General features: G+C 67.0%; 57 protein-coding genes and 1 riboswitch (2 of these 58 only partly in view). Of the genes, 25 read left to right on the forward strand and 32 right to left on the reverse strand.

The genetic code is table 11. The features are described 5' to 3' along the window. Positions 1-52: 52 nt before the first annotated feature. The 3 genes from OSB52_RS00005 to OSB52_RS00015 are packed head-to-tail and all read right to left on the reverse strand — an operon-like array spanning position 53 to position 2960. Positions 53-1213, reverse strand: a complete 1161-nt coding sequence (locus OSB52_RS00005) for an adenosine deaminase (protein ID WP_235723743.1) — start codon at positions 1211-1213, stop codon at positions 53-55. Then, a complete protein-coding gene (locus OSB52_RS00010; RefSeq protein WP_235723742.1) occupies positions 1210-2562 on the reverse strand; it encodes a thymidine phosphorylase in 1353 nt (450 codons plus the stop codon). Before OSB52_RS00010 ends, OSB52_RS00005 begins: the two co-directional genes overlap by 4 nt. After that, positions 2559-2960, reverse strand: coding sequence for a cytidine deaminase (locus OSB52_RS00015; RefSeq protein ID WP_235723741.1), 402 nt, complete (start codon positions 2958-2960; stop codon positions 2559-2561). Before OSB52_RS00015 ends, OSB52_RS00010 begins: the two co-directional genes overlap by 4 nt. Before the next feature lie 224 nt (positions 2961-3184). Between OSB52_RS00015 and sdhC the strand changes: the two genes are divergently transcribed. The 9 genes from sdhC to OSB52_RS00060 all read left to right on the forward strand — a co-directional run bounded on the left by sdhC (position 3185) and on the right by OSB52_RS00060 (position 11818). After that, positions 3185-3592 carry a succinate dehydrogenase, cytochrome b556 subunit gene (gene sdhC / locus OSB52_RS00020; RefSeq protein WP_235723762.1) on the forward strand — a complete coding sequence of 136 codons (408 nt, stop codon included), beginning with the start codon at positions 3185-3187 and terminating at the stop codon, positions 3590-3592. 10 nt (positions 3593-3602) lie between these two features. Then, complete coding sequence (locus OSB52_RS00025) at positions 3603-4061, forward strand: succinate dehydrogenase hydrophobic membrane anchor subunit (protein ID WP_235723740.1); 459 nt, start codon at positions 3603-3605, stop codon at positions 4059-4061. Positions 4062-4078: 17 nt separating this feature from the next. Continuing rightward, entirely contained in the window at positions 4079-5833 is a 1755-nt protein-coding gene (gene sdhA, locus OSB52_RS00030) for a succinate dehydrogenase flavoprotein subunit (protein WP_235723739.1), read from the forward strand. Then, positions 5833-6621, forward strand: a complete 789-nt coding sequence (locus OSB52_RS00035) for a succinate dehydrogenase iron-sulfur subunit (protein ID WP_266059541.1) — start codon at positions 5833-5835, stop codon at positions 6619-6621. Before sdhA ends, OSB52_RS00035 begins: the two co-directional genes overlap by 1 nt. Before the next feature lie 132 nt (positions 6622-6753). Beyond that, entirely contained in the window at positions 6754-7194 is a 441-nt protein-coding gene (locus tag OSB52_RS00040) for a hypothetical protein (protein ID WP_235723737.1), read from the forward strand. Between the two features lie 117 nt (positions 7195-7311). Next, the gene (locus OSB52_RS00045) at positions 7312-7776 is read left to right on the forward strand and encodes an Lrp/AsnC family transcriptional regulator (protein ID WP_235723736.1); all 465 of its coding nucleotides are present in this window, start codon (positions 7312-7314) and stop codon (positions 7774-7776) included. Continuing rightward, a complete protein-coding gene (locus OSB52_RS00050) occupies positions 7773-9170 on the forward strand; it encodes an aspartate aminotransferase family protein (RefSeq protein ID WP_235723735.1) in 1398 nt (465 codons plus the stop codon). The genes OSB52_RS00045 and OSB52_RS00050 overlap by 4 nt, the downstream gene beginning before the upstream one ends. A gap of 3 nt (positions 9171-9173) precedes the next feature. Beyond that, a complete protein-coding gene (locus OSB52_RS00055) occupies positions 9174-10193 on the forward strand; it encodes an adenosine deaminase (RefSeq protein WP_266059544.1) in 1020 nt (339 codons plus the stop codon). A gap of 401 nt (positions 10194-10594) precedes the next feature. Next, on the forward strand, positions 10595-11818 hold the full coding sequence (locus tag OSB52_RS00060) for a serine hydrolase (RefSeq protein ID WP_372512286.1): 1224 nt from the start codon (positions 10595-10597) through the stop codon (positions 11816-11818). A 3-nt stretch (positions 11819-11821) separates the two neighbouring features. Here the strand turns inward: OSB52_RS00060 and OSB52_RS00065 are convergent, their stop codons facing one another. Genes OSB52_RS00065 through OSB52_RS00075 form a run of 3 tightly spaced genes read right to left on the reverse strand, consistent with a single transcriptional unit; the run spans position 11822 to position 14824 of the window. Beyond that, positions 11822-12874 (reverse strand): YhjD/YihY/BrkB family envelope integrity protein, encoded by a 1053-nt coding sequence (locus OSB52_RS00065; protein ID WP_235723733.1) that lies wholly within the window; start codon positions 12872-12874, stop codon positions 11822-11824. Between the two features lie 50 nt (positions 12875-12924). Beyond that, complete coding sequence (gene trpS / locus OSB52_RS00070) at positions 12925-13959, reverse strand: tryptophan--tRNA ligase (protein WP_266059546.1); 1035 nt, start codon at positions 13957-13959, stop codon at positions 12925-12927. 28 nt (positions 13960-13987) lie between these two features. Next, complete coding sequence (locus OSB52_RS00075; protein WP_235723731.1) at positions 13988-14824, reverse strand: exodeoxyribonuclease III; 837 nt, start codon at positions 14822-14824, stop codon at positions 13988-13990. 114 nt (positions 14825-14938) lie between these two features. Here OSB52_RS00075 and OSB52_RS00080 point away from each other — a divergent pair, with 114 nt between their 5' ends. Next, positions 14939-15121: a (2Fe-2S)-binding protein gene (locus OSB52_RS00080; protein ID WP_235723730.1), complete on the forward strand. Its 183-nt coding sequence runs from the start codon at positions 14939-14941 to the stop codon at positions 15119-15121. Positions 15122-15226: 105 nt separating this feature from the next. After that, positions 15227-15712 carry a bacterioferritin gene (bfr, locus tag OSB52_RS00085; RefSeq protein ID WP_235723729.1) on the forward strand — a complete coding sequence of 162 codons (486 nt, stop codon included), beginning with the start codon at positions 15227-15229 and terminating at the stop codon, positions 15710-15712. Here the strand turns inward: bfr and OSB52_RS00090 are convergent. Together OSB52_RS00090 and OSB52_RS00095 are read right to left on the reverse strand one after the other, a co-directional pair. After that, positions 15670-16905, reverse strand: a complete 1236-nt coding sequence (locus OSB52_RS00090; protein ID WP_266059886.1) for an MFS transporter — start codon at positions 16903-16905, stop codon at positions 15670-15672. The genes bfr and OSB52_RS00090 overlap by 43 nt on opposite strands. 103 nt (positions 16906-17008) lie before the next feature. Further along, positions 17009-18874, reverse strand: a complete 1866-nt coding sequence (locus OSB52_RS00095; protein ID WP_266059548.1) for a cutinase family protein — start codon at positions 18872-18874, stop codon at positions 17009-17011. Positions 18875-19115: 241 nt separating this feature from the next. After that, positions 19116-19235, forward strand: a riboswitch (SAM riboswitch). Positions 19236-19296: 61 nt separating this feature from the next. Between OSB52_RS00095 and OSB52_RS00100 the strand changes: the two genes are divergently transcribed. Both OSB52_RS00100 and metX read left to right on the forward strand, forming a co-directional pair. Further along, entirely contained in the window at positions 19297-20625 is a 1329-nt protein-coding gene (locus OSB52_RS00100; protein WP_235723727.1) for a bifunctional o-acetylhomoserine/o-acetylserine sulfhydrylase, read from the forward strand. 75 nt (positions 20626-20700) lie between these two features. Further along, positions 20701-21849, forward strand: coding sequence for a homoserine O-acetyltransferase MetX (gene metX / locus OSB52_RS00105; protein WP_235723726.1), 1149 nt, complete (start codon positions 20701-20703; stop codon positions 21847-21849). Between the two features lie 38 nt (positions 21850-21887). Here metX and OSB52_RS00110 read toward each other — a convergent pair whose 3' ends face one another. The 3 genes from OSB52_RS00110 to OSB52_RS00120 all read right to left on the reverse strand — a co-directional run bounded on the left by OSB52_RS00110 (position 21888) and on the right by OSB52_RS00120 (position 24730). After that, complete coding sequence (locus OSB52_RS00110; protein ID WP_235723725.1) at positions 21888-23387, reverse strand: Hsp70 family protein; 1500 nt, start codon at positions 23385-23387, stop codon at positions 21888-21890. 120 nt (positions 23388-23507) lie between these two features. Beyond that, on the reverse strand, positions 23508-23855 hold the full coding sequence (locus OSB52_RS00115) for a DUF3017 domain-containing protein (protein ID WP_372475002.1): 348 nt from the start codon (positions 23853-23855) through the stop codon (positions 23508-23510). Further along, complete coding sequence (locus OSB52_RS00120) at positions 23852-24730, reverse strand: bifunctional methylenetetrahydrofolate dehydrogenase/methenyltetrahydrofolate cyclohydrolase (RefSeq protein WP_266059550.1); 879 nt, start codon at positions 24728-24730, stop codon at positions 23852-23854. The genes OSB52_RS00115 and OSB52_RS00120 overlap by 4 nt, the downstream gene beginning before the upstream one ends. A 53-nt stretch (positions 24731-24783) precedes the next feature. Here OSB52_RS00120 and OSB52_RS00125 point away from each other — a divergent pair, with 53 nt between their 5' ends. Beyond that, positions 24784-25734, forward strand: a complete 951-nt coding sequence (locus tag OSB52_RS00125) for a serine/threonine dehydratase (protein ID WP_266059552.1) — start codon at positions 24784-24786, stop codon at positions 25732-25734. 108 nt (positions 25735-25842) lie between these two features. Continuing rightward, positions 25843-26307, forward strand: coding sequence for a tRNA (cytidine(34)-2'-O)-methyltransferase (locus OSB52_RS00130; RefSeq protein WP_266059554.1), 465 nt, complete (start codon positions 25843-25845; stop codon positions 26305-26307). A 17-nt stretch (positions 26308-26324) separates the two neighbouring features. Here the strand turns inward: OSB52_RS00130 and OSB52_RS00135 are convergent, their stop codons facing one another. From OSB52_RS00135 to OSB52_RS00145, 3 genes are read right to left on the reverse strand one after another with little or no spacing between them, the layout of a single operon-like run. Beyond that, on the reverse strand, positions 26325-26552 hold the full coding sequence (locus OSB52_RS00135; RefSeq protein ID WP_266059556.1) for a DUF167 domain-containing protein: 228 nt from the start codon (positions 26550-26552) through the stop codon (positions 26325-26327). A gap of 37 nt (positions 26553-26589) precedes the next feature. After that, entirely contained in the window at positions 26590-29862 is a 3273-nt protein-coding gene (locus OSB52_RS00140) for an error-prone DNA polymerase (protein WP_266059557.1), read from the reverse strand. A 44-nt stretch (positions 29863-29906) separates the two neighbouring features. Continuing rightward, complete coding sequence (locus tag OSB52_RS00145) at positions 29907-30446, reverse strand: GNAT family N-acetyltransferase (RefSeq protein WP_266059558.1); 540 nt, start codon at positions 30444-30446, stop codon at positions 29907-29909. 93 nt (positions 30447-30539) lie between these two features. Here OSB52_RS00145 and OSB52_RS00150 point away from each other — a divergent pair, with 93 nt between their 5' ends. Together OSB52_RS00150 and OSB52_RS00155 are read left to right on the forward strand one after the other, a co-directional pair. Next, the gene (locus OSB52_RS00150) at positions 30540-32477 is read left to right on the forward strand and encodes an SDR family oxidoreductase (protein WP_266059560.1); all 1938 of its coding nucleotides are present in this window, start codon (positions 30540-30542) and stop codon (positions 32475-32477) included. After that, positions 32474-33571 (forward strand): alanine racemase, encoded by a 1098-nt coding sequence (locus OSB52_RS00155; RefSeq protein ID WP_266059561.1) that lies wholly within the window; start codon positions 32474-32476, stop codon positions 33569-33571. Before OSB52_RS00150 ends, OSB52_RS00155 begins: the two co-directional genes overlap by 4 nt. A gap of 5 nt (positions 33572-33576) precedes the next feature. Here the strand turns inward: OSB52_RS00155 and OSB52_RS00160 are convergent, their stop codons facing one another. The 3 genes from OSB52_RS00160 to OSB52_RS00170 form a co-directional block, all read right to left on the reverse strand. Continuing rightward, positions 33577-35229, reverse strand: a complete 1653-nt coding sequence (locus OSB52_RS00160) for a DNA polymerase Y family protein (RefSeq protein WP_235723716.1) — start codon at positions 35227-35229, stop codon at positions 33577-33579. Then, positions 35229-36023, reverse strand: a complete 795-nt coding sequence (imuA', locus tag OSB52_RS00165; RefSeq protein ID WP_266059562.1) for a DnaE2-dependent mutagenesis accessory factor ImuA' — start codon at positions 36021-36023, stop codon at positions 35229-35231. The genes OSB52_RS00160 and imuA' overlap by 1 nt, the downstream gene beginning before the upstream one ends. Before the next feature lie 247 nt (positions 36024-36270). Further along, positions 36271-37290, reverse strand: a complete 1020-nt coding sequence (locus OSB52_RS00170; protein ID WP_266059563.1) for an Rv2578c family radical SAM protein — start codon at positions 37288-37290, stop codon at positions 36271-36273. 77 nt (positions 37291-37367) lie between these two features. On the opposite strand from OSB52_RS00170, the gene OSB52_RS00175 reads away from it, so the two are divergent. Then, positions 37368-38576: a serine/threonine-protein kinase gene (locus tag OSB52_RS00175; protein WP_266059565.1), complete on the forward strand. Its 1209-nt coding sequence runs from the start codon at positions 37368-37370 to the stop codon at positions 38574-38576. Between the two features lie 19 nt (positions 38577-38595). Here OSB52_RS00175 and OSB52_RS00180 read toward each other — a convergent pair whose 3' ends face one another. Both OSB52_RS00180 and OSB52_RS00185 read right to left on the reverse strand, forming a co-directional pair. Beyond that, positions 38596-39273, reverse strand: coding sequence for a LuxR C-terminal-related transcriptional regulator (locus OSB52_RS00180; protein WP_277614772.1), 678 nt, complete (start codon positions 39271-39273; stop codon positions 38596-38598). Positions 39274-39275: 2 nt separating this feature from the next. Further along, complete coding sequence (locus tag OSB52_RS00185; RefSeq protein ID WP_235723757.1) at positions 39276-40562, reverse strand: ATP-binding protein; 1287 nt, start codon at positions 40560-40562, stop codon at positions 39276-39278. Between the two features lie 168 nt (positions 40563-40730). Between OSB52_RS00185 and OSB52_RS00190 the strand changes: the two genes are divergently transcribed. Further along, positions 40731-42179 carry a PspC domain-containing protein gene (locus tag OSB52_RS00190; protein ID WP_308203644.1) on the forward strand — a complete coding sequence of 483 codons (1449 nt, stop codon included), beginning with the start codon at positions 40731-40733 and terminating at the stop codon, positions 42177-42179. After that, positions 42176-42406, forward strand: a complete 231-nt coding sequence (locus OSB52_RS00195) for a hypothetical protein (RefSeq protein WP_235723712.1) — start codon at positions 42176-42178, stop codon at positions 42404-42406. Before OSB52_RS00190 ends, OSB52_RS00195 begins: the two co-directional genes overlap by 4 nt. Before the next feature lie 24 nt (positions 42407-42430). Here the strand turns inward: OSB52_RS00195 and guaA are convergent, their stop codons facing one another. Continuing rightward, entirely contained in the window at positions 42431-44023 is a 1593-nt protein-coding gene (gene guaA / locus OSB52_RS00200) for a glutamine-hydrolyzing GMP synthase (RefSeq protein ID WP_266059567.1), read from the reverse strand. Between the two features lie 43 nt (positions 44024-44066). Between guaA and OSB52_RS00205 the strand changes: the two genes are divergently transcribed. The 3 genes from OSB52_RS00205 to OSB52_RS00215 are packed head-to-tail and all read left to right on the forward strand — an operon-like array spanning position 44067 to position 45979. Beyond that, on the forward strand, positions 44067-44678 hold the full coding sequence (locus tag OSB52_RS00205; RefSeq protein ID WP_266059569.1) for a biotin transporter BioY: 612 nt from the start codon (positions 44067-44069) through the stop codon (positions 44676-44678). Between the two features lie 27 nt (positions 44679-44705). Further along, the gene (locus OSB52_RS00210) at positions 44706-45380 is read left to right on the forward strand and encodes an energy-coupling factor ABC transporter ATP-binding protein (protein WP_266059571.1); all 675 of its coding nucleotides are present in this window, start codon (positions 44706-44708) and stop codon (positions 45378-45380) included. Beyond that, positions 45377-45979 carry an energy-coupling factor transporter transmembrane component T family protein gene (locus OSB52_RS00215; protein WP_266059572.1) on the forward strand — a complete coding sequence of 201 codons (603 nt, stop codon included), beginning with the start codon at positions 45377-45379 and terminating at the stop codon, positions 45977-45979. The genes OSB52_RS00210 and OSB52_RS00215 overlap by 4 nt, the downstream gene beginning before the upstream one ends. An 81-nt stretch (positions 45980-46060) precedes the next feature. On the opposite strand, the gene OSB52_RS00220 is transcribed toward OSB52_RS00215, so the two are convergent. Then, positions 46061-47221, reverse strand: coding sequence for a GuaB3 family IMP dehydrogenase-related protein (locus OSB52_RS00220; RefSeq protein WP_266059574.1), 1161 nt, complete (start codon positions 47219-47221; stop codon positions 46061-46063). Positions 47222-47289: 68 nt separating this feature from the next. Beyond that, on the reverse strand, positions 47290-48801 hold the full coding sequence (gene guaB / locus OSB52_RS00225) for an IMP dehydrogenase (RefSeq protein ID WP_235723706.1): 1512 nt from the start codon (positions 48799-48801) through the stop codon (positions 47290-47292). Positions 48802-48937: 136 nt separating this feature from the next. Here guaB and OSB52_RS00230 point away from each other — a divergent pair, with 136 nt between their 5' ends. Next, the gene (locus OSB52_RS00230; protein WP_266059576.1) at positions 48938-49327 is read left to right on the forward strand and encodes a DUF5319 domain-containing protein; all 390 of its coding nucleotides are present in this window, start codon (positions 48938-48940) and stop codon (positions 49325-49327) included. A gap of 155 nt (positions 49328-49482) precedes the next feature. Here OSB52_RS00230 and OSB52_RS00235 read toward each other — a convergent pair whose 3' ends face one another. From OSB52_RS00235 to OSB52_RS00245, 3 genes are all read right to left on the reverse strand, one after another. Continuing rightward, positions 49483-50418, reverse strand: coding sequence for an anti-sigma-D factor RsdA (locus OSB52_RS00235; RefSeq protein WP_266059577.1), 936 nt, complete (start codon positions 50416-50418; stop codon positions 49483-49485). Next, entirely contained in the window at positions 50402-50989 is a 588-nt protein-coding gene (gene shbA / locus OSB52_RS00240) for an RNA polymerase sigma factor ShbA (RefSeq protein ID WP_235723703.1), read from the reverse strand. Before shbA ends, OSB52_RS00235 begins: the two co-directional genes overlap by 17 nt. 91 nt (positions 50990-51080) lie before the next feature. After that, positions 51081-51743 carry a hypothetical protein gene (locus tag OSB52_RS00245; RefSeq protein WP_266059578.1) on the reverse strand — a complete coding sequence of 221 codons (663 nt, stop codon included), beginning with the start codon at positions 51741-51743 and terminating at the stop codon, positions 51081-51083. A 579-nt stretch (positions 51744-52322) separates the two neighbouring features. Here OSB52_RS00245 and OSB52_RS00250 point away from each other — a divergent pair. Further along, entirely contained in the window at positions 52323-52619 is a 297-nt protein-coding gene (locus tag OSB52_RS00250; protein WP_129911804.1) for a WhiB family transcriptional regulator, read from the forward strand. A gap of 116 nt (positions 52620-52735) precedes the next feature. On the opposite strand, the gene groL is transcribed toward OSB52_RS00250, so the two are convergent. Beyond that, positions 52736-54352: a chaperonin GroEL gene (gene groL / locus OSB52_RS00255; protein WP_266059580.1), complete on the reverse strand. Its 1617-nt coding sequence runs from the start codon at positions 54350-54352 to the stop codon at positions 52736-52738. A 99-nt stretch (positions 54353-54451) separates the two neighbouring features. Beyond that, positions 54452-54751 carry a co-chaperone GroES gene (gene groES, locus OSB52_RS00260; protein WP_006334733.1) on the reverse strand — a complete coding sequence of 100 codons (300 nt, stop codon included), beginning with the start codon at positions 54749-54751 and terminating at the stop codon, positions 54452-54454. 182 nt (positions 54752-54933) lie between these two features. After that, positions 54934-55986, reverse strand: a complete 1053-nt coding sequence (tsaD, locus tag OSB52_RS00265) for a tRNA (adenosine(37)-N6)-threonylcarbamoyltransferase complex transferase subunit TsaD (protein ID WP_266059588.1) — start codon at positions 55984-55986, stop codon at positions 54934-54936. Next, positions 55983-56489: a ribosomal protein S18-alanine N-acetyltransferase gene (gene rimI / locus OSB52_RS00270; RefSeq protein WP_266059590.1), complete on the reverse strand. Its 507-nt coding sequence runs from the start codon at positions 56487-56489 to the stop codon at positions 55983-55985. The genes tsaD and rimI overlap by 4 nt, the downstream gene beginning before the upstream one ends. Next, on the reverse strand, positions 56486-57208 hold the full coding sequence (gene tsaB, locus OSB52_RS00275) for a tRNA (adenosine(37)-N6)-threonylcarbamoyltransferase complex dimerization subunit type 1 TsaB (protein WP_266059591.1): 723 nt from the start codon (positions 57206-57208) through the stop codon (positions 56486-56488). The genes rimI and tsaB overlap by 4 nt, the downstream gene beginning before the upstream one ends. Continuing rightward, positions 57187-57671 carry the 3' portion of a tRNA (adenosine(37)-N6)-threonylcarbamoyltransferase complex ATPase subunit type 1 TsaE gene (gene tsaE / locus OSB52_RS00280; protein WP_266059592.1) on the reverse strand. Its footprint extends 1 nt past the window's final position, so the window shows 485 of its 486 coding nt (coding positions 2-486); its start codon straddles the right edge of the window (only 2 of its three bases are visible, at positions 57670-57671); its stop codon occupies positions 57187-57189. Before tsaE ends, tsaB begins: the two co-directional genes overlap by 22 nt. Then, on the reverse strand, positions 57645-57671 hold the end of the coding sequence (locus OSB52_RS00285) for an alpha/beta fold hydrolase (RefSeq protein ID WP_266059593.1). Its footprint extends 1104 nt past the window's final position; the window shows 27 of its 1131 coding nt (coding positions 1105-1131); the start codon falls outside the window, past its right edge; its stop codon occupies positions 57645-57647. The genes tsaE and OSB52_RS00285 overlap by 28 nt, the downstream gene beginning before the upstream one ends.

Below are 57671 nucleotides of genomic sequence, written 5' to 3' on the forward strand. Positions count from 1 at the left end.
GCAGATGCCCACCCCAATCCCTGAGGAGCGAGCTTGCGAGCGTCACGAAGGGTCAACCCAGCAGGACCGCATACCCCGGCTTGATCACGTCGTCGATCAGCGCGAGTCGTTCGTCGAAGTGGATGAACGCCGACTTCATCGCGTTGACCGTGAACCGTTCGAAATCGGCCCAGCCGTAGCCGAACTGCTCCGCGAGCCGCAAGAACTCCTTGCTCATCGTGGTGTCGCTCATCAACCGGTTGTCGGTGTTCACCGTGACCCGGAAACGAAGGCGGGCCAGCACGTTGAACGGATGATCGGCCATCGAGGCGACAGCTCCGGTCTGCACATTGGAGCTGGGACACAACTCCAATGGGATGCGTTTGTCGCGGACGATGTCGGCAACTTGCCCGAGCTCGGCACCGGTGAAGCTCTCGGCGGTGAGGTCCGCACCAGGAGGCAGCACGATGTCGTCGATGACCCGCACACCATGACCGAGCCTGTCGGTACCGCAGAACGCGATCGCTTCATGGATCGACGGCAGACCGAACGCCTCGCCGGCGTGAATGGTGAACGGAGCGTTGTTGGCCCGCATGAACTCGAACGCATCGAGATGCCGCGTCGGCGGATTGCCCGCCTCGGCCCCGGCGATGTCGAAACCCGCGACGCCGGCGTCGCGGAAACGCACCGCCAACTCCGCGATCTCGCGCGACCGCGCGGCATGACGCATCGCGGTGACCAGGCATCGCACGATGATCGGGCGTCCCGCCTCGGCCGCTTCCCGCTCACCTGCCGCGAATCCGTCGAGTACTGCCTGGACCACCTCGTCGAGCGTCAAACCCTGTTCGAGGTGTTGTTCGGGCGCATAGCGCACCTCGGCATACACCACCCCGTCGGCCGCGAGGTCCTCGACGCACTCGCGGGCCACCCGGGTCAGCGCGGCGGGCGTCTGCATCACGGCGACTGTGTGCGCGAACGTTTCCAAATAGCGCTCCAGTGAGCCGCTGTCGGCCGCGTCGCGAAACCATTCGGCGAGTTCGTCCGGATCGTCGGCCGGCAGCTCGCCATAGCCGGTTTCCCGCGCCAATTCGAGCACCGTGCTCGGTCGTAGACCGCCGTCGAGATGGTCGTGCAGCAGCACCTTCGGGGCCAGCCTGATGTTGGGCAGATCCAGCGGCCGTCCCGGCCCGAGGTCGGTCGCCCGATTCGAAGCGGGCACTTGCGCGGTCGTCATGCACCGACGGTAACGCGATCGACGATCAGGGGCGCGGGCTCGCCCGGCGCGTCGCCCACCGTGACCGCGGCGCGCAACGCGGCCCGCGCCGGCGCGAACCGTTCGGCGGTCTGCGTGTGCAGAGTGAACAGCGGATCGCCCCGACGCACCCGATCCCCGGGCTTGGCGTGGATGGTGACGCCCGCCTCGGCCTGCACGGCCGCACCCGGCACCGCACGTCCCGCTCCGAGACGCCACGCCGCGATCCCGACATCCCAGGCGTCGAGACCGACGACCACGCCCGAGTGCTCGGCCGTGACGGTGTCGGTGTGGTCGGCGACCGGCAGCGGCGCATCCGGGTCGCCGCCCTGGGCGGCCACCATCGCCCGCCACACATCCATGGCCTTGCCGTTGGCGAGGTTGACCGCCGGGTCCACCTCGCCGAGCCCCGCCGCGTCGAGCATCTCCCTGGCGAGCGCCACAGTCAGCTGCACCACATCATCCGGGCCGCCACCCGCGAGCACCTCGACCGACTCGGCCACCTCGAGCGCATTGCCCGCGGTCAGCCCCAACGGCGTGTTCATGTCGGTGAGCAGCGCGCGGGTGGTGACCCCGGCCGATTCACCGAGCTCGACCATCGTCTCGGCCAGTTCCCTGCTGAGCTGCTCGGTCTTCAGAAAGGCCCCGCTGCCGAACTTGACGTCCAGGATCAGCGCACCGGTGCCCTCGGCGATCTTCTTCGACATGATCGAACTCGCCAGCAGCGGAATCGACTCCACCGTCGCGGTGACATCACGAAGCGCGTAGAGCCGGCGATCGGCCGGTGCCAGATCACGGCCCGCCGCGCAGATCACCGCACCGACCCGCTCGAGCTGATCGACCATCTCGTCTGGACCGACATCGGCACGCCAGCCCGCGATCGACTCCAGCTTGTCCAGCGTGCCGCCGGTGTGGCCGAGCCCACGCCCAGACAGTTGCGGAACCGCCACACCGTAGGACGCCACCAGTGGCGCCAACGGCAATGTGATCTTGTCCCCCACCCCGCCGGTGGAGTGCTTGTCGACGGTGGTCAGCTGCTGGCCGTCGCGGCGCAGCCTGGTGAAATCCATCCGGCGCCCGGTGTCGACCATCGCCTGGGTCCAGCGGGCGATCTCGCGGCGCGACATACCCCGGATCAGGATCGCCATCAACAACGCCGACATCTGTTCGTCAACGACGTCGCGGTGCTCCGCGGCGTAGCGATCGATGACCCAGTCGATCTGGGCGTCGGACAACTCCCCACCGTCACGTTTGGTCCGGATCACCGAGATCGTGTCGATGACCTCTGCGTCCTCGGGCCACGATTCGGTCGTGACGTCCTGGTCACTCATCGCGCCGCCTCCAGATCCTCGGGCCCGAACGCATCGGGCAACAGCTCTGCCAGGCGCCGCGGCCCGCTGGGATGGTCCACCAGCAGCACGGACCCGCCGTGTTCGAGCAATACCTGCCGACAGCGTCCGCACGGCATCAGGATCGCCCCGCGGGCATCGCACACCGCCACCGCGACCAGCGGCTGTCGACCGGTCGCGACCAGGTGCGCGACCAGGGCGACCTCGGCGCAGATGCCGAGACCATATGAGACATTTTCCACATTGCAGCCCAGCACCACACGTCCGTCCGATGTCAGGCCGGCCGCACCCACCGGGAAGCCGGAGTATGGCGCATACGCCCGTTCGATCATGGCTTCAGCGTTGTCCCGCAACAGTTTCCAGTCCACGTCGACAGACACGACAGGCTCCTCACAATCGGTACGGGCGAGCAAGATGTGACCCCGGATACGACCAATAACCTTGGTAAGGCATACCTAATTCGAGATCAGTTGTCGCCCAAATCTGTTCGGGCAATTTACGCCCGGCCTCAGCATAGGTTTAGAGTCTCATGCATGGGTCCACGGCCGAGCCTGATAATGCCGACTCGGCACATCCATCGACGCTGTTGGAGGCCAATTTCGCGATGAGCACCCCCACCGAGGTAGCACCAGAGCCGGTGCGCAAACGCTCCCTGTATCGAGGCGACCCAGGCATGTGGTCGTGGGTGCTGCACCGCATCACCGGTGTCACCATCTTCTTCTTCCTCTTCGTCCATGTACTGGACACCGCGGTCATCCGCATCGATCCCAACAAGTACTCCGAGATCATCGAGACGTACAAGACGCCGATCATCGGACTCATGGAGATCGCGCTGGTCGCGTGTGTGGTCTACCACGCGTTCAACGGTGTGCGGATCATCTTGGTCGACTTCTGGTCCAAGGGCCCCAAGTATCAGCGGCAGATGCTGTGGGTGATCCTGACCCTGTTCGTCATAGTCTTCGGCGCGGGTGCGGTCCGTCTGCTGCAGATCCTGATCACCCACTCGTTCTAGGAGGCACCTGATGACTGCATCGCAAGCAACTCCGGGTGCCGCGAAGACGCTGGGCACCGACTACGACCGTCCGGCAAGCCTGGACAATCCCCGCGCACCGCGGATGCGCAAAGGTGGGAACTTCGAGAAGTACGCGTGGCTGTTCATGCGTTTCTCCGGGCTCGCGCTGATCATCCTGACCATCGGTCACATGTTCATCATGCTCGCCTGGGACGACGGCGTGCACCGCATCGACGCCTCGTTCGTCGCCGCGCGTTGGAAGGAACCCTTCTGGCAGATCTGGGATCTCAGCATGTTGTGGCTGGCCCAGCTGCACGGCGGCAACGGCGTCCGCACCGTCATCGCCGACTACTCACGCAAGGACTCCACCCGGTTCTGGCTGAACGTCCTGCTGGGCATCTCGATGATCCTGGTGCTGGTGCTCGGCACCTACGCACTGCTGACCTTCGACGTGAACAGCGTCGGCTGAGGAGACTGACGAAACTGATGCAGGAACATCGCTACGACGTAGTCATCGTGGGTGCCGGCGGGGCCGGCATGCGCGCCGCCATCGAATCCGCGCCACGTGCGCGGACAGCGGTGCTGACCAAGCTCTACCCCACCCGCAGCCACACCGGCGCAGCACAGGGTGGCATGTGCGCCGCGCTGGCGAACGTCGAAGAGGACAACTGGGAGTGGCACACCTTCGACACCGTCAAGGGTGGTGACTACCTCGCCGATCAGGACGCCGTCGAGGTGATGGCCAAGGAAGCCATCGACGCGGTCCTGGATCTGGAGAAGATGGGGCTGCCGTTCAACCGCACCCCCGAGGGCAAGATCGATCAGCGCCGATTCGGCGGACACACCCGAGATCACGGCAAGTCGCCGGTGCGACGTGCCTGCTACGCCGCCGACCGCACCGGCCACATGATCCTGCAGACGCTGTATCAGAACTGCGTCAAGCACGACGTCGAATTCTTCAACGAGTTCTACGCGCTCGACATCTGCCTCGGTGAAAACGAAGACGGCGAGATGGTGGCCAATGGTGTGGTCGCCTATGAGTTGGCCACCGGCGAGATCCACGTCTTCCACGCCAAGTCAATCGTGTTCGCCACCGGCGGCTCGGGCCGGATGTACAAGACCACCTCCAACGCCCACACGCTCACCGGCGACGGCATGGGCATCGTCTTCCGCAAGGGATTGCCGCTGGAGGACATGGAGTTCCATCAGTTCCACCCGACCGGCCTGGCCGGACTCGGCATCCTGATCTCGGAGGCCGTGCGTGGTGAGGGTGGCATCCTGCGCAACGCCGACGGCGAACGCTTCATGGAGCGCTACGCCCCCACCATCAAGGACCTCGCACCCCGCGACATCGTCGCTCGATCGATGGTGCTCGAGGTGCTCGAGGGCCGCGGCGCCGGGCCCAACAAGGACTACGTCTACATCGACGTCACCCACCTCGGCGAGGACGTCCTCAACGAGAAGCTGCCCGACATCACCGAGTTCGCCCGCACCTACCTCGGTGTCGACCCGGTCACCGAGTACGTCCCGGTGTACCCGACCTGCCACTACGTTATGGGTGGCATCCCGACCAACATCGAGGGTCAGGTGCTGCGCGACAACGACACCGTGGTGCACGGCCTCTACGCGGCCGGCGAGTGCGCCTGTGTGTCGGTGCACGGCGCGAACCGGCTGGGCACCAACTCGCTGCTCGACATCAATGTGTTCGGCCGGCGGGCCGGTATCGCCGCCGCCGACTACGCCACGTCGGCCGACTTCATCGAACTGCCCGAGACGCCGACCAAGATGGTCGACGACTGGCTCGAGGTGCTGCTCAGCGAACGCGGCCATGAGCGCGTCGCCGACATCCGCACCGAGTTGCAGGTGACGATGGACAACAACGCGTCGGTGTTCCGTACCGAGGAGACGCTCAAGCAGGCACTCACCGACGTGCACGCACTGAAGGAGCGCTACAACCACATCCGCGTGCACGACAAGGGCAAGCGCTTCAACAGCGACCTACTCGAGGCGATCGAGCTCGGCTTCCTTTTGGAGATGGCCGAGGTCACCGTGGTCGGCGCGCTCAATCGCAAGGAGTCACGCGGCGGTCACGCCCGCGAGGACTACCCCGACCGCGACGACACCAACTACATGCGCCACACCATGGCGTACAAGAAGGGCGAGGGCCTTCTCGCGGACATCGAGCTGGACTACAAGCCCGTCGTGCAGACCCGCTACGAGCCGATGGAGCGTAAGTACTGATGACAGCGATCATGGAGAACCCCACCCCATCCGCCGACGAGCCGCCGCTGCCCCCGGTGCCCGACGAGGCCACCATGGTCACGTTGAAGATCTACCGGTTCAATCCGGAGAACCCGGACGCGCAGGGATTCGAGAGCTTTCGGGTGCCGGCGCTGCCGACCGACCGGTTGCTCAACCTGCTGTTGTACGTGAAGGGTTACCTGGACGGCACCCTGACGTTCCGACGCAGCTGCGCCCACGGCGTGTGCGGGTCCGACGCGATGCGCATCAACGGCGTCAACCGCCTGGCCTGCAAGTTGCTGATGAAGGACATGCTCCCGAAGGACACATCCAAGGAGCTCACCATCACCGTCGAGCCCATCAAGGGCCTGCCGGTCGAGAAGGATCTCGTGGTGAACATGGAGCCGTTCTTCGATGCCTACCGCGCGATCAAGCCGTTCCTCATCGCGTCGGGCAACGAGCCGACCCGGGAACGTATCCAGAGCCAGGCCGACCGTGCCCGCTTCGACGACACCACCAAGTGCATCCTGTGCGCCTGCTGCACCACCAGCTGCCCGGTGTTCTGGAACGAGGGAAGCTACTTCGGTCCCGCCGCCATCGTCAACGCGCATCGTTTCATCTTCGACAGCCGCGATGAGGGTGCGGTCGAGCGTCTCGACATCCTCAACGACATGGATGGTGTGTGGCGCTGCCGGACCACCTTCAACTGCACCGAGGCGTGCCCCCGCGGCATCCAGGTCACCCAGGCAATCCAAGAGGTCAAACGTGCGCTGATGTTCTCGCGTTGACCTGCTGACGGCCGATCCGGCCCTCAGAAGCAGATAGACCTATCTGCAGCCCCGACGATGCCCCTCCTCGGTTCTCGAGGAGGGGCATCGTCGTCGGTGGAACCGATCGCACCCCTGATGCGTCCAATCACCATGAGCCGCACACATTCACTGGCCGTCGGTGCACTGGTCTGCATCGGGCTCGTCATCGGCCCGGGCGTCGCGATCACCGTCGGTTCGCCGCACGCCCAAGCATCCCCGCGCCACCCGGGTGCCGGTGACCGCATCACCGTGGTGCTGACCTCGGACCGCGAGGTCAACAGTGGGGCGTCCTGGTACGACAGCCACAACACGCTGCGCAGCCAGACCCGTGTCCCGCTCACCCGTCATGATCCGACGTCCGCGAGATACTCTGCGTCGCTGGTGTTCACCAGTCGGGTACGACATCAGAGGATCGACGCCGTCTTCCAATCGTCCGGCGGATTCGCCCGATGCGCGGTCTGGGTGAACGCGGTGAAGGTTCGGGAGAAGACCGCACATTCGGGGCAACATGCCACGGCGTACTGCGGACCCGATGCCCGGCCGTCCACATGAGCTGACAACACGGTTCGGGGCGCTCCAAAGACAGAATCGCTTGTCGCAAGGCGCAGAGGACTACGAATTCCGTGAGATCTGTTGCTTTCTACTACTGAATCCGCCAGGATCGTAGGTGTGGCCGAATCCGCTCTCCCCACACTCGACGACACCGCGAAGAGAATTATCGAACAGCTGCAAGCCGACGGCCGCGCCTCGTATGCATCGATCGGCAAAGCAGTGGGCCTGTCGGAGGCCGCTGTTCGCAACCGCGTCCAGAAGTTGACCGAGAGCGGGCTGCTGCAGGTGGTCGCGGTCACCGACCCGCTCACCCTCGGCTTCTCCCGGCAAGCCCTGATCGGCGTCCGGTGTACCGGCGACACCGAAGCATTGGCAGAGCAATTCGCCACCCGTCCGGAGATCGACTACGTGGTGCTCACAGCAGGCTCGTTCGACATCCTCATCGAAGTGGTCTGCGAGGACGACGACCACCTGCTGCAGATTCTGAACCGACACGTCCGAGCCCACCCTGAGGTCAACGCCACGGAGACCCTTGTCTATCTCAAACTCGTGAAACAGCAATACAATTGGGGAACCCGATGAGCATGGCCGACGAGCCCACCGCCACCCTGTCGCTCGGCGACCGCAGCGCCGCACACCTGTGGGGACATTTCGCCAGGCACGGCGACGCGATCCGGCCACCGGTCATCACCCGCGGTGAGGGAGTGCGGATCTTCGACGACCGCGGCCGGAGTTACCTCGATGGCCTGGCCGGCCTCTTCGTCGTCCAGGTGGGGCACGGCCGAGACGAGCTCGCCGAGGCCGCCGCGCGGCAGGCCAAGGACCTGGCGTTCTTCCCACTCTGGTCCTACGCGACCCCGCCGGCGATCGAACTCGCCGAACGGCTCGCCGCTCATGCACCCGGCGACCTCAATCGCGTGTTCTTCACCACGGGTGGCGGCGAGGCCGTGGAGAGCGCGTGGAAGCTGGCCAAGCAGTACTTCAAGCTCACCGGCAAACCGGGCAAACACAAGGTGATCTCGCGCTCGGTGGCCTACCACGGCACGCCACAGGGCGCACTCGCTATCACCGGTGTGCCTGCGCTCAAGGAGGCGTTCGAACCGCTGACGCCGGGCGCGTTCCGGGTACCCAACACCAACATCTACCGCGCGCCGGATCCCTTCGGTACCGGCGAGTTGGCCGCCGATCCGAAGAAGTTCGGTCGGTGGGCAGCCGACCGCATCGCCGAGGCCATCGAGTTCGAGGGCCCGGACACCGTGGCCGCTGTGTTCCTTGAGCCGGTCCAGAACGCCGGCGGCTGCTTCCCACCGCCACCGGGATACTTCGATCGGGTCCGCGAGATCTGCGACACCTACGACGTGCTGCTGGTCTCCGACGAGGTGATCTGCGCGTTCGGCCGCATCGGGTCGATGTTTGCCTGCGACGACTTCGGCTACGTCCCCGACATCATCACCTGCGCCAAGGGAATGACCTCGGGTTACTCGCCGATCGGCGCGATGATCGCCAGCGATCGACTGTTCGAACCGTTCCGCGACGGCACCACCAGTTTCCCGCACGGTTACACCTTCGGCGGTCACCCCGTTTCGGCTGCGGTGGCGCTGGCCAACCTCGACATCTTCGAGCGGGAGCACCTCAACGACCACGTCAAGAACAACGCTGCTTCGTTCCGGGCGACCCTGGAGCGGCTCGGTGACCTGCCGATCGTCGGTGACGTCCGCGGCGCGGGGTATTTCTACGGGATCGAACTCGTCAAGGACAAGGCCACCAAGGAGACGTTCACCGCCGTCGAGTCCGAACGCATCCTGCGCGGATTTCTGTCCTCGGCCCTATTCGACGCGGGGCTGTACTGTCGCGCCGATGACCGCGGCGACCCGGTTGTGCAGCTCGCTCCCCCACTGATCGCCGGTCAAGCGGAGTTCGACGAGATGGAGCAGATCTTGCGCTCGGTACTCACTGAGGCATATACGCTCCTGTAGAGCATGTCCCGGATTCGCGAACTACCCAAGGTCGAGCTGCACGTGCACATCGAGGGCACGTTGGAGCCCGATCTCGTAGTGGAACTCGCGCACGATCAGGGCATCGAACTGCCGTATCCCGATGCCGAGGTACTACGTGAGCGCTACGTGTTCGCCGACCTGTCATCGTTCCTCGACATCTACTACGCCAACCTCGATGTGCTCCGTCGCCGCCACGACTTCGCCCGCCTCGCATACGAATACGGCGCGCGGGCGCACCTGGCCGGAGTCGTGCACGCGGAGGTGTTCTTCGACCCGCAGGCCCACCGCTCACGTGGCGTGCCACTGCACGACGTCGTCGGCGGACTCGTCGACGGGTTCGATGATGCGCGGGCGGAGTTCGGTGTCACCACCGATCTCATCGCCTGTTTTCTGCGTGACCGGCCGGTCGCCGAAGCGTCGGCGGTACTCGACGAGCTCGTGGACATGTCCGCGCCGATCGTCGGCGTGGGCCTCGATTCGGCCGAGATCGGTAATCCCGCCGCGCCGTTCGCCGAAGTGTTCGCGCGGGCAGCCGCGCTCGGCCTGCGACGGGTGGCCCATGCCGGCGAGGAGTCAGGTCCGGAATCGGTGCGCGAGGCGATCGAGGAACTGGCGGTGCACCGCGTCGACCATGGCATCCGCAGCGTCGACGATCCAGGTGTGATGGCCCAGCTCGCGGCCCACCGCATTCCGCTGACGGTGTGTCCGTTGTCGAATGTGCGGCTGCGCACGGTCGCAGATCTCGCATCGCATCCGTTGCCGCACCTGATCGAGGCAGGCGTCGTGGTGACCATCAACTCCGACGATCCCGCATATTTCGGCGGCCACGTCGACGACAACTTCCTCGCCGTCGCCGAACAGTTCGCCTTGACCGACGACACACTCGCCCAGCTGGCCCGCAACTCGGTGACCGCGATTTTCCTACCACAGGAGCGCCGAGACACGGTGCTCGCCCAGATCGACGAGTGGCTGGCAGCCGGCCACCCACCGCCGGTCGAGTAACCGCCGAGCCACCCCTCCACCTACCGCTGGTCGAGTAGCCGCCACGCCACCCCACCACCGGCCACAAACCGCCGGTCGAGTAACCGCCACGCCACCCCACCACCGGCCACAAACCGCCGGTCGAGTAACCGCCACGCCACCCCACCACCGGCCACAAACCGCTGGTCGAGTAGCCGCCGAGCCCCTGGGCGAGGCAGCGTATCGAGACCCCGGCCAACCAGGTTTCGATTCGGCCGCGGCTAGCGCCTCGACCTACTCAACCCACGACGTCCCGCCAGAACTCGCCACCCGACGCCATCAGCAGATAGGCGGCCGCTGGTAGGCTCCTGCCGGTGACGGAGGGGAGGCCGGCGGGTGTCGGCAAGCGTCTGGCCGCGGCCTTCGCCGCGGCAGTGTGCCTGATGATGACCGGCGGGACGTTCGGGCCGGCCGCCGCCGCTCCGATGCCGACGACCCCGATCACCGATCACTGCCCCTATCGGGTGGGCACCCCGCCTCCGGTGGACGAGTCCGAGGTGGTCGCACCCGGTTCACCGACCCCCACACCGCTGCCGGTGCCTGCGACGTCCGTGGGCGGTGAACAACTCGCGCACTGCGGTGTCGTCGCCGATCCGATCGCCGGACCCATCCCGCCCGCGCTCACGTCGGCCGGTTGGTTGGTCGCCGACCTCGACTCGGGAGCGGTACTCGCCGCCAAGGACCCCCACGGTCGGTACCGGCCGGCCTCGACGATCAAGGTGCTCCTGGCCCTGGTCGTCCTCGACGAGCTCGACCTCGACGCCGTCATCACGCCCACCGTGGCGGAATGGAGCACCGAAGGCGACTCCTGCGGGATGGGCCCGGGTGGCCACTACTCCAATCGCGACCTGCTCACCGGCCTGCTCGTCGTCTCGGGCAACGACTGCGCCAACGCGCTCGCCCGTCAACTGGGTGGCGTCGAGGAGACGCTCGCGAAGATGAACGCCAAGGCGCAGGCGCTCGGTGCGCTCGACACCCGTGCGGCGTCACCGTCTGGGTTGGACGCGCCAGGAATGTCGTCGTCGCCGTACGACCTCGCGGTGATCCTTCGGGAGGCGATGACCGACACCACGTTCCAGTCGATCGTCGCGCTCGAGAGCTACCGGTTTCCCGGTTACCCGAAGCGTCCCGATGTCCCGGGCGACAAGGATCATCCCGCGTATCTGATGCAGACGTCCAACCACCTTCTGCTCGAGGGATATCCGGGCATGATCGGCGGCAAAACCGGCTACACCGACGATGCCCGCAAGACGTATGTGGGCGTCACCGAGCGGGACGGACGACGAATCCTCGTTGTGGAGATGTTCGGCCTGACCGTCGGCACCAATTCGTACTGGGACCAGACGAAAGCATTGTTCGACTACGGATTCCGGACACCTGCGAACGTCGAGATCGGCACGCTGACAACCCCCGTGGCCGACTCTGCCGCCACTGGGACACGAACGTCCACTCCGACCACCACCCCGACCGCATCGCCGCGGACAGTCACCGCGACCGGACCCGACCATCCGGCAGGCTGGTCGGTCCGCATCCTGATCGGTCTCGTTGCCGCGCTCGTGGCAGTGCTGTTGGCGCTCCTCGCGATACGCCTGTTCGCCAAGAGGTGATACTCAGCGTCGCATCAGCCAACCGACGACGGCGCTTGCGGCAGCACCGATCCCCGCCACCGCCACCAGCGTCGTCGGTCGCGGTGCCGGGCTGACCTGATAGTTCGGCGAGACCAGCACCGGCGCCGGTGTCTCGTCCTCCTCGGTCACCTGATACGGCTCGTTGGCCACGTCGGTGGCACACCAGGCGGCGGCGTACAACACGATCCGCGAGGCCAGGTACGCGAAGACCAGCAGGCCGATGATGGGACCGAACGTCACTCCGGCGGGCCCGTTCAGCACCGACTCCAAGTATATGCCGCCGACCGTCTTGACGATCTCGAAGGCGATCGCGGTGAGCAGACCGGCCTTCATCGTGTTGCGAAATGGTAACTGCACCAGAGGAAGTCGCGACATCACGAAGGTGAACAGCAACCAACTCGCCAATACCGACACCACGATCGCAACCGTGCGAACGACGGCCGGCGCCCACGCCGCGTCGTCGAGCCCGACCCAGGACAGAACCTCGGTGGTCAGCCCCGAGTTCCCCAGCGCGGTGATCGCCATCGTCCCCGCGAAGGCGATGCCCAGCAGGGCGAAGGTCACCAGATCCCACACCTTGGACATCACCGGGTTGCGGTTGACTCGTCCGCCCCACATCTCGGTCATGCCGGTGCGCACCCCGGAGATCCAACCGATGCCGGTGAACGCGGCGCCGACCAGACCGACGATGCCGACAGCGGCGCGTTGGTCGACCGCGGAGTCGATGAGATCGCTGACCTGATCACCCAGCCCTTCGGGCATGTTCTCCACCACGGCCCGTTGCAGGTCGTCGAGCAGGTCGGGCTGACTGGCCAAAACGAAACCGGCGATCGCGAAAACCACCATCACGATCGGGACCAACGCCAAGATGCCGTTGAAGCTGATCGAAGCAGCGTAGAGGTTGCCCCGGCGATCGTTGTAGCGCTGCACCGTCTGGATGACGTGTTCGAGCCAGGTCCATCTCTCCCGGGCGGCGGCGAATCCGCTCTTCGCACGCTCCACGGTCCCTTTGGCCGAATCAACCACCGAACTCACCTGCGCCGCCTCCTCGGTCGGGTTGCGGGGTCAGCCCGGTCGGTGACTGATCACCCGCCGGGTGCCAGGAAACCCACTTTGTCATAGACGGCCGCAAGTGTCGCCGAAGCGACCGACCGCGCGCGTTCGGCTCCGCTCGCGAGGGTCACGTCGAGTTCGGCCGGATCGTCCATGTACTCGGCCACCCGGCCCCGTAGCGGGGTCACGAACTCGGTCAGCACGTCGGCGGTGTCGACCTTGAGATCGCCGTATCCCTTGCCCTGATACTTGTCGACCAGGACATCCACCGGAGTGCCACCGAGCGCCGACTGGATGGTCAGCAGGTTGCTCACCCCGGGCTTGGTGTCCGGATCGAACCGGATCTCGGTGTCGGTGTCGGTGACCGCGGAGCGGATCTTCTTCGCCGAGCGCTTGGGCTCGTCGAGCAGATTGATCAGGCCGCGGTCGGACTCCGCCGACTTGCTCATCTTCGCGGTCGGGTTCTGCAGGTCGTAGATCTTGGCGAATTCGCGCACGATATGCGCCTCGGGCACCTTGAGGACCTTGCCGAAACGAGAGTTGAAGCGCTGCGCGAGGTTTCGCGCAAGTTCGAGGTGCTGACGCTGATCCTCGCCGACCGGCACGCGGTCGACGTCGAAGGCCAGGATGTCGGCGGCCATCAGAATCGGATAGGTGAACAGCCCGACGCCGGCGGCGTCGACACCCTGCTTGGCCGACTTGTCCTTGAACTGCGTCATCCGGCTGGCCTCACCGAAACCGGTGATGCAGGACAGCACCCAGGTCAACTGCGCGATCTCGGGAATGTGGGACTGCACGTAGATCGTGGACCGCGCCGGGTCCACGCCGACCGCCAGCAACTGGGCGACGCTGCGCCGGGTCCGCTCGGCCAGTACCGCGGGCTCATAGGCGACGGTGATGGCATGCATGTCCGGGATGAAGTAGAAGGCTTCGAAATCGTCCTGCAGCGCAACCCATTGCCGAACGGCACCGAGGTAGTTGCCGAGATGGAAGGAATCACTGGTCGGCTGGATACCCGACAACACGCGCGGCCGCGCGGCGCCTGACCCTGGGACGTCACTGCTCATGACGTCCAGTGTCTCAGACGACCTCGGGTCAGTCGTAGACGACGGTCATCGGTGCATGATCCGACCAGCGCAGGTCATAGGCGTCGGCGCGGTCCACCCATGTCTTGACCGCATGCCGGGCCAGTCGTCGATTGGCCAGCTGGTAATCGATGCGCCACCCCGAGTCGTTGTCGAAGGCCTTGCCGCGCCACGACCACCACGTATACGGACCCGCCTGCCCAGGTGTCAGCTCGCGCATCACATCCGACCATCCCGCACCCAGCCGATCGCCGACCCAGGAACGCTCGTGGGGCAGAAAGCCCGGACTCTTGCGATTGCCTTTCCAGTTCTTGATGTCGGCCTCGGAGTGCGCGATGTTCCAGTCACCGCCGATCACCACATGGCGCTGCCGACGCGCCAACCGGTCGAGGTGTCGACCGAAGCCATCGAGAAATCGGACCTTCTCGTCGTACTTCTGCACATCCTTGGGTTCCGACGTCGCCGCCGCACCCTTCGGCAGATACACACTGGCGACGGTCATCGGACCCAACGGCCCGTCGAGATCGGCCTCGAGGTATCGGCCGGTGGGATCGAACTCGGTATCACCGAAGCCGACGCGAACCGCCTCGATCGGCAGGCGGCTGAGAATGCCCACACCGGCGTGCCCCTTGACGACCGAGTCGCTCATCTCCAGTTGCCAACCGTCGGCAAGCGCCGGCGCCAACGCCTCGTGGGCCTGCTCGGCATCGGCTCGGATCTCCTGCATCAGCACGATGTCCGACTCGGTGCCGGCCAGCCAGGCATGCAGGCCGCGGTTGCGTTCCGAACGGTGTTTCACGGCCGCGCGGATTCCGTTGACGTTGACAGTGGTGATGGCAAGTGACACGGCCACGAGGGTACCGGCGAAATTGGTGCGTCCGTACCAAAGGTAAGGCAACCCTTGCCATGGGTAGCGCTTTATGTAATCCTTGCCTAACTGATCCGATTCGAGGTGAAACCGATGTTCGTTTGCATATGCCGCGCAGTGACCGAGGACGAAGTCCACGAGCACTGCTCAGCGGGCGCCATGTCCGTGGACGCCATCGGCGAACGATGCGGCGCCGGTGAAGGTTGCGGCACATGCCTCGAGCGACTCGCACAGATCGTCTCCGAAAGGACCGCCACCGCGACCACCGCAGCATGATCACCGTCGTGTGACGGCCGAATCCACAACCTCACGTTCAGATGCCGAACGTGGGGCTTTTCGGCGTGCTACGTTCATTTCACCACTGTGAACGGAGGAACGGTCATGCGCGGCGACGACGAAGTGATCGCACTGCTCAACGAACAGCTCACCAGCGAGCTGACCGCCATCAACCAGTATTTCCTGCATTCCAAGATGCAGGCCAACTGGGGCCTCACCGAGATCGCGAGCAAAACCCGCGCCGAGTCCATCGAGGAGATGCAGCACGCGGAGATCCTCACCGATCGCATCCTGTTCCTCGAGGCGCTGCCGAATTATCAGAAGATCCTTCCCCTGCGCATCGGTCAGACGCTGCGCGAGCAGTTCGAGTCCGACCTGGCCATCGAGATGGAGGTCGTCGAACGGCTCCGCCCGGGCGCCACGATGTGTCGCTCGAAGGGCGACATCACCAGCGCGAAGATCCTCGAGGACATCCTTGCCGACGAAGAACACCACATCGACTATCTCGAGACCCAGCTCGAGCTGATGGACCGCATCGGCGAACAGCTCTACCTGTCCAAGACGGTCGCCACACCCCCGACCATCGACTGAGGTCGGGGCCCGCGGCGTCGCCCGGTGAACAGCGCCAAGCCCAACACCGCGATCCCCGCGACCGCCAGCCCCGCACCCATCATCGACGGCGCCCGGTATCCGTGCCCCGCGGCGATGACGAGGCCGCCCAGCCAGGCGCCTGTCGCATTGGCGATGTTGAGTGCGGAGTGATTCAGCGCCGCCGCCAACGTCTGCGCGTCGTCGGCCACGTCCATCAGCCGGGTCTGTAGTGCGGGGATCGTCGATGCCCCCGACAGACCGATGGCGTAGCTCAGGATCATTGCCGCCCAGGCGTTCTGCAGGGTCAAAGCGAACAGCGCCAGGGACACCGAGGTGGCGATGAGGCCGGCGAGGATGCCGAACGGGACGCTGCGGTCGGCGAGAATGCCGCCGACGATGTTGCCGCTGACCATGCCGAGTCCGAACAGCATCATCGCCACCGGTACGAGCGACACCGGCACACCCGCCACCGTGGTCAGCGCCGAGTTCAAGTACGTGTAGTAGGCGAACATGCCGCCGAACCCGACCACGCCGATCAGCAGGGTGAACCACACCTGCGGCCGGGCCAGTGCGCCCAATTCGGTCATGGGATTGGTCACCCGCATGTCGGCCAGCGGCGGAAGGCTGCGCATCAGCGCCACGATCGTCGCCAGACCGATGACCACCACCAGTGCGAACGCCGAACGCCAACCCAGCGATTCACCGAGCCAGGTGGCCATCGGCACACCCGCGACATTGGCCACCGACAACCCGAGCATCACCTTGCCCACTGCCTTGGCACGATCACGCGGGCCGGCCAGGTGCGCGGCGACCAGAGCCGCCACCCCGAAGTAGGCGCCGTGCGGCAGACCGGCGACAAAGCGCGCGGCCATCAACAGGCCGTAACTCGGTGCCAGCACCGTGACGAGGTTGCCGACGGTGAACGCGACCATGAGACCGATGAGCAAGGTCCGGCGCGGGACGCGGGCAGTGAGCGCAGCGATCAACGGGGCTCCGACCACCACCCCGAGGGCATACGCCGAGATGACGTGACCGGCGGTGGGCTCACTGATCCCCAGGGTGCCGGCGATGTTGGGCAACAATCCCATCGCCACGAACTCGGTGGTACCGATCCCGAAGCCGCCCAGTGCCAGCGCGATGATGGCCCACCGCCGCACCGACGGGGGAACCGGCGCGCGGTCGGCGACGGTCAGGGCTGCGGAATCGGCAGGGGCTGAAGACACTCCGTCACCAACCACGGCCTCCCCGGACGTGATTCCCCGAGCCGGGCGTGAGTTCGTTCACACGGGTGCGCGGCTACTCGCCATCCTCCGGACTGTCGCCGTCTGACGTACCCACCTTCGGCGAGCCGGAGCCCGATCCGGTGCCGGTCACGCCCGTCGCGGGGCCGGGCTCGGTTCTGCTGTCGCCCTCGCCGTCGTCTGGATCGGTGTTCTCCTCGGTCGGGGTGTTCGGGTCGGACGTGTCCGTCTCGATCGGTGCCGGCACCTCGGCCGTCGAGGAAGCCGTGCCCGACGAGGAGGCGGGCGGTGTCGTCGGAGACGGGGGCGAGGTGTCGGCCGTCGTGGACGGACTCGTCGGCGTGGGGCGGACCGAGGTGGTCGTCGAGCTGTCGGCCGTCGTCGGCCAGCTCGGTGGCGTAGCGTTCGGTGGCGTAGCGCTCGGTGACGATTCAGGCCCCGAGTCAGGTGCCACTGCCGACGTAACGGCCCCGGACTCCGAGGGCGTCGAGCGTTCGGGGCCCACCGCCTCGGACTCGATGTCCGTCACCTGCGACATCGCACGCAAGAAGGTGACCTGTCGGGGCGCATCGTCGGCGCTCTCTTCCGTGACGTGCGGACCCACGACCGTGCTGCGGGTCGGCAGCGGTCCGATGATCTCGCCGGCCCAGTACTTCACGAAGTTGGCGGGGATCAGCACGATGCTCTTGGCGCTGGCGGCCAGGGCGGCGACGCCCTCCTTGACATCGTCGGGTGCCCGTTCGACCACTCCATTGAGGATCTTCTCGAACACCAACAGATCGGGAAGATAGCCGCCGTAGCCGACGTTCGGCAGCGGCGGCAGGACGTCCTGGACGACGCGGACCACCGGCTGCAGGTTGGACAGCTCGATTCCATAGGGCAGATCGACGGTCCACCGATCGGCGAGGACATCGCGGATCCTCGTACCGTCGAGCCCGATCGTCTCGGCACCATCGCGGATGACGCCGATGATGGCCGAGTCCGCCTCGGCGATGCAGTCGGTCTGGTCGGCTCCGCAATCGACCACGCGTCCCGTGTTCCATACCGGTTCGGTGGGATCGCGATACATCTGCCAGTTGTACAGACCGTGCTTGGTGAAATAGCCGACCAGGCCGTCGACGGTCCCGATGGGGTCGTATAGCGGGTCGGGCAGGTCGCAGATGGGGTCGCCCTGGACGCAGACCGAAACCACGGAGTCCTCGAGCTCACCGAAACCCCGGTTGCCATAGCCCTCTCGGGCGCCGCTCATGGTGAGTCCGGGGATCACGCCGATCAGTGAGAGTTCGATGCCACGGCCGGTCTTGTCCCCCACCCGCCGGGGATCGGCGTAGAGCTCGCCGGACAGGTCGTCGGTACTGATGTCGACGACGATCGGTTCGCCCTCGTCGTCGAGCTCCGGGTTCCCGTGCTCGTCGAGCAGTACGACCTTGTCGTCGCGGTCGTTGCCGATGTCGGAGAGGACGTCGCCGGCCACCCGCGCACCCTGCGAGTAGCCGGCGACCACCACCGGCGTGTCACAGTGATACTGGTAGCGCGCGATCGCCTGCTTCGTCGCGGCGTTGCCCTGCGCGACGCTGTCGTCGTAGCCCGCAGCGCCGAGCGGCCACAGGGTCGTCGGATAGTCGGCGTTGATCACTTTGTAGGGAGCGTCCGCGTAGCGCGGGTCGTCGTCGGCGGTCCCGGGCGTGTCATCGATTCCGGTGCCGCTGAAGCGTTGCTTGACGCCGATCATGTTCGCCGCGTCCGGGTCATTCGTCCCGCCGACGATGATCACGGCGCCCGCACCACAGTCGTAGTCGTCGTCCGAATCCGCCCGGGCCACGCCGGCCGGAAGGCAGTACGCGGCAGCCACCGCGAGAGCACTCGCTATGGCAACGAGCACGACCGTCATCCGGTGTGCCGAACGGCACCGAGCAGGCATCAGATCTCTTCTCGTCGCAGGGCCTGGGCTGGCGACAGCCTAGATCCGCGATCTCAAAGACCGCATCATCGTTCGTTAGACTAACGACTCTCACCTGGGGTTTCAGTCGCATTACGGCCGAAGTTCATCCTTTCGGACGACAGTTGTTCTCAGTTTGTGACCTACCGATCCAGGCGTGTTCCGATCACCGCGAACAACACGGTTCTCAGCCGCGCAGGGGCGTGCTATATCCTTGACGCCAGGTCATGAGCATCAGCGTCAAGCCCCGGCTTGCTGATCGGCAACCCTCCAACCGCGGTGGGGTGCTCCGGGTGATGACCGGGTTGAGGAATGCAGATGCACTCCGAGGCAAGCGCGGGTCCGAAGGTCGGACCCCACCAGGGTCGTTGCACCCTGCCGACCGCAGAAAGTAGGACATGGTCATGTCTGACTCCACTGGCTCCGACGTCGTCGATCCCACGTCGAACTGGAGCTTCGAGACCAAACAGATCCACGCCGGACAGACGGCGGATCCCACTACCAATGCACGGGCACTGCCCGTTTACCAGACGACGTCGTACGTCTTCAACGACACCCAACACGCCGCTGATCTCTTCGGGCTCGCCGAACCGGGCAACATCTACACCCGGATCATGAACCCCACTCAGGATGCGGTGGAACAGCGAATCGCCGCGCTCGAAGGTGGCGTCGCCGCGCTCCTGCTCGCGTCGGGTCAGGCCGCCGAGACGTATTCCATCCTGAACATCGTCGAGACCGGTGGCCACGTGGTATCCAGCCCACGGCTCTACGGCGGCACATTCAACCTGTTCCACTACACGTTGCCCAAGCTCGGCATCGAGGTGTCCTTCGTCGATGATCCCGAGGACCTGGACTCCTGGCAGGCGGCCATCAAGGACAACACCCGGGCGGTGTTCGGTGAGACCATCTCCAATCCGAACAACGAGATCCTCGACATCGAGGGCATCGCCGAGGTGGCGCACCGGAACAGCCTGCCGCTGATCGTCGACAACACGGTCGCGACGCCCTACCTGCTGAACCCGCTCGCCCACGGCGCGGACATCGTGGTGCACTCGGCCACCAAATACATCGGCGGCCACGGCACCGCGATCGGCGGTGCCATCGTGGACGGCGGCACCTTCGACTGGCGGGTACAACGCGACGGCGTCGATCTCTTCCCGGGCTTCACCACACCGGACCCCAGCTATCACGGTGCGGTGTTCGCCGACCTCGGTGCCCCGGCGTTTGCCCTGAAGGCCAGAGTTCAGTGGCTGCGCGACACCGGCGCGGCGATTTCTCCGTTCAATGCCTTCCTGTTGGCGCAGGGACTGGAGACGCTGAGTCTGCGCATCGAACGCCACGTGAGCAACGCACGTCGCGTGGCCGAGTTCCTGGAGGGTCACGCTCAGGTGGAGTCGGTGGCCTACGCGGGTCTACCGTCGTCGCCCTGGTACGACCGCGCCCAGAAGCTACTGCCGAAGGGGCAGGGCGCCATCGTCAGTTTCGAGATCATCGGCGGCGTGGATGCGGGCAAGAAGTTCGTGGACGCACTGACGTTGCACAGTCACGTGGCCAACATCGGTGATGTGCGATCACTGGTGATCCACCCCGCCTCCACCACCCACAGCCAACTGGCCCCGCAGGAGCAGATCGACGCCGGCGTCACCCCCGGTCTGGTGCGGCTGGCAGTGGGTATCGAGGGCATCGACGACATCATCACCGACCTGGAACTGGGGTTTGCTGCTGCCAAGTGATGTGTGGGACAAGAGCATTCATGTGACAACAGGCCAATGCGTCGACAATCGAGTGTGACGAAGAGTGAGTGAATTGTGTCGGTGAGTATCGAACCGCAAACCCAGCCCGCTGATCGCCCCGACTGGGAGCAGATGCCGGACGGGGCGATGTCCAGCGTCCGCATCGGTGCGGTATCTCTCGACAACGGCCAACGGCTCGACGATGTCACCCTGGCCTTCCAGCGCTGGGGGACATTGTCGCCCACCCGCGACAACGTCATCCTCACCCTGCACGCGCTGACCGGTGACTCACACGTCACCGGCCCCGCCGACGACGAGCACCCGACCGCTGGATGGTGGGACGGGCTGATCGGCCCCGGACTCGCCATCGACACCGACGAATGGTGTGTCATCTCGGCCAACGTGCTCGGCGGATGTCGCGGCTCCACCGGACCTGCATCGCCGGCCCCGGACGGGCGGCCGTGGGGCTCTCGCTTTCCGCAGATCACGGTGCTCGATCAGGTTCGCGCCGAACGAATCCTGATGGATCACCTGGGGATCACCGGAATCGGCTCGGTGGTCGGCGGGTCGATGGGCGGCGCGCGGGCGCTCGAGTGGGCCATCGAATATCCGGAGATGGTGCGCAGCGCACTGGTGCTCGCGGTCGGGGCCCGGGCGACTGCCGATCAGATCGGCACCCAGACCACTCAGATCGCCGCGATCCAGGCTGATCCCGCATGGCAGAACGGCGATTATCACCGCACGGGCCGTGCTCCCACCGCCGGACTGGGTGTGGCCCGGCGGATCGCCCATCTCACCTATCGGGGTGAGGTGGAACTCGATCGTCGCTTCGCCAACCATCCCCAGGCCGACGAACAACCCCTGCACGGTGGTCGCTACTCCGCCGACAGTTACCTGCAGCATCAGGCGGACAAGCTGACCCAACGCTTCGACGCCGGCAGCTACGTCGTACTCAGCGAGGTGCTCAACCATCACGACGTCGGCCGCAACCGGGGCCGCGTCGAGGACGTCCTGGGTGCCTGCCAGGTTCCGGTGATCGTCGGTGGGATCGCGTCGGACCGCCTGTATCCGATACGGCTGCAGGAAGAACTCGCCGAGCAACTCGGCAACTGCGTCGGGGGTCTGCAGGTGCTGCACTCCGACAACGGTCACGACGGTTTCCTGACCGAATTCGACGCGATCAGTGACCTTCTCAAGCGCACGGCAGAGATCGCCCGAACCTGAGACCCGACCCGACCCGATGGCGGTCGGCCTGATCGGCGCTACCGGACCGGGGTCGGCGTTGTCGTGGTCGGTGTGGTCGTGGACACCGGCGCCGCATCCTCCGGAGCCGCGCGCCGCGGTGCCGGCGTCGTCGTGGTCGGCGTCACCGGTGCTGCGGGTGGCGCCTGCGTGGACGACTGCGGCAGCAGTCCCGGTGGGATGAACTCCGGCAGGGTCGGGGTGGGGCGGGTGCCCGGCGGCCACGGCAACGACGGCAGCGGATACGGCAGCAGCGTGCGTGTCGGTGTCGACGTGGCGGGGCCCGACTCTGCGGTCGGCGGCAGTTCCGTGGTCGCCCATCCCGGCGATTCGTCCCACCGCGGTTGCGGCTGCTGCGTCGTCGGCACCATCGGTTCAGGTTGGAGCTGCGGGGTCCGCGGCGCCGGTGCGGCGGCGGTGGTGGTGCTCGACGTCTGGGCGGTCGTCGTGGACGTCTCCGACTCGATGGATGTGGCGACCGGCGGTATCGGTGACGGCGCCGGGGCGTTGTGACCCGCCAACGATGAACTCACCGCATAGATCGTCATCGTCGCAGCCGCGAGGATCGCCCCCACCACCGCCAGCGGAGTGGCCGAGAGCCATTCCCGGTTGCGCCGCCCACCGATGAACGCCAATCGCGAGGTTGCCGCCGAGGTTTGTGCCCGGGCCGCAATCGCCGCGCCGACCGATGCCGCGAGTTCCGGGGCGTCGGGCACCACCACCTCGACGCGGGCCGTGTCGAGCATGGCACGCACGGCCGGCAGATTCGCGATGCCACCGACCAGCACGACGGCTTCCGGGCGGGCGTCACGCACCGCACTCTCGGACAGATAGCGCGTGATCACCGCACGGGCCTCGGCGACCATCGGAGCGAGAGCCCGCTCCATCACGGCGCTGGTGAGGCGAGGATGACCGCGGCCTTCGGCCAGCACGACCGAATCGTCACCGTGCGGAGTGACCTCTTCTTTGGCGGCGCGGCAGGCCGCGATGAGTGCGCTGCGACGGCCGCGCGCCAGGTGACTGTCGCGGTGGGTGTCTTCAGCGGTCAGCTCGGCCACGAGCGCCCGGTCCACGTCACGGCCGGCCAGCGCACGCGAGCGCATCGGCGCCGAGATGCGTTGCGAGGACGGATCCACGGTGTAGAGCGACATCCCCGTATCACCGCAATCGGCCACCACGACCGACGCGTAGCGGTCGATTCGCCCGCTTGCCGACAGATAGGCCACCACAGCGTCGCCCTCGTCGACGAGATGGATCTGACGACGCGGACCGCTGCCCCGCGAGGCCAGATCGCGCCGCTGCTTGGCGGTGCGCGCTGCAACGCCGATGGGTCCGACACGCCGACCGGCGTCCCGGGCAGCGGTGAGCATGAGGTCAATGCCGGCGTTCACGCGACCCGCCATGTCGAGGCCGTCGCTTCGATCGATGTCGATGACCCGGGTGTCGACCACGTTGCGACCCACGTCGTCGCGGGTGAGCAGGACGAAATGGATCATGCCCTCGCCTGCGGACACACCCATCGACGTGTAGGTGTCGGCGGTGGTCGAGTCGTCGGTGGTGATCGTCGAAGTGATGCGTTTTCTCCAGCTGTGTTGTCCCCGGTCGGGGGCCGTCAGGTCACATGTTGATCTCTATTGTAATCAATCTGTGCCCAACGGATCGATGGACGTCGCCAGCCACAAGATCAGCGAGCCCACCGACGCCATCACGGCGACGTCAAAGAATTTACTTCTGACCTGCAACAATCCCACTCTTGAGGTTGGAATGAAGGCACGTAACACGGCACCGAGCAGCAAGACCGACCCGAAGACGAAAGCGCCGCGACGCCAGCGGTCGAACAACACGAGCACCGCTGCGGCGAGCAGACCGAGCAACACGACGAAGTACGGAATCTGCACCAGGTAGCGGCGCAACCGCGCTGCGTTGCGGCCACGCCGGACCCTGGTGACGGAGCCGCGGGCCGTAGGGTCCCGGTCGGCCGGCGTCACCCCGACGTTCCCACCCGGGCCCGTTCGGCCAGCTGCGCCTCTGCCCGTTCCACCACATTGACCAGCAAAAACGCGCGAGTCAGCGGCCCGACGCCACCGGGGTTGGGCGACACGTGTCCGGCCACCTCCCATACGTCGGGAGCCACATCGCCGGTGAGTCCGGCATCCGTGCGGCTGACGCCCACGTCGATGACGGCGGCACCCGGCTTCACCATGTCCGCGGTGATCAGGTGCGGCACGCCGGCGGCGGCCACGACGATGTCGGCGCGGGCAACTTCCGCCGCGAGGTCACGCGTGCCGGTGTGACAGAGCGTGACAGTGGCGTTCTCACTGCGGCGGGTCAGCAACAGCCCGATCGGGCGACCGATGGTGACGCCGCGCCCGATCACGGTGACCCGCGCCCCGGCGATCGGGATGTCGTATCGCCGCAGCAGATGCACGACGCCGCGCGGCGTACACGGCAGCGTCGCCTCCTTGCCGAGAACCAGTCGCCCGAGGTTGATGGGATGCAGACCGTCGGAGTCCTTGTCGGGATCGATCCGCTCGAGTGCCGCGTTCTCGTCGAGGTGCCGCGGCAAGGGCAACTGCACGATGTAGCCGGTACATGCCGGATCGGCGTTGAGATCGTCGATGGCCGCGTTGAGTTCCTCGGTTGTCGCGTCCGCCGGCAGGTCCTTGCGGATCGAGGCCACCCCGATCCGCGCGCAGTCGGAGTGCTTGCCCTTCACATACGACTGCGATCCGGGGTGGTCACCGACGAGGACCGTGCCGAGGCCCGGGGTGATGCCGGCGGCCCGCAACTTCTCCACGCGGGCTCCGAGGTCGGTGAAGATCTCGTCGCGAGTGGCCTTGCCGTCTAGTCGTATCGCGGTCACGGGAGACCATTGTTCCACTCCGACTAGCGTGACCGGACGTGGACACTCATCCGATGTCGAACGACGCCGTGACCCGAGCCGATGTCATCGCGGCACAAGACCGGATCGCGGGGCATCTGCGGCGCACGCCGACGCTTCGAACTGCACTGCCCACGGTGGACGGGCCCGTCGAGGTGGTCATCAAGCTGGAGTATCTGCAGCTCGGCGGGTGCTTCAAGGCGCGCGGCAGCCTCAACGCGGTCCTGCATGCCGCAAACGATGGACGACTCGACGATGCCGGCGTGCTGGTGGCCTCGGGCGGCAATGCCGCGATCGGCGCGGCCTGGGCGGGCCGGATCGCCGGTTGCCGCTGCACCGTTGTAATCCCCGAGACCGCGCCGACGGTGAAAGTGGAGCGGCTGCGAGCGTTGGGCGCTGATGTTGATTTGATCGGTCGGCGCTACCAGGACGCGGCCGACGCGGCTGCGCAGATGATCCGGCGCTCCGGTGCGCTGGCACTGCACGCCTATGACCTGCCCGACATCGTTGCCGGTGCCGGGACCATCGGTCTCGAGCTCGCCGAGGACGTGGACGGTCCGCTGACCTGCGTGGTCTGTGTCGGTGGGGGCGGACTGCTCGGCGGCATGACCGCCGCGACGGGACCCGGTGACCGGATGGTCGGGGTCGAACCGATCGGGGCGTCGTGTCTGCACCAGGCCATCGACGCCGGCCGACCGGTACCGGTGGAGCTGGACAGTGTCGCGGCCGATTCCCTGGGTGCCACCCGCCTCGGCGACATCTGCTGGGCCACGATCGCCGGCCGCGAGGTGACCAGCGTGACGGTGTCGGATGCCGACCTGATCGCGGCTCGTCGGATGCTGTGGACCGACTACCGGATCCTGGTGGAACACGGCACCGCGTCTGCGGTCGCCGCCATCTGCACCGGCCAGGTCACCGCCGCACCAGACACCACACTGTGCGTGGTCCTCTGCGGCGCCAACACCCCCTTCACGCTCGACCCGTAACCGTTTTGGCCGCAGTTCCGGGTTCCGGCTTGGGGCCTAAACTGCGACCGGAAGCAGAAGCTGCGGCCAGAAGTTCTGGACTCGCGACACTGGCTAGACTCGCCGATCATGTTCCGCATCATGTTCTATCAGCCGTGCATTCCGCCGAATACCGGCAACGCGATCCGGCTGGCCGCCAACACGGGGTGCGAGTTGCACCTCATCGAGCCGCTGGGATTCGACATGTCCGATGCACAGGTGAAACGAGCCGGACTCGACTACCACGAGATGGCGACCGTGACAGTACATCCCGATCTGACGGCGGCATGGGAGACGCTGCAGCCGGAACGGGTGTTCGCATTCACCGCCCACACCTCGCGCTATCACACCGACGTCGACTATCGGCCCGGCGACGTGTTGCTGTTCGGTCCCGAGCCGACCGGCCTCCCCGACGACGTCCTCGACCAACCGCAGATCACCGACCGTCTGCGGATTCCGATGCTCGACGGTCGTCGGTCGCACAACCTGGCCAACGCCGCCAGCATCGTCGTGTACGAGGCCTGGCGGCAGAACGGGTTCACCGGCGCGGTGTGAGGGACGCGGCGCGCACCTCAGTCGATGCGGAACCGTTTGGTGCGCGATGTCGCGCCGCCCACGAGTGCGATGCGACTTTTGGGCACCCTGAGATGGTCGGCGAGGATCTCGGCGACCGCCTTGTTGGCCCGTCCCTCCGCTGCCGGCTCGCGCACGTAGACGGTCATCGATCCCGCCGGATTCGTCTCCACCAACGGCCCTTTGCGGCTGCCCGGCTTCACGGTCACCACGATCTGTTTCCCCATGACGGTTTCCCTACTTCCATCCTCGGGCCAGTATGTGTCAGTGCCAGTCACGCGAACGTGTTCCCACTCGAAGATCCAAGCGCTGCAAACGCTCTGCCACCACCGTCACCGCCCCCTCGGCATTCTGCACGGTGCCCCGGATCAGCAACGCCGAGGCCGAGTGTGCCAGATTCCGGTGCCTCGTCCACAGCCCGACCGAGCACACCACATTGACCATTCCGGTTTCGTCCTCCAGGTTGATGAACGTCACGCCGGACGCGGTGGCCGGACGCTGTCGATGAGTCACCGCACCGGCCACCAGGACGCGCGAACCGTCGGCGACCGTCAAAAGACCATCCGCGGGGATCACGCCCATCGCCGCCAACCGCGGCCGCAGGAACTGGGTCGGATACGACGTCGGGGTGATCCCGGTGGCCCACGCGTCGGTGGCCGCGAGTTCCACATCCGAAAGCCCCGGAAGCGTCGGCGTGGGGGCAGCCGCCTCGAGTGGCAGTTGATCCGAGCGGACCGTCGCGGCCGCCCCGGCCTCCCAGAGCGCTTGCCGCCGACTCATCCCGAAACAGCCGAACGCATCTGCACCGGCGAGCCCCTCGAGTTGCGCGACCGTCAGACCGGCCCGCCGGGAAACATCCGCGATGTCGGCGAAATCCCCTTCTCGAGTGCGACATTCGACGATCCGGTCGGCAACGTCGGCACCGACGCCACGCACTCCACCCAGACCCAGACGGACCTCGAGGCCCGCGTTCTCCAGGGTCGCATGCGCCAACGACCTGTTGATGTCGGGTCGATGAACCCGCACACCGTGACGCCGGGCATCGGCGACCAGCGATTGCGGCGAGTAGAAACCCATCGGCTGCGCCCGTAGCAGCGCCGCGCAGAACGCGGCCGGATGGTGCAGCTTGAACCACGACGAATAGAACACCAGCGACGCAAAGCTCTGCGAATGACTCTCCGGGAAACCGAAATTCGCGAATGCCGCCATCTTCTCGAAGATGCGGTCGGCCATCTCCCCGGTGATCCCGTGCAGTTCCTGCATCCCGGCGTAGAACCGCCGACGCAGCCGCTCCATCCGTTCCGGTGAGCGCTTGGACCCCATCGCACGCCGCAACTGGTCGGCCTCCGACGCGTCGAATCCGGCCACATCGACCGCCAACTGCATCAGCTGCTCCTGGAACAACGGCACCCCCAGGGTCCGGTCGAGCGCCTTACGCATCGACGGATGTTCGACGGTGGGTTCCTCGGCACCATTGCGGCGCCGGATGTAGGGGTGCACCGACCCACCCTGGATGGGACCGGGACGGATCAGCGCGACCTCCACCACCAGGTCGTAGAAGGTACGCGGTCGCAGCCGCGGCAGGGTGGCCATCTGAGCACGCGACTCCACCTGGAAGACGCCGACCGAATCTGCGCGACAGAGCATCTCGTACACCTCGGGCTCGGTGAGGTCGAGTGTGGCGAGGTCGACCTCGATCCCCTTGTGCTCGGCCACCAGATCGATCGCGTAATGCAACGCCGAGAGCATCCCCAGACCGAGCAGATCGAATTTCACCAGACCGATCGCGGCGCAGTCGTCCTTGTCCCACTGCAGGACACTGCGGTCGGCCATCCGCGCCCACTCCGTGGGACACACGTCGGCGATCGGCCGGTCACAGATCACCATCCCACCCGAGTGGATACCCAGATGTCTTGGCATACCCAGGATTTCGCCGGCGAGTCGGGTGACGTCGGCAGGCGCCTCGTCGGGCGCGCGACTCCAGGCGTCCTGCTGGCCGGTCGCATATCCCAGTGCCCGCGACATGTCCCGAACGGCGGACTTACCGCGATAGGTGATGACGTTGGCGACCTGCGCGCTGTAGTCGCGACCGTATCGGCGGTAGACGTACTGAATCGCCTCTTCGCGGCGGTCGGATTCGATGTCCACGTCGATATCCGGCGGACCGTCCCGCTCCGGCGCGAGAAACCGCTCGAACAGCAACTTGTTGGCCACCGGATCGACATTGGTGATCCCGAGGGCATAGCAGACCGCGGAGTTCGCCGCGCTGCCACGGCCCTGACACAGGATGTCGTTGGCCTTGCAGAAATCGACGATGTCGGCGACCACCAGGAAATAACCCGGGAAGGTGAGGGTCTCGATGATGGCGAGTTCGTGCTCGATCTGCCGGTAAGCCTGCGGATGAGCACTCGGCGGGCCGTAGCGACGCAACGCCCCGGCCATCGCCTTCTCCCGCAACCAGCTGTTCTCGGTGTGCCCGGCGGGTACATCGAACGGCGGTAGCTGCGGCGCGATCAGACCGAGCCGGAACGCGCAGTCGGTCGCCAGACCGACCGCGTTGTCGATGGCCTCCGGGTGGCCCGGCAGCAACCGGGCCATCTCGTCGCCGCTGCGCAGATGTGCTCCGCCCACCCCCGGCAGCCAGCCGTCGATGGTCTCGATATCGGTGCGGGCACGGACCGCGGCAACGGCCGTGGCCAGTCGACGTCGCCGCGGACCGGCGAAATGCGCACCGGTGGTCGCCACCGTCGCCAGCCCGAACTCGCCGGCCAACCCGGCCAGGACCGCGTTGCGTTCATCGTCGTCGGGCAACCCCTGCGCGGTGAGTTCCACGACGACGTCATCGACCCCGTACCGCTGCACCAGCCCGGCCAGCGCATCTCGCGCCGCCTGCGGACCACCCCGATCCAACGCGCGGCGCACCGCCCCTTTCCGGCATCCGGTGAGGATCAACCAGTGTCCACCTGCCATGTCCGGCAGGGCATCGGAGTCATAGCGCAGCAACCCCTTCTCCCCCGCACGCATGTGCGCGTCGGCGATGGTCCGCGACAGCCGCCGATATCCTTCGCTGTCACGGGCGAGTACCAGCAGATGCTCACCCGGCGGATCGGGGACGCCGGTCCGCGCGGCGTCGGGTTCCAGGGAGAGTTCGGCACCGAACACCGTGGGCAGCTCGAATTCGCGTGCCGCCTCGGCGAATCGCACGATCCCGTAGAAACCGTCGTGATCGGTCAGGGCCAGTGCGGACAGGCCGAGACGTTGCGCCTCCTCCACCATCTCCTCGGGCATCGAGGCACCATCGAGGAAGCTGTAGGCGCTGTGCGCATGCAGTTCGGCGAATGGCACCGACGATCGGCCCCGTTCGACCCCGTCGGCGCGGTAGGCCCCCCGCTTGCGCGACCACGCCGGACTGTCGTTGCCGTCACCGGCGTTGTCACCGGGACCGAAGGCCTCGCCCGGACGTCGTCCGTCCGGCGCACGACCGGAGAGAACCCGCTCCATCTCCGACCATGTCGGCGGTCCTTGATCCCAACCCACCGAGGGAGTTTATCGAACATGCGTTCGATGAATCAAGCGCGGACTCACACCCCGAAGGCGGGCGGATAGTCGATCATCCCCGCGGGCGTCGAACGGGTCGGGTCGAGAGCCAGAAACATCAGCGCCTCGTCGGGGACCTCGAACGGCGCGGCGACGCCGACCTCCGACGCGCGCCGGAATCCGAATCGCGGATAGAACCCCGGATGCCCGAGGACCACGACGAGGTTCTCCTCGGCGCCGGCCTCGACCCGCCCACGTGCGGCGTCGAGCGCAGCTCGCGTGACCAGTGTCCCGAGTCCGGAGTTCTGCATCGACGGCCACACCGCGCACGGCGCCAGCGCCAGCGCCGCCCGGTCGCCCACCCGGCAGCGCGTCAACAGCGCGTACGCCGCGACGCAGTCTGCGTCGTCGACGGCCACGAACGACAGCTGCGGAATCCAGGCGGCGCGGTCGCGCCTCAGCGCGCTGACCAGATCCGCTTCCGCCCGACGGCCGAACGCCGCGGCCACCAGGTCGTCGATGCCGCGACGATCGGCGTCGACCTCGGGCCGACATGCGTGTTCACCGATGTTGCCATTCGTCAATGTAAGTGTCACCCTGTCTATCAACAGCGTTCTTACCGTGAAGTAAGAACTCATCGCCTGGTCCAGTATCCCCTCGAGATCGGATCCATACCCATGACGACGTACTTCATCACCGGCGGTTCCGGCTTCATCGGCCGTCGGGTCATCGAACGCCTCCTGGCCGTCGAGTCCGACACACGGATCATCGCGCTGGTACGGGGCGCGACGCTGTCGCGGTTCAGCGAATTCCTGGCCTCCGCCGACAGCACGGGACGCGTCCTGCCGGTGGTCGGCGATCTCACTGCTGCCGGACTCGGCCTCGACGCCGACGAACTGCCCGACATCGATCACGTCATCCATCTCGCGGCCATCTACGACATGACCGCGGACGCCGATGTGCAGCACACCACCAACGTCGAGGGCACCGCACGCGTGGCCGACTTCGCGATGGCCGCCGACGCGCTTCTGCACCATGTCTCGTCTATCGCGGTGGCCGGCGATCATCGCGGCACCTACACCGAGGACGACTTCGACACCGGTCAGGGGTTCCCCACGCCGTATCACCGCACCAAGTTCGAGGCCGAGCGTCTGGTTCGCAACCGAGAAGGGTTGCGCTGGCGCATCTATCGTCCGTCGGTAGTGGTCGGCGACTCCCGTACCGGTGAGATGGACAAGGTCGACGGACCCTACTACTTCTTCGGCCACCTGCAACTGCTCGGCGCGCTGCCCTCGTCGCTGCCACTGCCGATGCCCGATCTGGGAAACACCAACATCGTCCCGGTCGACTATGTGGTCGCCTCGCTCGTCGCGCTGTGCGCGCTCGATCCGGAACACAGCGGCCTCGTCCATCACCTCGCCGACCCACGGCGACGGACGATCACCGACATGTACAACGCGATCGCACCGGGATTCGACGGACCGCGCGGGCACACCGTGGTGCCGAACGCCATCGTCGAACCGATGCTGCGGTTGGCGGGAACCGGTCCGCTGCGGGTCGGCCGCGATCTACTGGCCACCCAGCAGGGTGTCCCGCCGGCGCTGCTGGACACCGTCGCACTGACCGCGGACTTCCGTGCGGACGCCACTGCCACCGTTCTGCACGGTCTCGGCATCACGCTGCCCGACCTCGAGGAGTACGGGCCACGGCTGTGGTCCTACTGGGCCGAACACCTCGACCCCGCACGACATCGGCGGCAGGATCCACGCGGGCCACTGGTCGGCAAGAACATCCTGATCACCGGCGGCTCGGCGGGAATCGGCAAGGCTGCGGCCAGGATGTGTCTGGCCCGCGGCGCGAACGTGATGATCCTGGCACGAGATCCGGCGGGACTCGATGCGGCCGTGTCCGAACTCGCCGCGACCCCTAGCAAGGACGGGGTGCCTCCCGGCCGCGTGAGCGCCTATCAATGCGACGTCACCGACACCGAATCCGTCACCGGCATGGTCAAAAGAGTTCTCGCCGAACATGATCACGTGGACGTGCTGGTGAACAACGCGGGTCGCTCCATCCGCCGGGCCACCATCAACGCCACCGATCGGATGCACGACTACCAGCGGGTCATGGCGGTCAACTACTTCGGTGCGGTCAACCTGATCCTCGCGCTGCTACCACATATGGTGGCCCGGCAATCCGGCCATATCGTGAACGTGACCTCCATCGCGGTGCAGTCCAGAACGGCTCGGTTCGGTGCGTATGCGGCGTCGAAAGCGGCGCTGGAGGCCTTCAGTGATGTCGTCGGGGTCGAGACACTGTCCGATCACGTGACATTCACCAATGTCCGGCTACCACTGGTCCGCACCCGCATGATCGCTCCGACCGAGGCCTATGAGGACCAGGCCGGCGTCTGGGGCGTGGACAAAGCGGCGTCGCGGGTGCTGCATGGCATCGTCGACCGCCCGCGCCGGATCAACTCCGCGATGGGGTCACTGGCCGAGTTCGGGCATCGGATCGCTCCGGGTCTGACCGCGCGGCTCCTGCACCAGGAATACCTGCTGTTCGGCGAATCGGCCGCCGCACTCGGACAGGCCACCGGCTACGATCGTCGTCCATGACAGATGAGCCGATGGCCGACGACACGCCCTTCCTGTCGGTCGACCTCGCTCGCCTCGACCGCAACCTCACCGCGGTCGCCGATCGCGCACGCGAGCTCGGCATCGACCTTCGGCCCCATGCCAAGACCCACAAGTGTGCACAGCTCGCCCGACGCCAAATCGATTCCGGCGCAGTGGGCCTGACGGTGGCGACGATCGGCGAGGCGGAAGCCTTCGCCGACGCTCTGGCGCCGACGGTCTCCGACCTGTTCATCGCCTACCCCTTGTGGGTCACCGAGCACAAGGGTGCACGGCTGCGTTCACTCGCCCGCCGAACTCGGCTGCGCCTGGCGATCGACTCGGTGGCCGGTGCACGACAACTCGCTGCCGTGTTGGCGGATGTCCCGGTGGAGGTGGTCGTGGAGGTCGACTCCGGTCAGCACCGGACCGGAGTTGTCGCCGACAAAGCCGGAGCCCTTGCCCGCGCTGCCGACGACCTCGGGCTGCACGTCGTCGGCGTGTTCACCTTCCCCGGCCACGGCTACGGCCCCGGCCCGGCCCGTCGACGCGCCGCCGACGACGAGTTCGAGGCCCTGACGCAGGCAGCCCGATCACTGCGCGACAACGGGATCGACCCGGTGGTGCGCAGCGGCGGCTCCACCCCGACGATCGGCTTCGCGAGCGCCGAGGTGCTCACCGAGATCCGTCCCGGGGTCTACCCGTTCAACGATGCACAGCAGCTCGAGCTCGGGTCGTGCACCGCCGACGATGTCGCGCTGACGGCGATCGCCACCGTGGTACACCGCAGCGGTACCCGGATCGTCATCGATGCGGGCAGCAAGATCGTGGGCGCGGACCGACCCGCCTGGACGTCGGGGTTCGGTCGCCTCCTCGAAGCCCCGACGGCTGTCGTCACCTCGCTGTCGGAACACCACGCAGTCATCGACTTTCCGATCGACCACCCGGCAGTGTTGATCCCCGATCCCGGCACGACGGTGCGCATGGTGCCCAATCATGTGTGTACCGCAGTCAATCTGGTCGATGAACTCATCGTGCCGATGGCCGATGGGCCTGCGGACCGATGGCCGGTGATCGCCCGCGGCGCCAACAGCTGACCACATCACTCATACACTCCCTCCACCACCCAGCTCCGCGCCCGATAGCGCAGGAGCAGGGCACGCGAATCATCGAGCAGCACCTGAGCTCGGGCGGTCATCCCGGTGGGGTCATCGTCGTCGAGCCCGCTCGGCCACGGTCCGGCCCACCACCGCAGTTCCCAGCTGCGTCGTCGCCGACCGTCCGACGCCATCTGAATCGTGGTGGGCTCGGCGGAGAAACCGCCCCGACCGGTGACCTCCACCGGGGTGCCCAGCATGTCCAACACCTGGATCGGTGTCGCCATCAGCACCGCCGGGGTCGGTTGGGGTAGTCCACCCGGCCATGGTGCCGCCGGATCCCGTGACGGTAGCCGCTCCTCGCCGAGCGCCACCAGGGTGATCTGGTCCGCGGGGCCGCGGCCTCCGCTCGTGACGGGAAGCTGCACGGCATCGCCGCCGAGCAGACCCTGAACCCGCACAAGAGCGCGCCGGGCCCGTTCACCGATCTCCGGGTCCTCGGGTAAACCGTTGCCGCTCAACGAGTATTGCAACGTACCCGCACCGACCACCTCGATGGGCTCGAGACGCAGCAGTGCCACCGGGGAATCCGGTCGGTCGTCGGCCCCGGGACGCCCGCCGGTCAGCCACCCCTCGAGTTGCCATCGGATTCGGTCGGCGGTGGCCTCCGGTGTCAGCGGTTGCGCACACCGCCAGGTCCGGGCATGGCGCTGCCCTCGTTCGGTGACCGCTTCCACGGTGAGCCGCGTACACGCCGCCGACGCCGCCGCCAGACGTCCGGCCAGCTCGTCGGCCAGTCGGCGCCCGAGAAAAGCAGCCGAGTCCACCCGGTCGATCGGCGGATCACACCGGTGCTCGATGATCAGGTCGGCCGGGGCAACCTGTCCCGAAGGCGGCCTGCCGGGTGCGGCGTTGGCCAACCGATGAGCCACCACCGCGTCGGCGGCGAACCGGGTGGCGACGTCGCGGACCGACATCATCGCGAAGGCCCCGATGGTGGAGATCCCCAGTCTGCGCAGCAGTTCCACCAGCTCGACACGAGCCGGATCGCTCAGGCTCGGCTCCACCGCGAGGTCGCCGACAGGTCGATCGGCCAGATACGCAGCGTCACCGCCCGGCGGCACATGATGCCCACCACGGGCAGCCAGCACGGCGGTGAACAACTCGTCGGCGATCCCGCCCTGGACCTCCACCCCGCCCGCCGCCACCGCATCGATCAGCTTCTCGACCAGCACGTGCTCGTCCCCGAAATACCGGGCGGCCCTCCCCGCGGGCACCACCAGCAGCCCCGGCCGCAACACCTCGACGACGGGCACCAGATCTGCCACCACCGCGACCACCGGCTCGAACACCCGACCATCCCGGTGGTCGTCGCCGGCCATCACCGTCATCTCCGGACAGGCCGACTGCGCCTGCCGCTTACGCATGCCACGCCGCACCCCGGCCATCCGCGCCGGCGCCGAACAGGCCACCACCCGATTGGCGTGGAGAACGGCGACCGGGTGATGTGGCGGCAGATCCGCGGCGATCGCCGCCGCGGTCGCAGGCCAGTCCGGGCACCACAAGGCGAGGATGCGCTTCTCCGACGCTCCCGATGCCTGCGACGCTCCCGGTGGTTCCGGTGAGCCGAGCTCCGGTGCCGTGGTCAGCTCGGACATCAGTTCGCCACCGCCAAGCGGGGGCCGGTCGATGACGCAGCCAGTTCCACCTGCCGGCCCGCACCGTATCCGCTTGTCCGCATCTCGATCTCGCCGACCACACGACGCGCACCGCGAGCGGCGACCGTCAGCCGAAGGGTCATCCCACCGATCCGGCCGACCCCCGGCCGCGCCGTCGCCAGGTCTGCGGAATCGGCACCCGGTAGATGCCGGTAGGTGACGACCTCGGTCACCAGACGCAGGTGCGCACCCGGCCAGGAACCACCGGTGATCAGCAGCACCGACTTCTGTTTACGCAGCCGTCCCATCATCACCCGGGTCCGCGCGGGCGGCACCGCGGCGCCGGCCAGATCCAGCACGACCAGATCCATCCCGTCGAGTAGCACGCCGGCCACCTCGACCGGGTCGACACCAGGCTCTGGCACCGTGGCGATGCGGGCCAGATCGCCGCCGAGTCCGGTCACCGCCCCCAGGTTGAGGTGCGGCATACCCACCAGTCCGACCTGACATCCCGCGCCGCTCACCGATGCGATCATCGCCAGTAACACCGACCGTGCGCCATCGACCGTGAGCACACCACCGCGTCCCAGGCCACCGCGCGGCAACAGATCGGCGATCGCGGCCGGGACCGGCAGGACCTCGTCGGACGGATCGGACACCTGCATCGCCGGCCGGTCCGGCTGCCTCGACATCGCCGCGATCCGACGCCGGAGACGGTCCAGTTCACCGTCTGTCGAACGGCGGACACGGGGGTTCTCCGAACCGTTCTCGGAAACCTCCAACGACACACTCATACAGCCTCCTACCAGCGACTTTCCGCAATAGCGCGCCGGGAAGATGCACGTGCGTTCGAACATGTTTTCGAGTGATTTCGATACTAGGGCGCACCACCGACAACCGCAACGCGCGAGGTCAGCGGCATGCGCCCGATCGTTGTTCCACCCAGAACCCAGTCGCCCCCGCAACACACGGAGGAGCGCCGACATCGAGCACGCGAAGCACGGCGGCGACGCGTACGGCCGGGACGCGGCACGGCGGAACTCAGAAGAGGGTGAGCGCCTCTGGCGTCGGACCGGGGGCAGGGGCACCGGCCGACGCCGCGGCCCGCAGGCCGGCCGCACCCGACAACCCGTGACGTTCGACGAGGGGGCGCATCCGAGCGGCCAACCACGCCGAGTACTCCGGGGTCACATAGGCACCCCGGCCGTAGAGGCCGCGGTACCGACGCACCAGCGCCGGATGCTCGGCGGCCAGCCACTCCAGAAACCACGGCTTCGTAGCGCCGCGCAGATGCATCGGGAAGGCGGTGACACCGGCGGCACCGGCATCGGCGAGGGCCGCGATCAGGCTCTCGAGATGAGACACCGAGTCGGTCAGATACGGGATCACCGGCGCGACCATCACATGCGGCGCGAATCCCGCATCGGCCACCGCCCGGATCAGCTCCAGCCTTGCCTTGGGCGAGGGTGTGCCCGGTTCGATCGCCTTCTGCAGTTCGGCATCATGGAAGGCCAGTGAGATCCCGATGCTCACCGGCACCTTCTGCGCCGCCTGCCGCAACAACGGCAGATCGCGACGCAACAACGTGCCCTTGGTCAGGATCGAGAAGGGTGTCGCGGACTCCGCAAGCGCCGAGATCACCCCCGGCATCAGCCGATAACGCCCCTCGGCGCGCTGATAGGGGTCGGTGTTGGTCCCCAGCGCAACGGTCTCCCGGGTCCACGATCGCCGCCGCAGTTCCTTGCGCAGCACCGCGGCGACATTGAGCTTCACCACCACCTGGCTGTCGAAGTCACGGCCGGCGTCGAGATCCAGGTACTCATGGGTCGGCCGGGCAAAACAGTATCGACAAGCGTGCGTGCAGCCGCGAAAGGTGTTGACAGTGAAACGGAACGGCAGATTCGCGGCGTCGGGAACCTGATTGAGCGCACTCTTGGCGAGCACCTCGTGGAACGTGACTCCCTCGAACTCAGGGGTCTGCACCGACCGCACCAGACCCGCCTTTCCCAAGCCGGGCAGAGCACCGTCGTCGACCCCGACCCCCTGATCGGACCACCGCATACCCGAAGTCGAACATATGTGCGATGACGCTGTCAAGCGTCGCACCCTGTCTCGACGGCACGACTATCATGCAGCCTATGCCGACCACCCCGGACCACCATCGCACGCCCGGTCCCCAGTATCTGGTCGCCGGACGGTATCGATTGCGGTCACGCATAGGCGGCGGCGGCATGGGCACGGTCTGGCTGGCCCGCGATCAGCTGTTCGACCGGGACGTCGCGGTCAAGCAAGTGGTCTCCACCGAGGGCCTCAGCGAAGAAACCGCCGAGAACATCCGACAACGCGCCATGCGCGAGGGTCGGATAGCCGCCAAACTCGTCCATCGCAACGCCATCGCGATGCACGACGTCGCCCTCGACAGCGGTGAGCCCTGGCTGGTGATGGAGTATCTCCCATCCCGCAGCGTCGCGCAGATCCTGCACACCACAAAGACTCTCGATGTACGACAAGCGGCGCAGATCGGCGCCCAGGTGGCCGACGCCATGGCCACCGCACACACCGCCGGCATCATCCACCGTGACATCAAACCGGGCAATCTGCTCGTGACCACCACCGGCCGCACCGCCGGTCTGGTCAAGATCACCGACTTCGGGATCTCCCGCCTCAAGGACGAGGTCAGTCTGCACGGCTCCGGTGTGATCACCGGGACGCCGGCATACTTCGCACCCGAGGTTGCCCGTGGCGCCGAACCCACCGAGGCGTCGGATGTGTATTCACTCGGCGCAACGGTCTACACCCTGGTCGAGGGACAACCGCCGTTCGGCGTAGACGACGATTCACTTGCCCTGCTGCACAAGGTCGCTCGCGCCCGCATCAACCCGATGACGCGGGCCGGCGCAGTCGAGCCGGTACTGCTACGGCTGCTGGAACCGAGCCCGTCGCGGCGACCGACCATGGCCCAGGCACGCGACCTGCTCGCCGAAGTCGCTGCGGGTGAACGTGGTTCGGTCCGCCACGTGCTGACCAGCCCGATCACCACACCGGATGGCGGACTGCCCACATGGGCCCAGCGATCGCCGCGTCCACCACGAACGCATCCCACCGGCACCCACCTCCCGGTCGGGGGACCGCTGCCGGCCCGACCGCCCGCTGCCTCCCCGCACGCCGACGACCGAGTGTCGGCGGTGTCGACGGCAACAGAATCCGGGACCCATCAGCCCTCGGACCGGACCGGGCTGGGGCGCTCAGGCCCGTCGGGATTGTCGCCGACGATGCTCGCCGTCGGCATCGGTGCGGTCCTCGCGCTGATCGTCGTGGTGGTGCTGATCCTCGTCGTAGCCGGGTGAACGGCCCGGAGTGCTGGGGCTAGCCGATGTGGCGGGTGGCCGCCCATCGGGTCAACGCGTTTCGGTTGGACTGTTGGGTCTTGCGCAACACATTGGAGGCATGCGTCTCGACCGTCTTGATCGAGATGAACAGCTCGTCGGCGATCTCCCGGTAGGTGTAACCGCGCGCCAGCAGCCGTAGCACCTCGAGTTCCCGCTTGGTCAGCGAGTCGAGTTCCGGATCGAGAGGCGGCTCGGGCGCAGCGGACTTGCCGGTGAACGAGTCGAGCACGAATCCGGCCAGGCGCGGACTGAACACCGCATCCCCATCGGAGACCCTCCGCACGGCGTCGGCGAGCGCCGCCCCGTCGATGGTCTTGGTGACATAGCCACGCGCACCGGCCCGGATCGTCGCGATGACATCCTCGGCGGCGTCGGACACGCTGAGCGCCAAGAACACCGGCGGCGGGCCATCGGTGATCGCGTCGGTGACCCCACGCAACACGGCCACCCCTCCGCCCGACGGCATGTGCACGTCGAGCAGAACGACGTCGGGCGCTACGGCGAGGATGCCCGCCACCGCCTCGGCCACCGTGCCCGCCTCGCCCGCGATCGCCAGACCCGGCTCCGAGGACAGCTCGGCTCGCACGCCGGAACGAAACACCGCATGGTCGTCGACCAGAAAGATCCGACACACCGCCGCGTCCGTGGATTCCATCGTCACGATGCCTCCCTGGTCTGTCCTGCGTCGAGATGTGAGGGCCGGCCCGCGCCACTTGTATTGTCTGCGGTTCCGGCCGAACCCGTCTGTCCGGCACCCTTATCCACCGAACCGCCGTCGGGATCGGCGTGTCCCCCACCGGATTCGCGGGGCATCACGAGCCGGACGTTGGTGCCACGTCCGGGCGCCGAATCGATGGTGGCCTCCCCGTCTGCGCGATGCATCCGGGCGGTGATCGAACGGGTGATGCCGTGCCGATCGCCATCGACGAGTTCGGGGTCGAAACCGATGCCCCGATCGCGCACGAACACCTCGACCTGGTCGTCGGTCACCTCCCCGTAGACATCCACCTTGCGCTCCCCGGAATGCTTGGCGGCGTTGATCAAGGCCTCGCGTGTCGCCGCCACCAACGCCGCCCAGCGGCGTCGCTGCGCAGCGGGTTCATCCTCCGGGCGCAGGTCGCCGACCGTGATCACGTCGACCTCGATGCCGTAGTGGTCCTCGACCTCCGCGCCGACCTCCTGCAAACTCGCCGACAGCGAACCCGCGCGTTGGGCGGGATCACCGAACAACCAGCCGCGCAGTTCACGTTCCTGACTTCGCGCGAGCCGGGCGACCTCCTCCGGTCTGCCCGCCTGCTTCTGTATCAACGCGAGCGTCTGCAACACGGAGTCGTGCAGATGCGAGGCGATCTCCTCGCGTTCGGCGTTACGGATGCGTGCGGCCCGTTCCTCGTTGAGCGCACGCCACATCCGCATCCACAGTGGCACGGTCAGCAGTACCACCCCGATCAGGGTGGCGACCACCGCGAGCAACGTCGTCGACAACCCCCCGAACGACCGGTCGCCGGCCAGCACGATCACCACCAGACCGCCGATCACCAACAATGCGCCGCCGATGAAGCGCGTCCAGGTGAGCAACGGGGTGCGGGGTGTGCTGTGCGAGGTGTCGAACTCCCGCCACACGAGGCTCGCACCGATCACCACGAAGACGAACGGGACCAGATAGGCCGCCGGTGTGCCGGAGGTGGCGAAGCCGACCACCGACATCGCGACCAGCCCGACCAGCGCGAGGCCATAGGCCTGCCGACGCTCACCAGGTCCGGGCGGTGCGGTGTCGCGACCGGGCGGACAGAAGAACCACAGCAGCCCGTAGGCGAGCACACCGGCTCCGGCGAGCGCGGCGAGCACCATGAACACCACCCGCACGCGAAAGGCGTCCACACCGAGGTGATCGGCGATGCCTCCCGCGACCCCGGCGATGACCCGACCGCCGTCGCGACGCATCAGTCGCGGCGTCGGCAACTGGGCCGACGTCGACGGGCTCGAGGCCGCGGGCACGGGGGAACCACTCACACCTCGATAGTGGCACGACCGACCCGCCCCGCACATCAGGGACTTTCTCAGGGTCCTCCCCCGATGTGGTGGCACGTCCGAGTCGCCACGATGGAGACCATGGACACCAAGCAGTTCGAGGGGTTGTGGGCGACCCGGCCGATTCGACCGAGCACCAACCGCACCGTCGCCGGTGTGTGTGCCGGCATCGGCGCGCGGTACCGCGTCGACCCGACGCTGGTCAAGATCGCATTCGTGGTGGCGACGCTGTTCGGCGGTAGCGGCCTCGTGCTGTACATCGCCGCGTGGGTGGCCACGCCGAGTGAGAACAAGCAGCACGACGAGCTCGGCTCGATTCGGCACGGCGAGTTCATCCACGGCCCCACGCAACAGCATTCGCGCCATCGGCGTCACCGCAATCCACAGCTGATCCTGCTGATCGTGCTCGCGATCATCGTGCTCACCTCATTCGGCCCCAACACCACGTGGAGTTATGGTGGCCTCCTCGGCGCAGCACTGATGCTGCTGGGCTGGTGGCTGCTCTACCAGCGCACACCGGAACCGCCGGCGGGCACCAGCGTCGACACTCATCACCCGGTCACGCCCGACGTGGTCGCGGCCCGCACCGATGGCCCACTGCAGCCGTGGATTCCACGGGCGATGATGACCGGTCCGAGCGGTGCCGCTCCCGCCACCCCGACGAACTCCCCCGGTTCTGCCGCACCACCCGCAGGTCCGTCGACCTCTCCTCCCGGGCAATCGGCGTTCGGGCCCGGGGCATTCACGGCCGGAGCACCTGACGTCGCCTCCCAACGCGCTTCCGGCACAGGGCCTGCCGCCCCGACCGACACCGGACCGGCAGAGGTTTTCGCGACCGACGAGTTGCGCCGTACCCCACCGGCCTGGGATCCGCTGGGCACCGCCCGCTTCGCCTGGGATCTGCCCGAACCCGCCACCGAACAGGCGATCGACCATCGCTCGCAACGCCGTTCGCCGCTGACCCTCGTGGTGATCGGCCTCGCGGTGATCGTCGCCGCGGCCGGTGCCGCACTGCATCAGGTCGGCGTCGACTGGTTCACCCCGGCACGCATCGTCTCGATGGCCCTCGCGGTGGTGGGTGGCGGCCTGATCTATGCGGGTCTACGCCGTCGCAACGCCGGCGGGCACAGTGCCGGGTTGGTGCCGATCGCCCTGATCCTGGGCGTCGCCGTTATCGCGACCACCAGTATCGGACATCTGAACCTGCCGTCGGGAGGCGTCGGTGAGCGGACGTGGACACCGATCGCGGAATCCGACATCGACGACGCGTATTCCCTCACGATGGGCAAGATGGTGCTCGACCTGCGCGGTGTGGACATCACCGCCGATCGCACCGTGGAACTGCGAAACGGCGTCGGCGAGATCGAGGTACTGGTGGGCGAGAACACCAACATAAGCGCCAACTGCGATGCGAACGTCGGCGACTATGTCTGCCCAGACGGACTCGACGGCGGCCGCGACGGTACCGACGGACCCGTGCTCACCATCGATGCGCACACCAACGTGGGACATGTGGAGGTGACCCGATGAACGACGACGACACCGATCTCCGCACCACCGGAAGCAGCGATACCCGGCACCGTGCGCCAGGTCTGGTCCTACTCGGGATCGCCGCCCTGTCGGTCGCGGCGTGGGGACTGGCCGGTGGCCCGGACCTACCGTCGGCCGGCGACCTCGGCTGGATCGCGGTCGCCACCGGCCTGGTGATCGGCCTGCTGCTCATCGTCACCGGCGCACGGTCGTCACGACGACGATGACCCATCGGTCGCCATCGACCGGAGTCACTCCCACTCGATGGTGCCCGGCGGCTTGCTCGTGACGTCGAGAACCACCCGGTTCACGTCGGGCACCTCGTTGGTGATGCGGGTCGAGATGAGTTCGAGCACCTCGTAGGGCACCCGGGTCCAGTCCGCGGTCATCGCGTCCTCACTGGACACCGGGCGCAGCACGATCGGATGGCCATACGTGCGACCGTCGCCCTGCACCCCCACACTGCGCACATCGGCCAGCAACACCACCGGGCACTGCCAGATCTGACCGTCGAGGCCGGCGGCGGTGAGTTCCTCGCGGGCGATGAGGTCGGCCTTGCGCAACATCGCCAGACGATCGGCGGTGACCTCGCCGACGATCCGGATGGCCAGGCCCGGACCTGGGAAGGGCTGGCGCCCCACGATCTCCTCGGGCAGACCTAGTTCCCGCCCGACCGCCCGGACCTCATCTTTGAACAGCAGCCGCAAAGGCTCGACCAGCGAGAACTCCAGATCCTCGGGGAGGCCACCGACGTTGTGGTGACTCTTGATGTTGGCCGTACCGCTCCCGCCACCGGACTCGACGACATCGGGGTACAAGGTCCCCTGGACCAGGTACTCGACCTTGGCACCATCGGACGCGTGATCACCGAGCACGTCGGTGACCGCACCTTCGAAGGATCTGATGAACTCGCGACCGATGATCTTGCGTTTGGTCTCCGGGTCGCTGACACCGGCGAGTTCGGACAAGAAGGTGTCGGCCGCGTCCACGGTGACGAGCTTCGCGCCGGTCGCGCCGACGAAATCGTGCTGTACCTGCTCCCGCTCGCCTGCCCGCAACAACCCGTGGTCAACGAACACGCAGGTCAATCGATCGCCGATGGCCCGCTGCACCAAGGCAGCCGCCACCGCGGAGTCGACGCCGCCCGACAGTCCGCAAATGGCCAATCCGTCGCCGATCTGATCGGCCACCGCGTCGATGAGCGCATCGGCGATGTTGGCCGCGGTCCAGGTCGCCTCGAGGCCGGCGATCTCGTAGAGAAAGCGCGTCAGCACCTGCTGACCGTGGGGCGTGTGCAGTACCTCCGGGTGATACTGGACACCCGCCATTTGACGGTCGACGCACTCGAACGCGGCCACCGGCGCGCCCGGGGTCGATCCGGTGACGATGAAACCCTCCGGGGGCTGCTGCACCGCATCGTTGTGGCTCATCCACACCGGCTGCGTCTCGGTCAGTCCCTCGTGCAGCACTCCGTCACCGGTCACCGTCAGCGTGGTCCGACCGAACTCACGCCCGCCGGTGTTGGCCACCTCGCCACCGAGCTGGCGGGCCATGGCCTGAAACCCGTAGCAGATGCCGAACACCGGGACCCCCAGGTCGAAGACACCCGGGTCGAGGGCGGGCGCATCTTCGGCGTACACCGACGCCGGCCCACCCGACAGGATCAGTGCCAGCGGTTTGCGGGCCTCGAACTCCGCGAGCGGCGCGTCGTGCGAGATGACCTCCGAATAGATCCGCGCCTCACGCACCCGCCGGGCGATCAGCTGCGCGTACTGCGCACCGAAGTCGATGACGAGCACCGGGCGAGGACCGTCGGGAAGGGGTGCGGAAGAAGAATCTGTCACCCCAGGGAGTTTAGTGATCAACGTCGCCAGACATAATGCAGGCATGTCTTCGACCACCGGCGCGCCATCATCCTCACGCCGTTTTTCACTGTCGGTGGCCGATCTGACGCAGGCCGCCGTGTTCGCCGCGCTGATCGCGGCCCTCGGACTACCTGGCACCATCACCATCGGGGCCTCGGGTGTGCCCATCACCCTGCAGACCCTCGGTGTGATGCTGGCGGGTTCCATCCTCGGCCCCCGCAAGGGCACGCTCGCGGTGATCATCTTCGCCGTACTGGCTATCGCCGGGCTACCCATCCTGGCCGGTGGACGCAGCGGGCTGGTCGCACTGTCCTCGCCGACGGCCGGCTTCTTCGTGGGCTTTCTGCCCGCCGTACTGGTGATCGGGCTGGCTACCGCGGCCATGATGCCGCGTTATCGCATCGTGTGGGGCGTCGGCATCAACATCGTCGGCGGCATGGTGGTGATCTACGCGTGCGGCGTCATCGGGTTGCTGCTGCGCACCGATCTGTCGCTGTGGGCGGCCATCTCCACCAACGGCATCTACATTCCCGGCGACATCGCCAAGGCTGTGATCGCGGCGCTGGTGGCCGCTCAGGTGCACCGCGCCTACCCGGGACTGATCGCCCCGATCCGGCTGCGCCGCGGCCACTGACCCGACGTCGGTGAGCGAATCAGATCGATGATCGAATTCCGTGGTGTCGGCCACGCCTACGAGGGCCGGGTCGTGCTCGACGACATCGATCTCACCCTGAGCGAGCGGCGGATCGGGATCATCGGCGCCAACGGCAGCGGCAAGTCGACCCTGGCGCGAATGATCAACGCGCTGGTGGTCCCCGACCGCGGTTCGGTGACGGTCAACGGGATCGACGCTGCCCGGGACAAACGTCGGGTCCGCAAAGAGGTCGGGTTCATCTTCAGCGATCCCGATCGACAGATCATCATGCCGACCGTCATCGAGGACATCGAGCTCTCCCTCACCCGTACCGTCCGCGACCGCGCTGAGCGGTCGTCGCGCGCCGCGGCGGTGCTCGCGCAGTTCGGGCTGGCCGATCACGCCGACCACCCCGCACACCGGCTCTCGGGTGGCCAAAAACAGCTACTCGCGCTGGCCTCGGTGCTCGTGACCGGGCCATCGGTGCTGGTCGCCGACGAACCGACCACGCTGCTGGATCTCCGCAACAGCGCGATGCTGCGCACGGTGTTCACGACGCTGGACGAACAACTGGTGGTGCTCACACACGATCTGGACATGGTCGCCGACTACGACCGGGTCATCGTGCTCGACGAGGGCCGCGTCGTCGCCGACGACGAGCCCGCCGCGGCGGTCACCGCTTACCGTCGGCTGATGACATGACGGCCCTCGGTGTCTATCGGCCGGGTCATTCACCACTGCATCGGCTTCCTGCAGGGCTCAAACTGCTCGGGCTGGGTGCGGCGATCCTCGCCGTCAGCATCACCGTACGGACGCCGGCCGCGGTCGGGTTCCTCGCGCTCGGGGTGGTCGGCGTGTTCGCTCTCGGCGGCATCCGGCCGCGTGAGGCGTGGCGCCAGATGCGCCCGGTCGTCTGGGTGGTGGTGTTCGTCTTCGTCTTCCAGGTGATCTTCACCGATTGGCAACGTGCCCTGGTCGTCTGCGCCGTTCTCGCGGCATCGGTGGCGATGGCCGCCGCGGTCACCCTCACCACCAGGACCTCGGCGATTCTCGACGCCGTCGTCACCGCGCTTCGGCCGCTGGCCCGGCGAGGAGTGCGGGTCGATCACATCGCGCTGGCGCTGGCTCTGGCCATCAGGTCCATCCCGCTCATGGTCGAGGTGGTGGCGCAGGTCGACGAGGCCCGCAAGGCGCGCGGGTTGCGTCCCGGCGCACGGATTCTCGTCGCGCCGGTGGTCATCGCGGCGCTACGTACCGCCGACGGGTTCGCCGACACGCTGATCGCCCGCGGCCTCGACTGACCCGCCGACCGTACCCGCGCCGAGCCGCTCGCCTCCCGCGCTACCGCACCCGGAGCCAACCGCGTGATCACGGATTACTGCTCAGACGTGGACGGTCAGGCCCACCTTCTGGAATTCCTTGAGATCGCTGTAGCCGGCCTTGGCCATCGAACGACGCAGCGCGCCGACGAGATTGAGTTCGCCGTACGGGTCCTGCGACGGCCCGTTCAGCACACACTCCAGGCTGGGCCGGTCCTCGTCGGTCGCGACCTGCAACAGAGCACCGCGTGGGGTGTCGGGGTGGGCGGCGGCCGACGGCCAGTACCACCCGCGCCCGGGCGCCTCGGCGGCGGCGGCCAGCGGTGTACCGAGAACTGCCGCGTCGGCACCACAGGCGATGGCCTTGGCGAGGTCACCGGAGGTGTGGATATCACCGTCGGCGATCACGTGCACATACCGGCCGCCGGTCTCGTCGAGGTACTCGCGCCGGGCCGCGGCCGCGTCGGCGATCGCCGTCGCCATCGGCACCCCGATGCCGAGTACCTCGCCGGTCGTGGTGGCACCCTCGGCAGAGCCGTACCCGACGATGACACCGGCCGCACCCGTGCGCATCAGATGCAGGGCGGTCCGGTGATCGTGTACGCCACCGGCGATAACCGGGATGTCGAGTTCGGCGATGAAGGTCTTCAGGTTCAACGGCTCGCGAACCTGGCCGTCGTTCGGATCCGCCTGGGCCACATGCTCGGCGGAGATGATGGTGCCATGCACGACGAGGATCTCCACACCCGCCTGCAACAGCGCCGGCGTCAGTTCGGGCGCATGCTGGGGACTCACGCGGACGGCTGTGGTGACACCCGCGTCGCGCACCGTGGCGACCGCCGCACCGAGTAGGTCGGGGTCGAGCGGTGCGGCATGCAGTTGCTGCAGCAGCCGGATCGCGGCCAACGGATCGGCGTTGTCGGTGGCCACCGCGGCCAATTCCTCGAGTTTGGCGTCCACGTCGCGGTGTCGGGCCCACAGCCCTTCACCGTTGATCACCCCGAGAGCGCCGAGGCGGCCCAGTTCGACCGCCGCCGACGGCGACACCAGGGCGTCGGTGGGATGACTCAGGATCGGTGACTCGAAGCGGTAGGCATCGATCTGCCAGGCGGTCGACACATCCTTGGACGACCGGGTCCGCCGCGACGGGACGATACTGATGTCATCGAGTTCGAACGTCCGTCGGGCCGTCCGCCCCATGCCGATGTCGACGAGGTCACGCACCGTTGCGCCTTTCTGCTACACGTTTGAGGTCGCGGTTGTGCCCCGGATCACACCGGGGCAAACGCGCGTCAGCGGGAATAGTAGTTGGGCGCTTCGGTGGTCAGTGTGATGTCGTGCGGGTGCGATTCCTTTAAACCGGCCGCGGTGATCTGGACGAAGCGGGCGTCGTGCAGATCGGTGATGCTCGACGACCCGGTGTAGCCCATCGCCGCGCGCAGGCCGCCGACGAGCTGATGGATCACCTGGCCGAGGGGCCCGCGGAAGGGGACCCGGCCCTCGATGCCTTCGGGCACCAGCTTCTCCTCGGCGAGCACGTCGTCCTGGAAGTACCGGTCCTTGGAGTACGACTTGCCCTGACCGCGCCCCTGCATCGCGCCGAGCGAGCCCATCCCCCGGTAACTCTTGAACTGCTTGCCGTTGACCAGGATCAACTCGCCGGGTGCCTCTGCGGTGCCCGCCAGCAGCGAGCCGAGCATGGCGGTCGACGCACCGGCGGCGAGCGCCTTGGCGATGTCGCCCGAGTACTGCAGACCGCCATCGGCGATGACCGGCACGTCATGCTGCTTGCAGACGGCTACCGCCTCCAGGATCGCGGTGATCTGTGGTGCCCCGACGCCCGCGACGACCCGGGTGGTGCAGATCGACCCCGGTCCCACGCCCACCTTGACGGCGTCGGCGCCGGCCTCGACGAGCGCGAGGGCCGCCTCACGGGTTGCGACATTGCCGCCGACGACCTGCACCCGGTCGCCCACCTCGGCCTTGAGCTTGGCCACCATGTCGAGGACGAGGCGGTTGTGCGCGTGCGCGGTGTCCACGATGATCACGTCGGCGCCTGCATCGGCCAGCGCCATCGCTCGATCCCATTGCGGGTCACCGGTTCCCACAGCGGCCCCGACCAGCAGACGGCCGTCGGCATCCTTGGTCGCCAACGGGTGTTGTTCGGTCTTGACGAAGTCTTTGACCGTGATCAGGCCGGTGAGTTTGCCATTGCCGTCGACGATGGGCAGCTTCTCCACCTTGTTGCGACGCAGCAAGCCGAGGGCGGCCTCCGCGGAGACCCCTTCCTGTGCGGTGATCAGCGGAGCCTTGGTCATCACCTCGGACACCGGGCGCGACTGGTCGACCTCGAAACGCATGTCACGGTTGGTGATGATGCCGACGAGTTCACCCGAACCGTCGACCACCGGGAGACCGGAGATCCGGTACCGCGCACACATCGCGTCGACCTCGGCGAGGGTGTGGGTCGGCGAGCACGTCACCGGATCGGTGACCATGCCGGCCTCCGAGCGCTTCACGGTCTCCACCTGCCCTGCCTGATCCTCGATCGACAGATTGCGGTGCAGCACGCCCATGCCACCCGCGCGCGCCATCGCGATGGCCATCCGCGCCTCGGTCACGGTGTCCATCGCCGAACTCACGAGCGGGACCTTGAGGGTGATGTCCTTGGTCACCCGCGACGAGGTGTCCACGTCGCTGGGAATGACGTCGGACGCCGAGGGCAGCAACAAGACGTCGTCGAAGGTGAGGCCGAGCATCGCGACCTTGCCGGGGTCGTCTCCACCGGTGCGCACTGCAGTCATTGCACCATGGTATCGGCACCATGGGGGTGTCCGGGCTCACCCTGCGTCGAGCCTTTCCACGTCATCGCCCACCGGGGTCGATCGACCTGTGGACGCCTTGCTCCACCGGGGTCCGATCATCGGTTACCGTGGTGTTGTGCGTGACCATCTTCCACCCGGACTGCCGCCAGATCCGTTCGCCGACGACCCCAGCGACCCGGCGTCGGCTCTCGACTCGGTGGAACCCGGCGTACCGCTCGACGAAAACGAGCGCGTCGCCGTCGAGGAGGATCTCGCCGATCTGGCGGTCTACGAAACGCTGTTGGCCCATCGTGGGGTCCGCGGCCTGGTCGTCGTGTGCGAGGACTGCCACGAGGATCACTATCACGATTGGGACATGCTGCGTGCCAACCTGCTGCAGCTGCTCATCGACGGCACCGTTCGGCCTCACGAACCGGCCGTCGATCCGCGCCCCGAGGCCTACGTCACCTGGGACTACTGCCGCGGCTACGCCGATGCGCGCGGACACATGGACGACGAGCGCTGAGAATTCCCCTCACGCCAGGTTGAGTTGCGTCCGTGCGCTATTTCAGCGCTTCATCGGGTCGCTTCGGCATCCATCCTGAGTAGGGCCCTTCGTGACGGGCCTCCGCACGCTCCGGCCCTCCTCAGAGTTCAGGGGCCAACCGGCCTCCAGGCCACTCACCACAAGAAGAACGTCGTGGTGGTGGTCGTCGTGGTGGTGACCGGCCGACTGGGCTGTCCGGTCTCATCGCCCGGCGCGGCAGTCGGCGTGGGAGTCGTGGTGGAGGTCGGCGGCTGCTCGGGCTTGGTGGTGTCGGGTTGACCGGTCGGGCTGTCCGGCGCCGACGTCGCCGGCGGATTCCCCGAACTGGGCAAGGTGACGGTCACCGAACCACTGCTCTGACGATCGAGGTCACGCGGCGGTGTGCTCGGCCCGGGCGCACCACCCACACTGCTCGATCCGCCGGGCACGGCGGCAGACGAGGCAGACGAGGCAGACGATGCGGACTTGGCCGAATCGGTGTCGGCGCGCAGTCGCTGCATCCACTCGTTCATGCGGTTACGGGTGGCGTCGTCGCGCACTGGCCCCATCTGCTGCTGCGCCTTGGCGATCAATGCAGCAGCCTGGTCGGCGTCGCCGGCTGCCATCGCGGCCTCGGCCTTCTCCAGGTCGGACTGGATGTCCATCGCCGCCTGGGTTTCATTGGCAGCTTCGGCGAAGACCACCTTCTTGACACCCCACAGCGGGTCGCCGGGAGACGATCCCTCTGCCAACACGGTGAGGCCCGCGCAGGCGATGACCACAACCGCAGCCACGCCGGAGGCCACCCGCAGGTGCCGGATGACCCCGCGCCCGCGTTCTGCGCGCTGGGACGCCGCGATCGCGGACTCGACCTCGTCGACGGTGGGCAACTCGGGCAGCGGCGCGGCGACAGCCTCGTGACGCCAGCCCGACAGTAGTTCGGCCAGCTCGTATTCGGCCTGATCCCGGGTCGGCACGGGTCGATCGTGAGACAACGACTCGATGAAATGGTCGTCCGCGTGAACCGAGGTCATGTCGATGGGATCGTTCACATCCCATCGCTGATCGGCAGGCTCATGCTCGTCGTTCATCGACCTCACCTGCCTTCCTCAGTTCGGTCCGTAGTTTTGCCAGCGCGCGGTGTTGGGCGACCCGCACCGCTCCGGGCGTACTGTCGATCGCGTCCGCGGTCTCCTCGGCCGACAATCCCACCACCAGCCGCAGCACGAGCACCTCGCGTTGCTTGTCCGGCAGGATCTCCAGCAGCGACCGCATCCTGCGGCTGCCGTCGGAATCCAGCGCCATCTGCTCGGGCCCACCGACGAACGACACGGTCTCGGGGAGCGTCTCGACCGGATCGGACTTGACCCGACCGGCCACTCGCATGGCATCGGCAACCTTGTGCGCGGCAATGCCGTACACAAAAGCCATGAACGGCCTGCCCTGGTCTTGGTACCGGGGCAGCGCGGTCATCACTGCCATCAACGCCTCCTGCGCGATATCGTCGGCGGAGAACAGGTGGCGTTCTCCGACTCCAATCCGCCCTCGGCAGTAACGCAGGATCGGATCCTGCACACTTTCGAGAACCGACGTGAGCGCTGTTCGATCGCCCTGCCCTGCGGCGCGGACGGCCTCGTCCAGCTCAACACCCGTCAGTTTCATCGTCAGTTGAGATCCCCGTGTTACATGTGTCGTGGTGTTGCTCGTGTGCTGTGTACCCACGTCACCTTAGCGATTGCCACCGAGTACCGAGTCACCCACCGGCGGTCCTCTCATCTGCAAACGGCACTCCCCGACCCACCAGTAACCCCCGAACGCGGGTGAGGTCTCCGGCCACGTCCTCATCGGCGGGATCCAGACCGTGTCGCAGCGCCAACGACGCCCATTCCAACGGCAGGAGCCCACCGGCCCGCGCGTCCGCGGTGACCTCGGCCGCACGTTGAGCGGCCACGAGCAGGTCGCCCGCCGCTGCGTGCGCTGCCGCAGCGATCAACTCGGTCTTGACCCGGTGCCGCAGGGGCGTGTCGGCGACCGTGCACAGTTCCCGGGCGTGTTGCGCGTGCTCGAGCGCCGACGCGGAGTCTGCGGAGTAGATCGCGACCTCGGCACTGACCCACTCGATGCGCAGCAGCGGCCGGCGGCCGGCCAGCCATGCGGTGTCGGCCACGTCTGCGATGCCACGTGCCCGCGCCAACAGGCGTCGCGCTGCCGCGAGGTGCACCTGCCCAAGATGATCGGCGGCCAGACCGACGAGCGCATCGAGCACTGCGGCGCGATGCGTCTGTGTCTGTGTCCGGTTGCGCGGCTCTGGTGCGCCGGACGATCCGACAAGCAGCAACGCGCGACCGTCGAGCGCGGCCGCGTTCCGATGTCGGCCCGCCTGCCGCAGAAGTGAGGCGCGCGTCGACAGTGCCAAGGACTCCAATGCCGGAGCCCCGCATCGCCGGCCGGCACGCTCAACCTCGTCGAGGATCGCGAATGCGCCGGCAGTGTGACCTATACCTCCCTGCTCAACCGCGGCAGACCACAACGCCCGGCCGTGCGCGCATTCCCCCATTTCACACCCTGTTTTTTGCGGTTCCGACATCGATGCAGAACGAGTGTAACCTGTTCTAGTTTGCATGAATTTAACCTGGTGTCACAAACATTAATTCGCCGCCCAGGTCACACAGAAATGAGCTCTGAGTTTCAATCGTGTTACTCGGCAGTAGTTGCGTCACCTGCTCGTCACGCGACACAGGGCCGCGCCAAGCACACGTCAACACACCGAAAACAGCAGGTCAGTGGCACCAAAACGACGAATGTGCCGGGTCGGGCCGACCACACCGAATCGGTATGGTAGCCGCCGACGCATAGTCAACGCACAGTTAACAAGTCTGGAAATTTCACCATCGTTGACCCCTTATTTGGCGGGATTGACTGCATTTCTGCGGCTTGCTTACTGTGTGTTTGCGCCGATCAATCGAGTGCCACTCGCAGACAAGGAGTCGCTGTCATGCCTCAGCCGAATCACCTCCCTGGCCCGAATGCCGACATCTGGGACTGGCAAATGCAGGGCCTGTGCCGCGGTGTGGACTCGTCGATGTTCTTTCACCCGGACGGCGAACGCGGCCGGGCGCGCGCCCAACGGGAGCGCCGCGCGAAAGAGATGTGCCATCAGTGCCCGGTGATCGCCCAGTGCCGCGAACACGCCCTCGCCGTTGCCGAGCCCTACGGCATCTGGGGCGGGCTGTCGGAGTCCGAGCGCAGCATGCTGATGAAGCGCGGTGTGGGCCGCCGCATCGCGAGCTGACGACAGTTTTTCAGACCTCTACGCCGATGGGGGCATCGATCGTGTGATCGATGCCCCCATCGGTGCGTCTCGGGCAGTGCGGTCGGGTTCGTCCGCCGCTGCCCGGTCTCAACTCGTCAGTGCGCGTGACCGTGACCGTGCGCGTCGGCCGCGGCCTCTTCCGGCTGATCGGTGATGGCGGTCTCGGTGGTGAGCACCATGCGGGCCACCGAGGCTGCATTGACGACAGCCGACCGAGTCACCTTGACCGGGTCGATGATGCCGTCGGCGAGCAGATCGCCGTACTCCAGTGTCGCGGCGTTGAAGCCGATACCCGAGTCCGAATCGGTCACCCGGGTAGCGACGACCGAGCCGTCGACGCCGGCGTTCGATGCGATCCAGAACAGCGGGGCCCGCGCTGCGTCGCGGACGACCTTCACGCCCAGGGCCTCCTCGTCGGACAGATCGGCGGCCAGATCGTCGAGGACCTTCGCGGCCTGCAGGATGGCGGTACCGCCACCGGCAATGATGCCCTCCTCGACGGCTGCCTTCGCCGCGGCGACCGCGTCCTCGACGCGATGCTTACGCTCCTTGAGCGCAGTCTCGGTGGCGGCGCCCACTCGGATCACCGCGACACCGCCGGCGAGCTTCGCCAACCGCTCGGCGAGCTTCTCGCGGTCCCAATCGGAATCGCTGCGCTCGATCTCGCGGCGCAGCTGCTCGGAGCGCTGCGCGATCTCCTCGGATGTACCCGCACCCTCGACCAGCGTCGTGGTGTCCTTGGTCACCACCGCCCGGCGCACGGAGCCCAACAGTTCGACACCCGCGTCGGAGAGGCTGACGCCGATGTCCGAGGAGATGACGGTGCCGCCGGTGACCACGGCCAGATCCTCCAGGAACGCCTTGCGACGATCACCGAAGAACGGCGCCTTGACCGCGACCGCCTTGATGGTCTTGCGGATCGAGTTGACCACCAGGGTCGACAGCGGCTCGCCCTCGACGTCCTCGGCGATGATCAACAGAGACTTGCCGTCGCCGGCGACCTTTTCCAGCAGCGGCAGGAATTCCGGCAGCGAGCTGATCTTGTCGCGGTAGAGCAGCACGAGCGCGTCCTCGAGAACGGCTTCCTGGCTGTCGACGTCGGTCACGAAGTAGGGCGACAGGTAGCCCTTGTCGAACTGGACACCTTCGGTCACGTCGAGATCGGTCGACAGCCCCGATCCTTCTTCGACGGTGACGACGCCGTCGGCGCCGACGCGCGTCATGGCCTTGGCGACCATCTCGCCGATCTCCTCGTCACGAGAAGACACGGTGGCGACCTGGGCGATGGCCTTCTCCCCATCGACGGGGGTGGACAGCCGGACCAGTTCGGCGCTGACCGCGTCGGCGGCCTTGCCGATGCCGGCTCCCAGCGCGATCGGATTGGCGCCTGCGGCCACGTTGCGCAGGCCTGCGGTCACCATTGCCTGGGCCAGCACCGTCGCGGTGGTGGTGCCGTCACCGGCGACATCGTTGGTCTTGGTGGCAACCGACTTCACCAGCTGGGCACCGAGGTTCTCGAACGGATCCTCGAGGTCCACGTCGCGGGCGATCGTGACACCGTCGTTGGTGACGTTGGGTCCACCGAAGGCCTTGGCCAGCACCACATGCCGACCACGCGGGCCGAGCGTCACCTTGACCGTGTCGGCCAGTTGGTTGATGCCGCGCTCGAGTGCGCGGCGCGCTACATCGTCGAATTCAATCTGTTTGGGCATGGATTTCTTTCTCGATCCGGGGAATCGCGGGAGAAATGGCTCCGCCCCGGCGCCCGACGAGGGCACCGGGGCGGGAGACTCACGAAGTGCTCGTGGGTCTTACTTGCCGATGACGGCCAGCACGTCGCGCGCCGAGAGGATCAGGTACTCCTCGCCGGCGTACTTGATTTCGGTGCCCCCGTACTTGCTGTAGATGACGGTGTCGCCTTCCTTGACGTCGACGGGGACGCGGTTACCCTGCTCGGTGACCCGGCCCTCGCCCACGGCGATGACGGTGCCTTCCTGCGGCTTCTCCTTGGCGGTGTCCGGGATGACCAGACCGGACGCGGTGGTCGTCTCTGCCTCCACGGCCTGCACCAGGATCTTGTCCTCAAGCGGCTTGATGTTCACGCTCGCCACGATGTGGTTCCTCAACTTTCGTACTGAGTTGTTGAACGATGAATCGAATTGCACGTTCATTGGCCCTGGGCCGAAACCCCGCCGTCGCGGGTGTACGAGGCTTCATCACAGTGCCACTAGCACTCTATACACGAGAGTGCCAGCACTCAAGGGCGGAGGCTGCGAAAGTCCGATCTGATCGCTCAGAGCTGACTGACCTGCACCGACATTCCCGGGTCTGTGGCCACGGTCAGTGGCGAGGGCTCTGCCCCACCACCGATCACGTGCGCCCCGAGGGTGGCGATCATGACGCCGTTGTCGGTGCAAAGGCGCGGCTTGGGTACTCGCAAGGTGATCCCGGCGGCCGCGCAGCGCTCCTGGGCCAGCGACCGGATGCGCGAGTTGGCGGTGGCACCACCCCCGAGAACGAGGGTGTCGACATCGAGATCGGTGCACGCCCGCACCGCCTTCATCGTCAGCACGTCGGCGACCGCTTCCTGAAACGATGCGGCGACATCGGGAATCGACACCGCGGTGCCCTGCCGCTCACATTTCTCCACGTGGCGGGCGACAGCGGTCTTGAGGCCGCTGAACGAGAAGTCGTAGCGCGCATCACCGGGACCGGTCATCCCGCGGGGGAAGCCGACGGCGTGCGGGTCGCCGTGGGCCGCCGCCCGGTCCAGCGCCGGACCGCCGGGAAACCCGAGGTCGAGCAATCGCGCCACCTTGTCGAACGCCTCCCCCGCCGCGTCGTCGACGGTGGTGCCCAGCTCCGTGATGGGACGTGCCAGGTCGGTGACGTGCAACAGGTGGGTGTGTCCACCCGAGACGAGCAGCGCCACACACTCAGGCATCGGGCCGTGCTCGAGGGTGTCCACCGCCACATGGCCGCCGAGATGATTCATCGCATATAACGGCACGTCCCAGGCCAACGCGTACGCCTTGGCCGCGGCCACCCCGACCAGCAACGCCCCGGCCAGCCCCGGGCCGATCGTGACCGCGATCGCGTCGGGCCGGTCGACACCAGCCGCCTCCCGGGCGCGCTGCATGGTCGGCACGATGGCCTCCAGATGTGCCCGGGACGCGATCTCGGGTACCACGCCACCGAAGCGCGCATGTTCGTCGACGCTGGATGCCACCTCATCGGCCAGCAACCTCGCCGTACCGCGTCCACCGTCGCCCATGCCGCCGCGCGTCCACTCGACGATGCCCACGCCGGTCTCGTCGCAGGAACTCTCGATACCCATCACGATCATTGCGCACCCCCGGTCTGCTGCAACGTGACTCCGCTCGCCGGACGGATCATCGTGTACGCGTCGGCGCCGGACGGCTGATAGTAGTTGCGGCGCACGCCGGACCGGACAAAACCGGCGCCCTCGTACAGGGCGATCGCGGTGTCGTTGTCGGTACGCACCTCCAGGTAGACGGGTGCACCGCACTCGTCGGCCACCGCGAGCAGCGCTGCGAGCAACGCGCGCCCGTATCCGCGACCGCGATGGGTCGGCGCCACCGCGATGGTGTGGATCTCACACTCGAGATCCCCCGGCGACCCGAGCGTGGAGATGCCCGCGTAGCCGACGACCGGGCCACCGGGTTGTTCGCGCGCAGCGAAGTACCGGTTGTACGGCGCATTCAGTTCGGCGCGGAAAGCAGTCGCCGGCCAGGGAGAGTCGTCGGCGAACATCAGCTTCTCCAACGCCGCGCAACGCGGGATGTCCGGGTGTTCGAGGGCGTCGACGATCAGTTCCGAGGTCGTCACCGGGCCAACTCCTGTCGCTGCGGGTCGGCGGGTCGGCGCCGCTTGGGTTCCACCGCGTCCGGTCGCCGCAGGTACAGGGGCACCAGCGCCGCCGGGGGCATGCTGCCCGACAAGTCGGCGCGTGCCACCGTCACCAGTCCGACCACCGACGGTACCGACGCCGCGCCGACCGGCCGATCGAACAGCCCCGCGTGGGTCGGTGAACCGACGACGACATCGATCGGCATGTCGGCGAGATCGGCAACGACCTCGCCGGGCGGCGCCACTGCGGGGCCAGCTGTCCGCCTGCCCTGATCGTAAGTAGCCCAATAGATCTCGCGGCGCCGCGCGTCGGTGACCACCAACAGCGACGACGCGGAGGTCTGCGACATCTGCGCTGCGGCGATCGCATCAAGTGAACACACCCCGTGCACCGGCACGCCCAACGCGTCGCCGAATGCCGCCCCGGTGGCCATCCCGACCCGCAGCCCGGTGAACGGCCCCGGGCCGCAACCCACCACCACGGCGTCGAGTTGACTGCGGGCCACGCGGGCCTCGTCCAGGGTTTCGCCGACGAGGCTGGTGAGGATCTCAGCGTGCCGCCGACCGTCGGTCACCTGCCGTTCGGCGAGCACCTCTCCGGTGGCGTCGGCTCCCCGAAGCGCCGCGACACCGGCGACGACTGCGTCGGTGGAGGTGTCGATCGCGAGTATGTACATCAGTGCTCCACCCATTCCCATGCCGCGCTACGCACCTCGGACTCCGGTTCGCGCCGCAGGCGCACCAGGAGGTGACGCTCGACCAGACGTTCGGCCACCCCCTCGCCCCACTCGACCACGATCACCGAATCCGCGAGATCGGTATCGAGATCAAGGGCGTCGAGTTCGTCGAGGCCGCCGAGCCGGTAGGCGTCGACGTGGATCAGGCCGGGCCGTCCCGGCAGCGCGGCCCGGTGTTCCCGGGCGATGATGAACGTGGGCGATGACACCCGTCCGATCACCCCCAGACCTGCCGCGATGCCCCTGGTCATCGCGGTCTTGCCGGCACCCAGTGGACCGTCCAGGATCACCAGATCGCCTGCCTGCAACTGCGCCGCGAGTTCGCGGCCGAGTGCCTCGGTGTCGTCGACCTCGGGCAGTATCCGTTCGCCTGCAGTGGCGGGTCGAGTCGATTCGCTCACCGCGCCACCAGCTTTCGCCACCA

The organism is Gordonia aquimaris, from assembly GCF_026262595.1.
Classification (GTDB): domain Bacteria; phylum Actinomycetota; class Actinomycetes; order Mycobacteriales; family Mycobacteriaceae; genus Gordonia; species Gordonia tangerina.

Bases quoted from the DNA above. Each gene is read 5' to 3' on its own strand.
- OSB52_RS00005 (WP_235723743.1), bottom strand. From the start codon at position 1,213: ATGACGACCGCGCAAGTGCCCGCTTCGAATCGGGCGACCGACCTCGGG.
- OSB52_RS00010 (WP_235723742.1), bottom strand. From the start codon at position 2,562: ATGAGTGACCAGGACGTCACGACCGAATCGTGGCCCGAGGACGCAGAG.
- sdhC (WP_235723762.1), top strand. From the start codon at position 3,185: ATGAGCACCCCCACCGAGGTAGCACCAGAGCCGGTGCGCAAACGCTCC.
- OSB52_RS00025 (WP_235723740.1), top strand. From the start codon at position 3,603: ATGACTGCATCGCAAGCAACTCCGGGTGCCGCGAAGACGCTGGGCACC.
- sdhA (WP_235723739.1), top strand. From the start codon at position 4,079: ATGCAGGAACATCGCTACGACGTAGTCATCGTGGGTGCCGGCGGGGCC.
- OSB52_RS00035 (WP_266059541.1), top strand. From the start codon at position 5,833: ATGACAGCGATCATGGAGAACCCCACCCCATCCGCCGACGAGCCGCCG.
- OSB52_RS00040 (WP_235723737.1), top strand. From the start codon at position 6,754: ATGAGCCGCACACATTCACTGGCCGTCGGTGCACTGGTCTGCATCGGG.
- OSB52_RS00050 (WP_235723735.1), top strand. From the start codon at position 7,773: ATGAGCATGGCCGACGAGCCCACCGCCACCCTGTCGCTCGGCGACCGC.
- OSB52_RS00055 (WP_266059544.1), top strand. From the start codon at position 9,174: ATGTCCCGGATTCGCGAACTACCCAAGGTCGAGCTGCACGTGCACATC.
- OSB52_RS00060 (WP_372512286.1), top strand. From the start codon at position 10,595: ATGATGACCGGCGGGACGTTCGGGCCGGCCGCCGCCGCTCCGATGCCG.
- trpS (WP_266059546.1), bottom strand. From the start codon at position 13,959: ATGAGCAGTGACGTCCCAGGGTCAGGCGCCGCGCGGCCGCGCGTGTTG.
- OSB52_RS00080 (WP_235723730.1), top strand. From the start codon at position 14,939: ATGTTCGTTTGCATATGCCGCGCAGTGACCGAGGACGAAGTCCACGAG.
- bfr (WP_235723729.1), top strand. From the start codon at position 15,227: ATGCGCGGCGACGACGAAGTGATCGCACTGCTCAACGAACAGCTCACC.
- OSB52_RS00095 (WP_266059548.1), bottom strand. From the start codon at position 18,874: ATGCCTGCTCGGTGCCGTTCGGCACACCGGATGACGGTCGTGCTCGTT.
- OSB52_RS00100 (WP_235723727.1), top strand. From the start codon at position 19,297: ATGTCTGACTCCACTGGCTCCGACGTCGTCGATCCCACGTCGAACTGG.
- OSB52_RS00110 (WP_235723725.1), bottom strand. From the start codon at position 23,387: ATGGGTGTGTCCGCAGGCGAGGGCATGATCCATTTCGTCCTGCTCACC.
- OSB52_RS00125 (WP_266059552.1), top strand. From the start codon at position 24,784: ATGTCGAACGACGCCGTGACCCGAGCCGATGTCATCGCGGCACAAGAC.
- OSB52_RS00130 (WP_266059554.1), top strand. From the start codon at position 25,843: ATGTTCCGCATCATGTTCTATCAGCCGTGCATTCCGCCGAATACCGGC.
- OSB52_RS00135 (WP_266059556.1), bottom strand. From the start codon at position 26,552: ATGGGGAAACAGATCGTGGTGACCGTGAAGCCGGGCAGCCGCAAAGGG.
- OSB52_RS00150 (WP_266059560.1), top strand. From the start codon at position 30,540: ATGACGACGTACTTCATCACCGGCGGTTCCGGCTTCATCGGCCGTCGG.
- OSB52_RS00155 (WP_266059561.1), top strand. From the start codon at position 32,474: ATGACAGATGAGCCGATGGCCGACGACACGCCCTTCCTGTCGGTCGAC.
- OSB52_RS00160 (WP_235723716.1), bottom strand. From the start codon at position 35,229: ATGTCCGAGCTGACCACGGCACCGGAGCTCGGCTCACCGGAACCACCG.
- imuA' (WP_266059562.1), bottom strand. From the start codon at position 36,023: ATGAGTGTGTCGTTGGAGGTTTCCGAGAACGGTTCGGAGAACCCCCGT.
- OSB52_RS00170 (WP_266059563.1), bottom strand. From the start codon at position 37,290: ATGCGGTGGTCCGATCAGGGGGTCGGGGTCGACGACGGTGCTCTGCCC.
- OSB52_RS00175 (WP_266059565.1), top strand. From the start codon at position 37,368: ATGCCGACCACCCCGGACCACCATCGCACGCCCGGTCCCCAGTATCTG.
- OSB52_RS00180 (WP_277614772.1), bottom strand. From the start codon at position 39,273: ATGGAATCCACGGACGCGGCGGTGTGTCGGATCTTTCTGGTCGACGAC.
- OSB52_RS00185 (WP_235723757.1), bottom strand. From the start codon at position 40,562: ATGCGTCGCGACGGCGGTCGGGTCATCGCCGGGGTCGCGGGAGGCATC.
- OSB52_RS00190 (WP_308203644.1), top strand. From the start codon at position 40,731: ATGGACACCAAGCAGTTCGAGGGGTTGTGGGCGACCCGGCCGATTCGA.
- OSB52_RS00195 (WP_235723712.1), top strand. From the start codon at position 42,176: ATGAACGACGACGACACCGATCTCCGCACCACCGGAAGCAGCGATACC.
- OSB52_RS00205 (WP_266059569.1), top strand. From the start codon at position 44,067: ATGTCTTCGACCACCGGCGCGCCATCATCCTCACGCCGTTTTTCACTG.
- OSB52_RS00210 (WP_266059571.1), top strand. From the start codon at position 44,706: ATGATCGAATTCCGTGGTGTCGGCCACGCCTACGAGGGCCGGGTCGTG.
- OSB52_RS00215 (WP_266059572.1), top strand. From the start codon at position 45,377: ATGACGGCCCTCGGTGTCTATCGGCCGGGTCATTCACCACTGCATCGG.
- guaB (WP_235723706.1), bottom strand. From the start codon at position 48,801: ATGACTGCAGTGCGCACCGGTGGAGACGACCCCGGCAAGGTCGCGATG.
- OSB52_RS00235 (WP_266059577.1), bottom strand. From the start codon at position 50,418: ATGAACGACGAGCATGAGCCTGCCGATCAGCGATGGGATGTGAACGAT.
- shbA (WP_235723703.1), bottom strand. From the start codon at position 50,989: ATGAAACTGACGGGTGTTGAGCTGGACGAGGCCGTCCGCGCCGCAGGG.
- OSB52_RS00250 (WP_129911804.1), top strand. From the start codon at position 52,323: ATGCCTCAGCCGAATCACCTCCCTGGCCCGAATGCCGACATCTGGGAC.
- groL (WP_266059580.1), bottom strand. From the start codon at position 54,352: ATGCCCAAACAGATTGAATTCGACGATGTAGCGCGCCGCGCACTCGAG.
- tsaD (WP_266059588.1), bottom strand. From the start codon at position 55,986: ATGATCGTGATGGGTATCGAGAGTTCCTGCGACGAGACCGGCGTGGGC.
- tsaB (WP_266059591.1), bottom strand. From the start codon at position 57,208: ATGGGAATGGGTGGAGCACTGATGTACATACTCGCGATCGACACCTCC.